59 protein-coding genes, 6 pseudogenes and 1 other annotated feature (1 of these 66 running past the window's edge) are annotated in these 57,671 nt (G+C 36.6%); of the genes and pseudogenes, 38 read left to right on the top strand and 27 right to left on the bottom strand.

What is annotated here, in order from left to right; translation table 11 throughout:
* The 3 genes from A7P55_RS20020 to A7P55_RS20010 all read right to left on the bottom strand — a co-directional run.
* Window positions 1-545, bottom strand: the 5' portion of a protein-coding gene (locus A7P55_RS20020) for a hypothetical protein (protein ID WP_005006163.1). It extends 364 nt beyond the left edge of the window; only the first 545 of its 909 coding nucleotides appear in the window; its start codon is at window positions 543-545; the stop codon falls past the left edge of the window.
* 68 nt (window positions 546-613) lie between these two features.
* Window positions 614-1,813 carry a hypothetical protein gene (locus tag A7P55_RS20015; RefSeq protein WP_151834999.1) on the bottom strand — a complete coding sequence of 400 codons (1,200 nt, stop codon included), beginning with the start codon at window positions 1,811-1,813 and terminating at the stop codon, window positions 614-616.
* Between the two features lie 1,096 nt (window positions 1,814-2,909).
* Window positions 2,910-3,398, bottom strand: coding sequence for a hypothetical protein (locus A7P55_RS20010; RefSeq protein ID WP_227504920.1), 489 nt, complete (start codon window positions 3,396-3,398; stop codon window positions 2,910-2,912).
* A 388-nt stretch (window positions 3,399-3,786) separates the two neighbouring features.
* Here A7P55_RS20010 and A7P55_RS20005 point away from each other — a divergent pair, with 388 nt between their 5' ends.
* The 3 genes from A7P55_RS20005 (at window position 3,787) to A7P55_RS19995 (ending at window position 7,903) form a co-directional block, all read left to right on the top strand.
* Window positions 3,787-6,450, top strand: coding sequence for a type IA DNA topoisomerase (locus tag A7P55_RS20005; protein ID WP_171553510.1), 2,664 nt, complete (start codon window positions 3,787-3,789; stop codon window positions 6,448-6,450).
* Between the two features lie 16 nt (window positions 6,451-6,466).
* Window positions 6,467-7,474 carry a hypothetical protein gene (locus A7P55_RS20000; protein ID WP_047471615.1) on the top strand — a complete coding sequence of 336 codons (1,008 nt, stop codon included), beginning with the start codon at window positions 6,467-6,469 and terminating at the stop codon, window positions 7,472-7,474.
* Window positions 7,475-7,669: 195 nt separating this feature from the next.
* Window positions 7,670-7,903, top strand: a complete 234-nt coding sequence (locus A7P55_RS19995; protein ID WP_005028471.1) for a hypothetical protein — start codon at window positions 7,670-7,672, stop codon at window positions 7,901-7,903.
* Between the two features lie 80 nt (window positions 7,904-7,983).
* Here the strand turns inward: A7P55_RS19995 and A7P55_RS19990 are convergent, their stop codons facing one another.
* The 4 genes from A7P55_RS19990 to A7P55_RS19975 all read right to left on the bottom strand — a co-directional run bounded on the left by A7P55_RS19990 (window position 7,984) and on the right by A7P55_RS19975 (window position 11,657).
* A complete protein-coding gene (locus A7P55_RS19990; protein WP_005006206.1) occupies window positions 7,984-9,792 on the bottom strand; it encodes a zinc ribbon domain-containing protein in 1,809 nt (602 codons plus the stop codon).
* A gap of 201 nt (window positions 9,793-9,993) precedes the next feature.
* Window positions 9,994-10,323, bottom strand: coding sequence for a hypothetical protein (locus A7P55_RS19985; RefSeq protein ID WP_005006208.1), 330 nt, complete (start codon window positions 10,321-10,323; stop codon window positions 9,994-9,996).
* Between the two features lie 242 nt (window positions 10,324-10,565).
* Window positions 10,566-11,027, bottom strand: a complete 462-nt coding sequence (locus A7P55_RS19980; RefSeq protein WP_038350047.1) for an H-NS histone family protein — start codon at window positions 11,025-11,027, stop codon at window positions 10,566-10,568.
* A gap of 111 nt (window positions 11,028-11,138) precedes the next feature.
* Window positions 11,139-11,657 (bottom strand): DUF2726 domain-containing protein, encoded by a 519-nt coding sequence (locus tag A7P55_RS19975; RefSeq protein WP_005006211.1) that lies wholly within the window; start codon window positions 11,655-11,657, stop codon window positions 11,139-11,141.
* A 218-nt stretch (window positions 11,658-11,875) separates the two neighbouring features.
* Here A7P55_RS19975 and A7P55_RS19970 point away from each other — a divergent pair, with 218 nt between their 5' ends.
* The 7 genes from A7P55_RS19970 to A7P55_RS19940 all read left to right on the top strand — a co-directional run bounded on the left by A7P55_RS19970 (window position 11,876) and on the right by A7P55_RS19940 (window position 15,864).
* Window positions 11,876-12,565: a hypothetical protein gene (locus tag A7P55_RS19970; RefSeq protein WP_005006214.1), complete on the top strand. Its 690-nt coding sequence runs from the start codon at window positions 11,876-11,878 to the stop codon at window positions 12,563-12,565.
* A 246-nt stretch (window positions 12,566-12,811) separates the two neighbouring features.
* Window positions 12,812-13,243, top strand: a complete 432-nt coding sequence (locus A7P55_RS19965; RefSeq protein WP_171553509.1) for an Arc family DNA-binding protein — start codon at window positions 12,812-12,814, stop codon at window positions 13,241-13,243.
* A 53-nt stretch (window positions 13,244-13,296) separates the two neighbouring features.
* Window positions 13,297-13,542, top strand: coding sequence for a toxin HicA (locus A7P55_RS19960; RefSeq protein WP_171553508.1), 246 nt, complete (start codon window positions 13,297-13,299; stop codon window positions 13,540-13,542).
* Window positions 13,543-13,550: 8 nt separating this feature from the next.
* Window positions 13,551-13,874 carry a toxin-antitoxin system HicB family antitoxin gene (locus A7P55_RS19955; RefSeq protein ID WP_171553507.1) on the top strand — a complete coding sequence of 108 codons (324 nt, stop codon included), beginning with the start codon at window positions 13,551-13,553 and terminating at the stop codon, window positions 13,872-13,874.
* A 141-nt stretch (window positions 13,875-14,015) separates the two neighbouring features.
* Entirely contained in the window at window positions 14,016-14,324 is a 309-nt protein-coding gene (locus A7P55_RS19950) for a hypothetical protein (protein ID WP_000753507.1), read from the top strand.
* Window positions 14,325-14,674: 350 nt separating this feature from the next.
* Window positions 14,675-15,025: a hypothetical protein gene (locus A7P55_RS19945; protein ID WP_216078121.1), complete on the top strand. Its 351-nt coding sequence runs from the start codon at window positions 14,675-14,677 to the stop codon at window positions 15,023-15,025.
* A gap of 2 nt (window positions 15,026-15,027) precedes the next feature.
* Window positions 15,028-15,864: a nuclease-related domain-containing protein gene (locus A7P55_RS19940; RefSeq protein ID WP_005006218.1), complete on the top strand. Its 837-nt coding sequence runs from the start codon at window positions 15,028-15,030 to the stop codon at window positions 15,862-15,864.
* Window positions 15,865-15,965: 101 nt separating this feature from the next.
* Here the strand turns inward: A7P55_RS19940 and A7P55_RS19935 are convergent, their stop codons facing one another.
* Window positions 15,966-17,003 (bottom strand): hypothetical protein, encoded by a 1,038-nt coding sequence (locus A7P55_RS19935; RefSeq protein WP_005006219.1) that lies wholly within the window; start codon window positions 17,001-17,003, stop codon window positions 15,966-15,968.
* A 111-nt stretch (window positions 17,004-17,114) separates the two neighbouring features.
* Here A7P55_RS19935 and A7P55_RS22750 point away from each other — a divergent pair, with 111 nt between their 5' ends.
* From A7P55_RS22750 to A7P55_RS22740, 9 genes are all read left to right on the top strand, one after another.
* Window positions 17,115-19,031 (top strand): hypothetical protein, encoded by a 1,917-nt coding sequence (locus A7P55_RS22750; RefSeq protein WP_228141518.1) that lies wholly within the window; start codon window positions 17,115-17,117, stop codon window positions 19,029-19,031.
* A gap of 118 nt (window positions 19,032-19,149) precedes the next feature.
* A complete protein-coding gene (locus A7P55_RS19925) occupies window positions 19,150-19,995 on the top strand; it encodes a hypothetical protein (protein WP_005006221.1) in 846 nt (281 codons plus the stop codon).
* Between the two features lie 113 nt (window positions 19,996-20,108).
* Window positions 20,109-20,681: a hypothetical protein gene (locus A7P55_RS19920; protein WP_005006224.1), complete on the top strand. Its 573-nt coding sequence runs from the start codon at window positions 20,109-20,111 to the stop codon at window positions 20,679-20,681.
* Between the two features lie 26 nt (window positions 20,682-20,707).
* On the top strand, window positions 20,708-21,640 hold the full coding sequence (locus A7P55_RS19915) for a tyrosine-type recombinase/integrase (protein ID WP_005006225.1): 933 nt from the start codon (window positions 20,708-20,710) through the stop codon (window positions 21,638-21,640).
* Window positions 21,641-21,848: 208 nt separating this feature from the next.
* Window positions 21,849-22,169 carry a hypothetical protein gene (locus A7P55_RS19910; protein ID WP_171553506.1) on the top strand — a complete coding sequence of 107 codons (321 nt, stop codon included), beginning with the start codon at window positions 21,849-21,851 and terminating at the stop codon, window positions 22,167-22,169.
* A 47-nt stretch (window positions 22,170-22,216) separates the two neighbouring features.
* A protein-coding gene (locus A7P55_RS19905; protein WP_171553505.1) for an IS3 family transposase occupies window positions 22,217-23,436 on the top strand; the annotation gives its coding sequence in 2 pieces (ribosomal slippage) (window positions 22,217-22,493 and window positions 22,493-23,436; 1,221 coding nt in all).
* Window positions 22,492-22,608, top strand: a sequence feature (AL1L pseudoknot). It overlaps the preceding gene by 117 nt.
* 144 nt (window positions 23,437-23,580) lie before the next feature.
* Entirely contained in the window at window positions 23,581-24,408 is an 828-nt protein-coding gene (locus A7P55_RS22905) for a ribonuclease H-like domain-containing protein (protein WP_171553504.1), read from the top strand.
* 168 nt (window positions 24,409-24,576) lie between these two features.
* A complete protein-coding gene (locus tag A7P55_RS19895) occupies window positions 24,577-24,855 on the top strand; it encodes a hypothetical protein (protein ID WP_252727908.1) in 279 nt (92 codons plus the stop codon).
* A gap of 20 nt (window positions 24,856-24,875) precedes the next feature.
* Window positions 24,876-25,538, top strand: a complete 663-nt coding sequence (locus A7P55_RS22740; protein ID WP_252727906.1) for a hypothetical protein — start codon at window positions 24,876-24,878, stop codon at window positions 25,536-25,538.
* Between the two features lie 75 nt (window positions 25,539-25,613).
* Here the strand turns inward: A7P55_RS22740 and A7P55_RS19885 are convergent, their stop codons facing one another.
* On the bottom strand, window positions 25,614-26,042 hold the full coding sequence (locus A7P55_RS19885) for a hypothetical protein (RefSeq protein ID WP_005006263.1): 429 nt from the start codon (window positions 26,040-26,042) through the stop codon (window positions 25,614-25,616).
* A 189-nt stretch (window positions 26,043-26,231) separates the two neighbouring features.
* Between A7P55_RS19885 and A7P55_RS19880 the strand changes: the two genes are divergently transcribed.
* Window positions 26,232-26,765 (top strand): hypothetical protein, encoded by a 534-nt coding sequence (locus A7P55_RS19880; RefSeq protein ID WP_171553503.1) that lies wholly within the window; start codon window positions 26,232-26,234, stop codon window positions 26,763-26,765.
* A gap of 38 nt (window positions 26,766-26,803) precedes the next feature.
* On the opposite strand, the gene A7P55_RS19875 is transcribed toward A7P55_RS19880, so the two are convergent.
* Window positions 26,804-27,445 carry an N-acetylmuramoyl-L-alanine amidase gene (locus tag A7P55_RS19875; RefSeq protein ID WP_024160906.1) on the bottom strand — a complete coding sequence of 214 codons (642 nt, stop codon included), beginning with the start codon at window positions 27,443-27,445 and terminating at the stop codon, window positions 26,804-26,806.
* A 147-nt stretch (window positions 27,446-27,592) separates the two neighbouring features.
* On the opposite strand from A7P55_RS19875, the gene A7P55_RS19870 reads away from it, so the two are divergent.
* Both A7P55_RS19870 and A7P55_RS22900 read left to right on the top strand, forming a co-directional pair.
* On the top strand, window positions 27,593-28,345 hold the full coding sequence (locus A7P55_RS19870) for a hypothetical protein (RefSeq protein ID WP_171553502.1): 753 nt from the start codon (window positions 27,593-27,595) through the stop codon (window positions 28,343-28,345).
* 275 nt (window positions 28,346-28,620) lie between these two features.
* Window positions 28,621-29,607 (top strand): annotated as a pseudogene (locus A7P55_RS22900) (site-specific integrase); the annotation flags it as partial.
* 39 nt (window positions 29,608-29,646) lie between these two features.
* Here A7P55_RS22900 and A7P55_RS19860 read toward each other — a convergent pair.
* The 6 genes and pseudogenes from A7P55_RS19860 to A7P55_RS19835 form a co-directional block, all read right to left on the bottom strand.
* Window positions 29,647-30,180, bottom strand: a complete 534-nt coding sequence (locus A7P55_RS19860) for an integrase core domain-containing protein (RefSeq protein WP_171553501.1) — start codon at window positions 30,178-30,180, stop codon at window positions 29,647-29,649.
* 72 nt (window positions 30,181-30,252) lie between these two features.
* A pseudogene (locus tag A7P55_RS19855) lies at window positions 30,253-30,414 on the bottom strand (IS6 family transposase); the annotation flags it as partial.
* Window positions 30,415-30,478: 64 nt separating this feature from the next.
* A pseudogene (locus A7P55_RS19850) lies at window positions 30,479-30,640 on the bottom strand (MerR family transcriptional regulator); the annotation flags it as partial.
* On the bottom strand, window positions 30,637-31,275 hold the full coding sequence (gene merB, locus A7P55_RS19845) for an organomercurial lyase MerB (RefSeq protein WP_005028440.1): 639 nt from the start codon (window positions 31,273-31,275) through the stop codon (window positions 30,637-30,639). The pseudogene A7P55_RS19850 and the gene merB, both read right to left, overlap by 4 nt.
* 80 nt (window positions 31,276-31,355) lie before the next feature.
* On the bottom strand, window positions 31,356-31,658 hold the full coding sequence (locus tag A7P55_RS19840; RefSeq protein WP_252727905.1) for a hypothetical protein: 303 nt from the start codon (window positions 31,656-31,658) through the stop codon (window positions 31,356-31,358).
* 108 nt (window positions 31,659-31,766) lie between these two features.
* Window positions 31,767-32,857, bottom strand: a protein-coding gene (locus tag A7P55_RS19835; protein ID WP_125625403.1) for an IS4-like element ISAba33 family transposase whose coding sequence is annotated in 2 segments (ribosomal slippage) — window positions 31,767-32,317 and window positions 32,317-32,857 — 1,092 coding nt in all. Because the reading frame shifts where the segments join, the coding sequence is not laid out codon by codon here.
* 196 nt (window positions 32,858-33,053) lie between these two features.
* On the opposite strand from A7P55_RS19835, the gene A7P55_RS19830 reads away from it, so the two are divergent.
* A complete protein-coding gene (locus A7P55_RS19830) occupies window positions 33,054-34,274 on the top strand; it encodes an integrase arm-type DNA-binding domain-containing protein (protein WP_171553500.1) in 1,221 nt (406 codons plus the stop codon).
* Between the two features lie 6 nt (window positions 34,275-34,280).
* Here A7P55_RS19830 and A7P55_RS19825 read toward each other — a convergent pair.
* Window positions 34,281-34,684 (bottom strand): annotated as a pseudogene (locus A7P55_RS19825) (hypothetical protein).
* Between the two features lie 327 nt (window positions 34,685-35,011).
* Between A7P55_RS19825 and A7P55_RS19820 the strand changes: the two are divergent.
* Both A7P55_RS19820 and A7P55_RS19815 read left to right on the top strand, forming a co-directional pair.
* Complete coding sequence (locus tag A7P55_RS19820; RefSeq protein WP_171553499.1) at window positions 35,012-35,407, top strand: transposase family protein; 396 nt, start codon at window positions 35,012-35,014, stop codon at window positions 35,405-35,407.
* Window positions 35,355-35,819, top strand: coding sequence for a transposase family protein (locus A7P55_RS19815; protein WP_171553498.1), 465 nt, complete (start codon window positions 35,355-35,357; stop codon window positions 35,817-35,819). The genes A7P55_RS19820 and A7P55_RS19815 overlap by 53 nt, the downstream gene beginning before the upstream one ends.
* A 54-nt stretch (window positions 35,820-35,873) precedes the next feature.
* On the opposite strand, the gene A7P55_RS19810 is transcribed toward A7P55_RS19815, so the two are convergent.
* Window positions 35,874-36,470, bottom strand: a complete 597-nt coding sequence (locus tag A7P55_RS19810; protein ID WP_171553497.1) for a TetR/AcrR family transcriptional regulator — start codon at window positions 36,468-36,470, stop codon at window positions 35,874-35,876.
* Between the two features lie 85 nt (window positions 36,471-36,555).
* On the opposite strand from A7P55_RS19810, the gene A7P55_RS19805 reads away from it, so the two are divergent.
* Both A7P55_RS19805 and A7P55_RS19800 read left to right on the top strand, forming a co-directional pair.
* Complete coding sequence (locus tag A7P55_RS19805) at window positions 36,556-37,308, top strand: hypothetical protein (RefSeq protein ID WP_171553496.1); 753 nt, start codon at window positions 36,556-36,558, stop codon at window positions 37,306-37,308.
* A gap of 57 nt (window positions 37,309-37,365) precedes the next feature.
* Complete coding sequence (locus A7P55_RS19800) at window positions 37,366-38,739, top strand: FAD-binding oxidoreductase (protein WP_171553495.1); 1,374 nt, start codon at window positions 37,366-37,368, stop codon at window positions 38,737-38,739.
* 704 nt (window positions 38,740-39,443) lie between these two features.
* Here the strand turns inward: A7P55_RS19800 and A7P55_RS19795 are convergent.
* Window positions 39,444-40,796 (bottom strand): outer membrane protein transport protein, encoded by a 1,353-nt coding sequence (locus tag A7P55_RS19795; protein WP_171553494.1) that lies wholly within the window; start codon window positions 40,794-40,796, stop codon window positions 39,444-39,446.
* Between the two features lie 556 nt (window positions 40,797-41,352).
* On the opposite strand from A7P55_RS19795, the gene A7P55_RS19790 reads away from it, so the two are divergent.
* Together A7P55_RS19790 and A7P55_RS19785 are read left to right on the top strand one after the other, a co-directional pair.
* Complete coding sequence (locus A7P55_RS19790) at window positions 41,353-42,777, top strand: SIR2 family protein (RefSeq protein ID WP_171553493.1); 1,425 nt, start codon at window positions 41,353-41,355, stop codon at window positions 42,775-42,777.
* A 14-nt stretch (window positions 42,778-42,791) separates the two neighbouring features.
* Window positions 42,792-43,289, top strand: a complete 498-nt coding sequence (locus A7P55_RS19785) for a TIR domain-containing protein (protein WP_171553492.1) — start codon at window positions 42,792-42,794, stop codon at window positions 43,287-43,289.
* Between the two features lie 18 nt (window positions 43,290-43,307).
* Here A7P55_RS19785 and A7P55_RS19780 read toward each other — a convergent pair whose 3' ends face one another.
* The 8 genes from A7P55_RS19780 to A7P55_RS19745 form a co-directional block, all read right to left on the bottom strand.
* Window positions 43,308-44,465 (bottom strand): toll/interleukin-1 receptor domain-containing protein, encoded by a 1,158-nt coding sequence (locus tag A7P55_RS19780; protein WP_171553491.1) that lies wholly within the window; start codon window positions 44,463-44,465, stop codon window positions 43,308-43,310.
* 17 nt (window positions 44,466-44,482) lie between these two features.
* Window positions 44,483-45,265, bottom strand: coding sequence for a hypothetical protein (locus tag A7P55_RS19775; protein WP_171553490.1), 783 nt, complete (start codon window positions 45,263-45,265; stop codon window positions 44,483-44,485).
* Window positions 45,266-45,284: 19 nt separating this feature from the next.
* Window positions 45,285-45,884: a hypothetical protein gene (locus A7P55_RS19770; protein WP_171553489.1), complete on the bottom strand. Its 600-nt coding sequence runs from the start codon at window positions 45,882-45,884 to the stop codon at window positions 45,285-45,287.
* A gap of 6 nt (window positions 45,885-45,890) precedes the next feature.
* Window positions 45,891-47,072, bottom strand: a complete 1,182-nt coding sequence (locus A7P55_RS22895) for a toll/interleukin-1 receptor domain-containing protein (RefSeq protein ID WP_171553488.1) — start codon at window positions 47,070-47,072, stop codon at window positions 45,891-45,893.
* Window positions 47,073-47,074: 2 nt separating this feature from the next.
* Window positions 47,075-47,674 carry a TIR domain-containing protein gene (locus A7P55_RS19760; RefSeq protein ID WP_171553487.1) on the bottom strand — a complete coding sequence of 200 codons (600 nt, stop codon included), beginning with the start codon at window positions 47,672-47,674 and terminating at the stop codon, window positions 47,075-47,077.
* A gap of 28 nt (window positions 47,675-47,702) precedes the next feature.
* Window positions 47,703-48,203 carry a toll/interleukin-1 receptor domain-containing protein gene (locus A7P55_RS19755; RefSeq protein ID WP_171553486.1) on the bottom strand — a complete coding sequence of 167 codons (501 nt, stop codon included), beginning with the start codon at window positions 48,201-48,203 and terminating at the stop codon, window positions 47,703-47,705.
* A gap of 168 nt (window positions 48,204-48,371) precedes the next feature.
* A protein-coding gene (locus A7P55_RS19750; RefSeq protein WP_223235881.1) for an IS3 family transposase occupies window positions 48,372-49,504 on the bottom strand; the annotation gives its coding sequence in 2 pieces (ribosomal slippage) (window positions 48,372-49,252 and window positions 49,252-49,504; 1,134 coding nt in all).
* A gap of 49 nt (window positions 49,505-49,553) precedes the next feature.
* On the bottom strand, window positions 49,554-49,787 hold the full coding sequence (locus A7P55_RS19745) for a helix-turn-helix transcriptional regulator (RefSeq protein WP_171553485.1): 234 nt from the start codon (window positions 49,785-49,787) through the stop codon (window positions 49,554-49,556).
* Between the two features lie 92 nt (window positions 49,788-49,879).
* Between A7P55_RS19745 and A7P55_RS19740 the strand changes: the two genes are divergently transcribed.
* The 9 genes and pseudogenes from A7P55_RS19740 to ltrA form a co-directional block, all read left to right on the top strand.
* The gene (locus tag A7P55_RS19740) at window positions 49,880-50,359 is read left to right on the top strand and encodes a hypothetical protein (RefSeq protein ID WP_171553484.1); all 480 of its coding nucleotides are present in this window, start codon (window positions 49,880-49,882) and stop codon (window positions 50,357-50,359) included.
* A gap of 121 nt (window positions 50,360-50,480) precedes the next feature.
* The gene (locus tag A7P55_RS19735) at window positions 50,481-50,675 is read left to right on the top strand and encodes a DNA-binding protein (protein WP_171553483.1); all 195 of its coding nucleotides are present in this window, start codon (window positions 50,481-50,483) and stop codon (window positions 50,673-50,675) included.
* Between the two features lie 183 nt (window positions 50,676-50,858).
* A complete protein-coding gene (gene istA / locus A7P55_RS19730; RefSeq protein ID WP_171553482.1) occupies window positions 50,859-52,400 on the top strand; it encodes an IS21 family transposase in 1,542 nt (513 codons plus the stop codon).
* Entirely contained in the window at window positions 52,397-53,152 is a 756-nt protein-coding gene (locus A7P55_RS19725) for an ATP-binding protein (RefSeq protein ID WP_252727903.1), read from the top strand. The genes istA and A7P55_RS19725 overlap by 4 nt, the downstream gene beginning before the upstream one ends.
* Before the next feature lie 92 nt (window positions 53,153-53,244).
* Window positions 53,245-53,676, top strand: a pseudogene (locus A7P55_RS19720) (IS3 family transposase); the annotation flags it as partial.
* Between the two features lie 83 nt (window positions 53,677-53,759).
* Window positions 53,760-54,188: a transposase gene (locus A7P55_RS19715; RefSeq protein WP_171553481.1), complete on the top strand. Its 429-nt coding sequence runs from the start codon at window positions 53,760-53,762 to the stop codon at window positions 54,186-54,188.
* Window positions 54,185-54,520 carry an IS66 family insertion sequence element accessory protein TnpB gene (gene tnpB / locus A7P55_RS19710; RefSeq protein WP_074947962.1) on the top strand — a complete coding sequence of 112 codons (336 nt, stop codon included), beginning with the start codon at window positions 54,185-54,187 and terminating at the stop codon, window positions 54,518-54,520. The genes A7P55_RS19715 and tnpB overlap by 4 nt, the downstream gene beginning before the upstream one ends.
* A gap of 74 nt (window positions 54,521-54,594) precedes the next feature.
* A pseudogene (locus A7P55_RS19705) lies at window positions 54,595-56,019 on the top strand (IS66 family transposase); the annotation flags it as partial.
* 576 nt (window positions 56,020-56,595) lie between these two features.
* Window positions 56,596-57,671: group II intron reverse transcriptase/maturase (gene ltrA / locus A7P55_RS19700; RefSeq protein ID WP_171553480.1), on the top strand; the 1,076-nt coding region annotated here is incomplete at its 3' end.

Below are 57,671 nucleotides of genomic sequence, written 5' to 3'. Positions count from 1 at the left end.
AACTTACAGATCCGCTTATTCTTGTTGTCGTTAAAATAGATGTATTTAGAGGTTAGCTCAGTATTAATCACTGTGACATATTCGCCGTCCACACGAAACTTCACGGTATTATTGTTGGTGAACTGCAGCATTAATTCTGTGAAGATATAGCTATCTAACGTTTTTTCATGCTTAAACGTCTGCTTGTCCAAGAAATTACTGTTGTACTGAAGATCTGCAACATTGGCATAGCTTTGAACGAATTGAGCGATGTCATTGTGCATGTTTTGGGTGTCGAGATCCGATACTTCAGTTGAAACCGATTGAAAGGCACTATTTTTATAAAGATGCCCTAATAATTCTGTTTGATTGTGGTTTTTAGGTTTAACTTTCAATCCAACTGTAAAATCGTCTTGCTCATAATTCCCTTTAATTAGATTGCTTAAATAACTTTCAGCTTCTTGAAAAGATACGTTTCCAAGGTTGTCTAAAAATGATTTTAAGGAAGTGCCATCTAATCGTACTGCAACATGAGATATAAATGATGGATCGAACTCGAAACGCATAATACTTCATTGATTGAAATGGGTATTAAAAGTATATAACAGGTTTAAGGAAAAAAGAATGAAAACCTTTAAGTATTATTACCATAAAAGTAATTTTGAATTGATTTAATAAGTTTAGTTTCGGTTTCTTGAGTATATAAACTACCTGAAATTAGTTTTAAGCCAGTATCAGTTTTAAGCCAATGTAGTGTATTAAAATGGTCATTAGCGATATGGCTACTCTTGTGCATGCGCGACACAAAACCAGTGTTCAGACCAGTATCAAACAGGCGTGGACAGCTTGGTGCGTGGACATGATAGAGGACTTCACGGCGTTGATTGCTAGAGGGTGATTTACCTACGCCACGGCGTACTGGCATACCTTTGTGCTTTCTATAACTACTGAGAAATGAATCAATCGTATCGTTATACGTGGGTTGCATCAGGTAGCCACGGTGATTGTAGATGTCAGTTTTAGGATGAATAGAGAAATTAAATAAGCTAAGCATTTTACCAAGTAAGATTAATAGCTCAGGACTACCTTTAAGGTTGGTACCAATCAAACTATCTTTAATAGTTTTAATAGTATCCGTGCGATACTCTAAAACCACATAGTCACCCCAATTAGAGGTTAAGCTTAAAGCATCTTCATCAGATATGTTGGCTTCAGTATCTTCATAGCAAAACACAATGATCAATACTTTAACGTTGTTGCCGTTAAACAAAACTTCGTTTTGATGCGCGAAAAAACCATATAAAGGTTTGTCGTTGTGTCCTAGACCTGGTGTATGAATAAAGTTGGTCCACTGAAAGTAGTAATTCAGCAAATGACCATCGACATAGCGACCGTTTTCATCATTCAATAGGGTGCGATATACATCATTTTCAAGCTTTAGCACGGGTTGGCTGTACCGCCAAGCGCTCAACGCTGCAGTCGTAAATGCAAAGTCATAAAAGTTAAACTCAGGGTTCATATTTTTATAGAACAATGCATAAGGCTGTAACACACTTTCCCATACCTGTAATGGGATAAAGATGTTGGAACCCCACTTAGGAATCTCCGCAAAATAACCAGTGCCATAGGTATGATTTACGTTATCCCAAAACAGGCGTTCTAGCTGTTTATAGTCTGGAATGTCTTCGCTTTTAACCAATGATGCTGTACATAATGCTAACTTTTTCTCCAGTGCCAATAATTGACTGACAGGAGGGTATAAGCGACCAGCTTTTTGCGTAAAAACTTCCGCATTCAACTTTGATATAACATCAGCAAAGATTGAATCTTTCACTATACTGGTCTTCCATAAAAGGTGTGTGAGGGTGGCTAATTAGTATAAGGCATTCTAACAAGTTGTATGTATTCTATAAGGCGTAAAACTCTAAAAAGTTGATAATATATATCAGTTTTTAAAGCATTCACATTTCATACATAATTCTAACCTTGCTCAAATATAACATCATATTGTTTGCGATTTCTAAACAACAGTTTAACTAATCTGCAATATATCAGGGTAGAGCTGAGTATAGGGCTTAATCATTACTTTTGTTCAGCATGAGATAATAGTTTGTGGAATTTCCGTGAATATGATTAAAAAAGCTTTAAAACTTATTAGAGATCGGTTATATTACGAATCAAGGGATATTACCCTATTTAATAAACTATTAGACTGAGATTGTTCTAATAGTTTTTTTTTGCCCTTTTTTTGACATTTCCTGTTTTTTCTTCTATAGCTTCTGCTATATTTCTCCATATTTTACTCTATTTTTCGTTATTTTGATTAATTTTTAATCAATGTTAAAAGCTTAAATAATCAGCAACTTAGCCATTTATACCCACTACTATCCACAAAAACCTGTGCATAAAAAAACCAAATATTAAATCCCAAAATGGAATTTCTTCAATTTTAAGCTATAATTATGCTCATAGTTTTAATCATTGTAGTGGACTTAGTTATGAGCCATGTAGACCAAATAGAAACGATTAAAATTACTAACCGCGAAATCGGAATATTGCCTAACAATGTGCCAGTAGTAGATCAGTTTTTGAATAACTACCGCACACATAAAGCATCAACGACTCATTCAGTGGCTAGTAATTCACCTTTAATGAACATTACCAATTCAATGCATGTGCATCGAGTAGAAGATTCCCCCTATACTCAACCTATTCGTAAACTTCATTAGAAATAAAAAAAGCAGCGATTTCGCTGCTTTTTTATTGCCTATTGCATTTCTTTAGTGCTGATCCATATAGCTTTGAGTGAGCTTCTTACGCTCGTAATTCTCTTTGAGCTGTATGCCAATACCAATAATTATTATAGGTAAAATGGCTAGGGCAAAAAGAATGCAGATCGAATCAAAAATTGGCCTGGGCATATGAGCGCATTATTGCGGATTCGCATTGGTTAATTCCTCCAGTGTTGGTGGTTTTGTGGCGACTGGTTCATTTGCTGGTGCTTCAGGTGACACTTCTGGTACTTCAGGTGATACTTCTGGTGTTGAATTTGGTTCTTGTTGTGGATCTAACTTGTCTTCATAAGACTCTTGTGGAAGGCTATTGCTTGCAACAAAGTTATCTAGAATATCCTGAGCCTTATATGCCTTATTGCATTCGTCATTTGAGGCGTACATTTCTTTTTGTACGCTATCGTCTAAATACTTTTCTCGGCCATCACTAACATCATCGCTGTAATAACCAGCTTTCTTAGCAGAATCTATATAAATGGAATAACAAATATTTAAAACATTACTACGCTCGTAATCATGTTTGTAATACCAGTCAATACTACGTTCCTTTGCATCAGTTTTCGTATCTTCAAGGTATTGATCTAAGCGTTTCTCTTGTGGCGTAGACGAACACCCGATGATTAACAATGAGGTGCTTAAAACTATAAGTTTTTTAATCATGGTTTTAGCTTAAAACAAACGATACCTTTATAGTACAACATTAATTCGTTAAATAATATTTTTGGAATTTTAATTTGTGACGGTTAAACAGTGCATTTTCAAGCAATTAAGCCATTTTTTCCCATAATTTTAGATAAATATTGTTGTCTTTTTTCGCGTAGATTATTGAAAACAGGAAGTAATTTAACCACTTGAAATGTTCATCCAACTAAAGATTAAGAAATAAGCCCTTAAAAGTGTTTGTTTATCAACCCTTAAACCTATTTAAACATTTTAAAATTGTATATACTTAAACCATTACTAGATTAACTTCAGTAATTATTACTAAAGAAAGTTAAAAATTGGATGAATTTTAATGAGTAGTTTGTTCATAGTAGAGTCACCCGGAAAGGTCGAAAAAATTCAACATATCTTGGATGACCTGTATCCGCACGAATTCGTTGTACGCGCTTCAGTTGGCCATGTATGTGATTTACCTAATCATGAGATCGGTTTCTCATATCCAGCCTTTGTTCCTAAATACGAAATATCTCAAAATAAAACACGCGTTGTTCAAGAATTAAGACAGGCTGCTAAAAATGCAGATACGGTTTTCCTCGCAACTGACTTGGACCGTGAAGGTGAAGCCATTGCATATCACTTAAAACGTATCCTGAACTTATCTGACGATCAGTATATTCGCGTCAAATATAACGCTATTGATAAAACTACGATCGCTAATGCACTTCAAAATGGTGAAGAGCTGGATCAAGGTATGGTGGCATCTCAAGAAACACGCCGTTTCCTTGACCGTATGATCGGTTTTTACTTGTATGAGCCAATTTCAAATATTTTAAAAGGCAAATTTCCTGTTGGCCGTGTTCAATCTGCCGTACTCGTTGTGCTTGGTGATTTAGAAGATCTACTGAAAAACTTCAAATCACATGAACATTACAACCTTGAAGTAACTCTAAAACAAGGTTGGGCTGCGAAATGGGATTTTTCTAAGTGGCTTAATCCTGAAATGAAGGATGTGCACAATAACCAGTGGTTAGATAAAGCTTCAATTACCCGTCTACAAAGCGAAATTGATAAAAAAGACTTAACCATTACCAGTGTTGAAACTAAGCCATCTTTCCGTAGTGCTCCAGCGCCGTTTATTACTGTTGATCTGCAAGCTGCAGCTGCAGCGCGTCTTGGTTTGGATCTAAAACAAACTATGGAAGCAGCGCAAAAGTTATATGAAGGTGGTTATATCACTTACCATCGTACTGATGCTGCTGTAATTTCGCCTGAGGGGATGCAAGCTCTAGAAGCTTTTGGTGAGAGAGAGGGCATTGCGATTATCGGCAATAAAACCAAATCTCGCGATGGTGCTCAAGAAGCACATGAATGTATTCGTCCTAGTGACTTCTTTACCTTTGAAGCTGGTAAGGACCAAGTTCAAAAGGATCTATACCGTCTAATCTGGTTGCGTACTGTTGCATCGCAAATGGCTCCAGCTGAATACGAAGTTAAATCCGTTATAGGTGTCTATAAAGATGTCACTCTCAATGTAGATGGTGAAAGCATTACTAAAGATGCTGAATTCAAAGCTTCTAGCCGTATCTTAAAAGAAGATGGCTGGTTGGGCTTATTAAAGACCTACAGTATTGATGAAAATGCACTTGAATACGTGGACGGTGAAGAAGATTCAGAAAAAGAACCTGAACATACGCTACCTATAGATATTGAAGTCGGTCAAAACCACAATGTTATTGCTGGTAAAGTTATCGCGACCAAAACCAAACCACGTTCACGCTACACCGTACCATCATTGGTCAAATTACTTGAGAAAAAAGGAATTGGTCGTCCTAGTACTTACCAATCAATCTTTGAACGGTTAATCAAGCACGGCTATATCAAGCTTGTTAAAAAGAAAATTGAAGTTACACCGCATGGATTGAAGTTGATTCAAAACATTAGAGGTAAGTTTAGTTTTGCAGATCCGCTTTACACCAAAGAAATTGAAGAAACACTGGATCTAATCGCTACTGGTGATGCCGATTACAAACAAGAACTCCAAAAGTTCCATTTAGGGATTGAAAGTGAATTAGGACAGTTCTCAAAACATTGGCTTGATTCATTCCCTGTCTACAAATGTAAAAACTGTGATGACGGACGCATGTTGCCGAAAATCGGTACCAATCGCGACAAAACAACATCGGTCTACTGGTCATGTAATTCATGCAAAAGTTCAGCGCCAAACAGAAATGTTGATGGTAAAGATGAACCGGGTAAGCCAACTGTACGTGAGCCAACTGCTCATTTATGTTTATGTGGCAAATCACTGACTCAGGTTACAACTGATAAATCTGTATTTTTTGAGTGCTCTCAACGTGCGTTCGTAGATGGCACCTGTAAAGAAACATACCGTTCTACAAATGACGAAAGCGGTAACTTGGTTCCTGATTTTGACGAATATCGCCGTAACCATACATACAAATGTCAGCTTGAAGGGTGTGGCGGTTGGTTGCGTGAGTTAAAAGGTATTTCAACTTCTTCAGGTAAGCCGTATCACTTCTTTTCTTGTGAAAAATCCAATCCAAACCTGAAAGGCAAAAAATGTAAGTCGGGTCCATTAGAGGTGTTCCCTGATGGTAGTCCTAACTACGAGCCAAGATTCCAAGTGACCAAAACAGAGTATCCATGTATCTGTAAAAAGCCTCTTGTACATACCAAGTACCGCAAAGAACCTGGTGTTTACGAAGAGCGATACAGTTGTGAAGCTGCATCATGTAAACGTTATTTCGACATATTGCCAGATGGATCACCAGATACCCAACTTACAAAATCTCGCACTGGCAACGAAGCCAAGTGTTTTGAGTGTGGCCAGACCATGATTCAGTCTGCATTTAATTTACGTGGTGAACGTAAGTATAAATGGGATTGCTTTAGCTGTGGTGCAAGTGGATACGACAACAACGGTGAGCCAGTTCAACGTGGCAAAAAGAAAGCCAAGTCTAAATCGACCTCTACAAAAGCTAAATCAAGTAAATAATTGAATAGGTGAATAAATGAGTAATCACGAACCAGATGATATGGACAACATCGGGAAGGAAGCTGAAGAAGCGATCAAAATCCAACCCGATGATGAACATGTAAGTGAGCCTGAACAGCCAGCCAAGACAGCAAAGAAGGGCAAAAAAGTAAACATTGATGAAAACTTTGTTGCTAATCATAAAAAGCTAATCTTGATTGGCGGTGGTGTTCTTTTCTTTTTGTTATTTGCTGTGGTTATTTTTGGCAATCAAAACATCGAAGTTGAACGTCCACAACAAAGCGATGTTGAACTTGAAGCTCGACTGCAGAGTGAAGTTGCAAGACGAGTAAAAGAAGAAAGTATGAAATTGGCTGCTCAGCGCAATGAAATTATCGACCGTATTAGTCGTAACTTTGACTGTAACGCACCACAAGTATTCTGTCATGCACAAGATACGTCAGAACCGTATTCAACTGTCGTTGCTAGTTTGCAGAACTTCCAATTTCAGCCAGATACGCCGTATGAAGTTTACATTGAAGTCTACCCCTTGAAAGTGGATGCCCAAAACCCACAATCAAGTCAGCGTAAAGGAAGTGTTTGTAGCCCGAACAACGTGCACCTTTTCTTATGCCAAAAAATCGTAATGAAAAATCCTGCGCTTATGGCCAATCAGATCCGCGAACTATATGCGCTACTAACGCCGTCTATGACTTATCGCTTGCAGATCAGCAGTCGTCCAATTACGCCAAGTGACATCGATCTGACATTGATTACTACCGAACTGGACAAAATGAATGCCGATTCTGCAACTGCTAGTGAACCTGAATTGGAGTGTGTACCGCCAGATCCTAAAAAAGATCCTGTTGCGTACAACTTATACGAAACAGGGGGCATGTCTTGTCAAGACATCATGAAGGACTTAGCTGCACGTAAGACAACTGCTCCAGCTGGTCAACCTGGTCAACCTGGTCAAGCTCAACAAAGTGGTGGTGAACAACCACAACATCCTGATGCATTTGGTACGCCAGTAGCAACACATTAAACATACTAATAAGAAACGGATTGATTTTGGTTAATCCGCTATTAATTGGCTTTTGGTTGAGAATACTAATTTAAGCATCTGTTTATCAAATAGATCTTAAAAAAATGAAACAATAAAATGCAGATTTATTCTGCATTTTTTAATTTTCACATTACAATAGTTTAATTTCGCAACTTTTAAGCAACCGGGTACGCTATGAACAACCCAACCAAAATTCAAGATCTGCAAGTGGCAGATTTGCCGTCCACGTTTAAGCTGAAGAAAAAACATAAAGAAGAAGTTTTTCTGAAGTACAAAGAGTTGAATGAGGCACTATTCAAAGTAGGGTACATTCCAGTGACGTTCTCAGACTTTGTGCATGCACTTATAGAAACTGGCGTAAAGGGATTTTCTGTCGAAGAATATGTCAACGCTCAATTAAACTCTTAATATTAGAGCTCTAATTATTTTTTTGATGTCAAAAAAAAATGGACCACATTCGTAATCCATTCCTTTATTTTCTTTAACGATTAACTTTCTATTTTGGTACCACACTGAGGGCAAAACAGCATATTGTCCTGAAGTGGTTCACCACATTTCACACAAAACATATTCTTTTTCGGTTTGATGATCACGGGTACTTGATCTGATAGATCCTGACTGTGTGTTTCAGGGTTATTCATCAATCCAAGATGTGTACCATGTGTTCTTGGTGAGCTTTTATTGATTGCGCTATTCATCTGGTTCATAGATGACATGCGGTTAATATCTACTTCAGACGTTGGGGCAACCACAATGCTTTGGCTTTTGGCAAAGTCGGCTAAATGCTCTTTCAGTACAACAGCATCATCAGTACAAGCAGTCATGCTCAAGATCGCACGGTTTTGATATTTACCGAAGGTCGTTGTGCTAATTTCAGCGTACCAGACACGTAACGTCATGGTTTCAACATTGATGACTTCTTTTTGTGATTTCACGCTGTCGTCAAGGTAACGGCCAAAGTTCATTTGAGACAATTGATAGCTACCTTTAGCCTCAACCCATATTAGTTTTGATACAAAGTCAAAACGGCTCCATAGGTAATTACCGTGCTCAAAACAAAACTTCCCTAAGATCCACATCGATACACCAAAGAAACCATAAGTGAAGTCGCTAAAATCCAGATAGCTTCCGTTATATAGACCTTTGGCAAAAATAGTCATTAATACGACTGAAGCAATAAAACTTAACAATCCAAAACTATTGAGGATGGCTAACCAGCGATACTTTTCTTCTTTGAAGCATGAGCTCAATGTCATATCACGAAGGGTATTGATTGGCACTGGTTGAGTTTCTTCTAAGATCTCACCCTCAAAAGCACCGTTTTTACTGCGAGAGTTGATAACTGGCAACTGGCGTGAATAGATTCTGTTAGGAATAGCACTTTCCCAATTCTTTTGTAGATGGCGTTCAAGTTCATCAAACAATTGCATTGGTTGGCAATTCATACTCAAACTATCCTGAACGACTCCAGCACTGGCTTGTGGTGGCTGTTTTACCATTTGAGCAATCACGGCCAAGAAGAATATCGCAATCGCAATCAGCGCTGCAATTAACGTAAAAATTGCTTTATCCATGCTTGGCAACCAAATAGGTGCAACTGCATGTTGGGTAAGGATAGGAACCAATACAGGTCCAAGAATGGCGACTAAAACCAAACCAATGACTTTAGATAAACCAATTTCTTGTGCACCTGAGTTCGGATTAGCCATAGGACGCAATAAAACAATCAAAATAATGGCGTTGTAAACAATCCCAAGCCAAGCACCTGTATTGGGTGATGCACCCACATACGCGATTAGAGCACTCACTAAGGTAATCAGAAAAACAATCGCATTTTGAAATTGAGCTTCTGCAGCGTTACGGATGAATAATGGCGAAAAAATAAGATTAGGGAACAGTGAATATAGAATCCCGTTCACTGAGCCTTTTGGTTCTTCATAAATCAAAGCGCTTTGGCGTAGGATCTCTTTAATATCGGTTGCACCAGGATAAGCACCAGTTTCTTGAATGGATAACTCCTGTGCAAGTCCGGCTGGTTGATCACGACCAAAGTAGAACTTTAGGTTTGATAAGCCTGTGGTCAGCAGTAGAGCGCCATAACTGAACATTGCTAGACCAACTATAAGCGGTGGTAGTGCAACAAATACACCGTTACTGAATAGACCTTTTGCACTGAAAATTAAGCTTAGGCCAGCCAGCATAAAAACGATGGCACCGATCACTTTAAAAATGTTTTCTATTCGGTAGGGATTAGGGAATTCAAACCGCTTATCTTGCGAGTTATATTCATATGCCATTTTTAATACTCCTTAACGCATTTATCTAATTACGTTTTAACTGGTTAATTATAACTAAGTCGTGGGGTATAAAGTTTTTTTAGTTAAAATGAATCACTGTTTTAGTTAAGTTTTAATAAGGGAATTTAAAAAGTATTTTAAAGGCGCATTAAAAAAGGGGATAACGAATCCCCTTTAAAGATGTACCAAGCTTATGTGCTGTTATTTGTTTTGATCTGCTTGTTTTTGAGCATCTGCAGCTGCAGCGTTCAGCATAGAAGACATATCATTTTGCTCGTCCTCTTTTGGTGGATTTTGTTCTGCAGTTTTTTGATGTGCATCAAAATCGTGGCCCTCAACTTTTGAAGGTTTTTCATTATCGACATAAGCTTCACGCGCTGCTTGTAGGTCTGCAGATGGATCTACTTTGTCAATTTGTTCATCTGGTTGAATAGGTTTTGATTGAGATGTTGATTCTTCTTTTTTACTACAACCAACTAAAACCAAACCTACAGATAATAAGCCAGTTAATAATAGAGTTTTGAATGACATTTAATCGCCTCCAGCGAAACATAAGCAAAGGTATAGTCACATATACTTATAATGTATATACCAAAATTTAACTAAAACTAGTCCGTTGTATAACGTGACCTTTATAAAAACGGTTTAAGTATATACCAATTGCAAATTTTCTTGTTATCGGCTGAAAGCTAATAGAATAGGGTATCGCTTAACGACACTATATAATGGCAAAAAAAAACCACCTTTTACGGTGGTTTCACTAGTTTTAAAGATTAAATCTCTTTAAGGTCTAGATTTTGTTCGCAATAACTACGTACAGCTTCTTTATCTGAAGGATCTAAACCCTTTTCAATCATTTCTTCACGTAACCATTTAATTACTTGACCGCGACCAGCCCAACGTAAGCTGTTGTTTTCACGGTGAACCCATTCATGCGTAAGCTTACGTTTTTGACGTCTTACAGGCTCAACTTTTGTGGTATCAATGTGGTTGTTTTTTAGATATTCACTAAGTGTATGGATGTCCACAACACCATCGGCAGTAATTTTTTCTGAAATGATTGCATTAATGGCACTAACAGCATCGTGAAAAGCTTTATTTTCTTTAACGACTAGTTGTTGTTGAAGTTCTTCAATATAATTCTGAAGTTCAACAGGTGACATTTGAGCAACATTTTCTGGTTTTGATACATTTAACATGTCATTAGTTCCAGTATTGCGAGTTAAGTTGTTCATGATTAAACCTTTAGAAATATATTTGAAAATTAATTCAAAATATCTCTTACGACAAAACCATTTTTACACATTTACATTATTAAAATCAATTAGAGTTAATCGTATTTATACCTAAATATACCTTGAAATGGTTTTTCTTATAACTTTTATGTCGGGAATTTCCTTAAACCTAATGACAGGAATGCCAGCACTCTTCAAAAGCTCGTCACGCCTTTTATCTTTATCCTGGGTATATTTATGATAATGCCCATCAAGCTCAATAGATAATATAGGATTGTAGTCTTCATCAACAATCAAATAGTCCACGTAAAGCCTAGAAAACTGATTTCGGGTACTTATGTTTTGCGTGGTCATAAAAGCACTCATGCTTACTTGCACCAAAATGTTGCGTGATGGAATGACCTGTTCTAGTGCATCAAGCATTATAATCTCGTCTTTTGTAAGGACTTTTTTAGATACAAGCTCCTGATTCTTTTGAGGCTTACGATAGCCTTTTTTTGAATTCTTTTTGGCTTTAGTTTTAGGTTTGCGAAATACGCCACATAAAGCAAAAACAAACTTATACACTATATAAAACAATAATGAATAAATTATGGACTTTAACAAAAAGGAATTTAAAATCGTTTCCATAAACCTAATACACAACAAATTTTAAAGGGTGCTTAAACTTCTTAAACATATTAGATAGTTTTAACGGTGATTGATACGAATTAACTAAAAATGTTTAAGGACTATTAGTGATGCAATGTTAAAAATAGTATAATCTTGTAAAGACAGCTTAGAAGTAGTTTTAAAAGTAAAACTGGTTCTCACAAATAACACCGACTATTTCACTGGAAAAGTTTAAAATGGTATTTAATAAACGTACTTTAGCTTTACTGATTGGTACAATCTCGCTATCAGCACACCTCTATGCCAACAACACAACCGTTAAAGTCTCACAAACTCCAATTGTATCATCTTCACCAATTCCCTTAGTTAAAGCGAATGCAATTGAACAATACTATATCAATGTTAAACATCGCTTTAATGGTGCGGAATTTGAACAACCGCCTCGTAAAATTAAGAGCATTAAACTTAACTTGAATGTTATTAATAACGGGGAAGTGGTTTTAACGGCGCACGAAGCTGATAAATCCAAGCTGGAAGACTATTTACAGCAAAACCCTAAAAACTCGGAACTATTGGCCAGTTACGTTGCTCGTATGATCAATTACAACCACGGCTATACGGTTCCTGAAAACAAGGGTAAATACAGCAAGTATGCAAGTACGACTGTATATGAAGCTCTTCTTGATGAATTGAACTATAACTTCGCAACTACGCCAGTAGTATCAGTAGATAGCTATGCAAGCCAACAACAGCTTGAATCTGCTTATCTATACATCCTTTCTCGTTTAGATCCACAAGAAAAAGCGGTGTTTTGGCAATTTGTGAACACATACAAAGTAGGGGATAAGATTGAGATCCCTGAAGGTACTGTTATAGCAGATGTCTTGAACACTTATAAAATCCAATTGAATTTTAAAGCGCCTTAATCACTAAACAGGTAAGGAATATTTAGGAACAAACTATATTATTTTTTTAAAGTTATTTTTTACCTGTTCCTATATGTATTCGCCTTTTTATGTTTCCTCATGGTATTGGGTGTTTTATTCATTATTTTGGTGTGAGTTCTAATTAACTATGCGACATTCCAAACAACCATTGCATATTCCTACATAAACATACCACCTATTCCTGTTCGTACCATACCAGTCGTTCCTATTCGTAATGAGCCAAAAATGAATAAACCACAAATAGCAGAAGCACAATTTAAACTTAGATTACCAACATCTTTAAAGTTAAAAATTGAAAATGAAGCTCAAGGCTTGAAGCGATCCATGAATGCTGAAATTGTGGCACGACTAGAAAATAGCTTTAACTTTAAAAAATTAGACAATAATAGTGTATTGAACCCATATCAACTTCTTGATCGTAAGAAAGAACTGTCAAATCGCTTAATTAAAGCAATAGAGTATTTTAATTCATTACAGGCAAAAGAAATTAAATATACACACATTGCTGAACAACTAGGATATGAAACTGCTGAACTTGTCTTAGACTGGATACAAGGTAAACATGAACCATCTTTCCAACAACTTCGAGAGATAGCAAAGTATCTAAAAGTTAATCCGTCTTGGCTTCTACATGGCGATGGTGAAATCAGTTCTTGAATAATAGTATCATTATTGATACTATTTGAGGATTGGAATTATTGAGCATATTAATGGCTGATATTGATCAACTCATAGAGCAAATGCGGAATAATCCAAAAAATATTCGGTATGTGGATTTACTCAAGGTTTGCAAACAGTATTTTGGTGAGCCAAGGCAAACAGGTGGTAGTCACACCGTATTTAAAACACCGTGGCAAGGCGATCCTCGTATAAATCTTCAAGATGATAGTGGAAAAGCTAAACCGTATCAGGTGAAGCAAGTTTTGGCTGCACTTGATAAACTAAATGCATTGTGAGGTGGGAAATGGATAGTAAGCAATATACTTACCGTGTTATGTGGTCAGCAGAAGATAATGAATACGTTGGACTATGTGCTGAATTTCCATCGTTATCTTGGCTTGATGCAGATCAATCTAAAGCATTTTCAGGCATTGTTAATGTTGTTGCTGAGGTTGTAGCCGACATGATCAGCAATAATGAAAAAGTACCAGTACCACTTTCAGAGAAGAAATACAGTGGTCGTTTTGCTGTACGTGTTCCATCAATGGTTCATCAAAAACTAGCCTTGGAAGCAGCAGAACGTGGTGTAAGCATGAATCGTTTAGTATCTGCAAAATTAGCGATGTAAGCAGTTTTAAGGATATGAGATTTTTCTCATATCCAGTGGTTTGAGAAACAGGAACGACTGGTATGGTACGAACAGGAACAGGTGGTCGTTTTATCCAGTATTTTGCAAACCATGCGATAAGGCTTGCTCAAGGGAATTTAGATGAAAAAAACAAATGTCCATATCTTCATTTGGAAATTTGTAATTGGATTATTCTTTTTTAGTTTTCTTATGACTTATGTTCACTCAAATGCTGAAATTACAAATTTATCAATGTTGTTTTATGGGTTTAAGGTAGGTCTGTGGTTTGCAACTATTGCTACCACTTTGATTTGTGTATTGCTCGGTTTAGCAAAGCTCTTAAACAATAAACCTGAGAAAAATGAGCTTATTTACTCATGGTTTTATACATCGACAAAATATACGCTAGTGTTTGTTTGCACATTAGCTGTTGCTATTTTTGTCGCATAGTTAAGTGTAATTTTTTGGTCTTATCGCAACATTGATTAGTAAATTTGTCGCACAGTTCTTTAGAATATTGAATGTATTTTATTGATATTTTATAAAACTGTCGCTTAGTAAATTGGAACTGACATTTGGGGGTCCATTACAGCATCAGCAATAGTTGGATCATGAAATTGCTCAAACCATAAATTTCGGAACTTGACTTTTAATCAACCAATATATTGCTCGAAAATTAGAAGCATTGGGTTGATGTGATTATTTCGAATTTGTTATTAGAAATTAATTGAAAGCAGTATTTTTTAAACTTTAGGTGGAATGAAAAGGTGATTTTTTCAAGTATATTCACTGGTCTTTTTATGACGGTGGGTTTCACAGCGCTAATTTATAACTACGTGTTGATGGGTGGTAATTCTGGTTTGTTCTTTTTGGTTTGGGGTGGTGGTTTCTCTCTAGCAGGATTGTATTTCCATTACCACGGAACAATTGGGCAAATTGGGTGGCAGAGACAGCGCTTTGTTCGTAACACGCAAACACTTGAATGGTATAAGACTGAATACCCTCAATGTGTTGTGACTACAAATATCGTGAAATGTTGTTTTTGCGAAAGTACATCAATTCGCAGATATGCCTTAAAAAACAATACTTACAAAATTCGCAACTCTTGTGCTAAATGCGGTGAAGTTTTGTTTTATACGGATGAGGATTAATAATGACTATTCATGCGTATTATGGTGATGTTAGCCACCTGAAAAATGAACAAAAAATGTTTGAAGACTTATTAACCCAATTGAAGCTTCATTGGGGTAATAGTGAAGATTGGATTTATTTGTTCTATAACACAATGTGGTCAGGTCAGGAAATTGATGTTATTGCTTTCACCAAGGAAGCAATCGTTGTTATTGACCTAAAAAACTATTCAGGCAATCTGGTTGGGTCGGAAAATGGGGAATGGCAGATTAATGGTGAGCTTGAGGTTCAGGGTGGCTCTCAGATTAATCCATTTGTTCAGATTCGGAAGAACAGATTTGCTGTTTTAGAGTGGTTCAAAAGTGCTGAATTGTTTACCGACCAAAACTTAGGTTTTATTAGTGGTTGCATCATCCTGAATGAGTTATCTAGTACGCAAATGGATTTGTCTCATTCGGTAAGAAAGTGGTTTTATGTTACCGATATTGCCAATTCAGTGGATACTTTGTCTAGACTCCATACCAAGGGGATTAGTCTTGCTAGTGATGATATTGTATACCTAGTAAACAAGTTAAAACTTAAAGAATATTCTTGGGATCAGGGTGTTGCTCCTAGAGTTCGCAATCTTATTCAGTCAGAAGATCGTGATACTCCAAGTGATAATAGTCGTAATCAAAGTTCCGCTCCGATCAAATACACATTACATGATCAAATGGAAAAGAAATTCAAAGGTGTTTTAGCACCGTACCTATTTTTCTATGGAACGGTCATCATCTGTTTAGCTATTGCTTTTCATATTGCTAATGGTATGAAAGGTGAAGGGGTTGGGTACTTATTTAGTTTGATCTTTGGTCGCTAAAAATATCAGTTATTCAGGTTGGGATTCCGTAATTATTAAGCCTTTTCCTTTTTGCATTAAAAAAGCCTACATTGTAGGCTTTTAGCTTTTTTAGATCTGTATTACTGAATTAAGTCGTCAACGGCTTCACCAAGGTAGGTTGGATCGTATTGCTTATACAAATAGTTTTCCAGAATTGGTAAATCTGGTGCTAAAACCATTCGCGTAATTTTAGGACGATCTTCTTCAAGGTTAAGCTTCACATGTACGGCGAAGAAATCAATGTTGTTCGTGATGAAGTCATATTCTTTACGACCAGCACTTTTGAGTTGATCAACCATACGCGAAAAGAAGCGGTTATTCGTAATAGAGCAATTCAAGAACTCTAACGCATCTTTTTCAGTAACATTAATTTCAATAATGTTATTGAGGAAGGCTAGCTCTGGTTTAATTAAGTTGCCGTTACGGTCTGCAGTTAGACATTTTGTAGAAAAGGTACCAATACCAGCCATACGACCATCATATTTCACAAAACCGTGCTCTTCAGATGCAACTAAGTTTGACGCATGAACGTATAGAGTAGGGTGGTGCTTTGTATTCCACTCTAAATCAATAACGTCAGTTTCATTTTCTGCATAGAGAGTTTGTAAAAGGGATCTATTGAGGTTGGTATAGAGGACTTGATCAAGCTCTAATACTTTGCGGCGATATAGCTCAGCGAAGGCAATACCGTACTGAGATAAGATATTACATGTTGTATTGAAGCTATTGCAGTAAATCGCACGGTTATCGTTACCGCCGTCTCGATCCTCACTGACCACAATTACATGGTTCCCTAAAACACCATTGATTTTATAAACCACAATTGAGCCTAATGCGAAGTTTTGGGTAAGTAGTTCTTCACCCTCAAATCGTACTGCCGTGCAGTTTTTAATATTTTCTGCGCTTAAAGGATAATTACCCGGTGTGATGGACCACAATGTTGAGACTGGTACAAATAGAGGCTCAATAGAACTACTTAAGTCAACTCGACCAATCGTGATGATGCTTGTGCCGTTAAAACTATCGCCCTTGTGTTCTGCAACGGCTGATGTTCCGATCGTACCTGGTATTTGTGCGTTCTCTGAAGCGCTATTATTTGGTACAACTGATTCTGTCATGAAACAACTCACTAAAAGTTTTATCTTTGTTTAAAAATACCACATGATAAATAGTATTAAAACTTATACTACTATTATAAGATGATCTTTAAGATTCATAAAGGTATATTTATGCTAAACCATAAAACCCAAGTTTGTTTTTTTAATAACCTGATTGGACGTTTTTATAAAAACCATTTGATCATAGATGTTAAAACTTTAAACCTAGATTTTATTTTAGATGTTATTGAATTTCCGACATCAATTGAAGGTTTAAAAAAAGCACCTAAAGTATCAAAAATTAAAATACCTTTTACGCAACTTGCTCAGGATCTTCAGCCACAAAATTACCTAGATTTAGTCCAATCTGATGCCAAAAATCTGTATCTGCAGATTGGGCAAGAAAGACGTTATATTCACGGCGAACAAACTAATTTTTCATATGCTACATCGGTGTTTCAGCAGATCGGTGATGATGAAGTGCTCCAGCTTGAGGCTTTGAACTATGCACTGAAGCTCCAAAGCATTACTAATGGTATTCAGCAACATACAACAGCGATTGAGACATATATCGAGCTAAAGCCTTTACGATATGCGTTTAGCTTAGATACGTTCATAAGTGCAACTGCAGATCTAGATCAACCTTTCGATACTCGTGAAGCGCTTTCTGGCCATATCGTTAACCATTGGGAAAAATGGGTTAAAGCAAACAATATCACCAGTGAAAGTTCTTATGATGCGGTGCTAATAAATACCGATAAATTAATACTGGTTCGAGTCGGTATTCACTCATTCTCAGTGAAGATTACAGACCTTGAAGTGGCTGACGGCGTTATCTATGCTTCTCTTTGTGATTTAGAGCTCTTACAGGTGCTTCTACCAACGTTCTTTGATGGTATACCTTGCCGTATTACTGCATATGCCGATATGAACATTCAATATGCTGTATCGCAATATAAGACTTGGCTATCAAGTCAAAACCTGAAGAAGATCCAGTACGTTCGCAAACAAGGTATTGAGAAGTACTTGCGTAAAAAATTAGAAGATGAAAGTGACTTAATCGGTAACGCGCAACTTGCCAAAACCCTAATGAATACCAGCTATACAGAACAAACAGTCTCATTTTTTTCTGACGCTTGGGGATTATCGTACGCAAACCATTTTGAGAAGAAAATTCGTCATGCTTTTGATCTGGTCATACAGGCTTTGGATCATGAAGGGATCTCATTAGAGCAGCTGCAGTTCATCAATAGCCTAACAAAAGGGGCAATTGAGAATGCTATTAACGAGATGCTGAACAAGACTGGTTCGCCGTTAAACGTGGTACCAACACTCACTCAAGAATTACTGTTAATTTGCGATGAATTCAATGCCAAAAAACTCAACATATCAAGTGAGCTCTTGGATGCAATCACTCAGTTTGCAGAACAATATGCAGTATCACCACTGTTGGCCATTAAGCGTGATAGCGCCGTGTATTTGCTGTATGAACCATTAGATGCCGATAATCAGTTAATTGATTATGAGTGGTTTTGTACTGCGGTATATACCAAAAATCAGTTTGTGCCTGAAGCCGATGAACAACATAAAACAAATGTAGCGGATCTTCTTAAATCGGTTGAAGTACTGCATGTATTCAAGCCGAATATCCTGTCGTGGACCAATGGCAAGGTATTTGAAACGCCAGAAGAAAAGAAAAATGCTTTTATGTTATGTCTCACACCTGAAGCATTTGAAAATCAAATAGAATTCTTACGCACTAAGAACGCAATACCAGGATATTTTAAAAACCTGATTACATCCTTAGGTGGTTTAAGTACAGTGGCCACGGAACAAGATAAATACGGTGTATTTTTGATTGAGTCGATCGCTAAAAATTCGACTGGTTTTGCATATCAAGGACAACTCTTTCCTATCGATCAAAATGCCCAAATTGACTTAGATCAATGCTCAAATTTAACGCTTAGTTCTAAACTACTACCAAAAAACTACCTGACCTTTAAAAGACTAATGAGATTAAGCGATAGTTTAACGAATGGCGTTAAATAGGTTTAAGGAATATTATTATTTTTACTTTAAGTTTAAATAGTGGTTTTTTAAATGCACAAAAATAAAGTATTATACTTTCAAACATAAAACCCTTTTAAAGTTATACAGAGAATACTGAATGAAACTATTAAAAACTGCGATGGTGGGTATCCTTGGTACTGTAATAGCACATACTGCTTTTGCTTATGATGATGTACCAACCCCAAATCCAAACTTTAAAGAAGCTTACGTGGGGCTTTTAACGCCATCTAAAAACTTTAATGTTGTTGCTGGTGGCCTTACACCTGAAATCAGCGAATATAAACTGTCTGATAGCTATTTTGAGAACAATTCAAATCAACGATACAAAGCGACAGCTCACCTTTATCAACAGATGAATACTCGACAACGAGCGATGTATTTATTAGTTCAGCACACAGCTTACTTAAACGATATTTTCTACCCTCAACGTAACCCTTTAGTTAATCCAAACGTATCAGACGAACAATTGAATGTTGAACCAGCACTTAATAAACTGCAGTCCTTACGTACTGACAAAGATATTGTCGAAAATGTTGTAGATCGTGAAACTATGCTTCAGGTATTAAAAGCACATTACGATTATTATATGCGCGATCAATTTACAGTACGTTTTTACGGTAAAAACCAAAACACATTTACTTATGGAATTGATAACTATTCTGGTTTAAAAATACGTTCGGTGGAAGGAAACTTACGCATTGTTGATCGCAAAAGAGGTACATTGTTAGGTGACTCAATGGTTAAGTTAAACCACTGGATACCAGCTACCCGTACCAAAGAGCGCCGCACTATTGATATACCGTCTTCCATGCCAGAATGGAAAGACGTTGAAATTAAAGATCTTGCAATTAAATTCCAACCAACTGCAATAACAACCATGCAAGGTAAACGCATTGATATTAATAAAATCTATGCGTACAACACTGAAAAATTCAATTTCTAATGTATATAGCGGTCACTATCGACCGCTTTATTTTGTTCCTGGATAAATATTAACCGTAGCCTAAGCAAAAGTTACTTGTAACTTAGAAAGGATATCTAATTAAGGTTAGAACTATGAAGAAATTACTTCTTTCAATTGCATCTGTAATCATGATCGGGGGATGCACAGAAGTTCCGAAGGATATGTCACATGTTGATGTTTTTACAAACGATCGCTACCTATCGACAGCATATGAGTTTAATAAGCTGGTTGATGATACATTCAAATACCCGTATTCAAACATCCCATTTTTAATGGTTACGGGAGGGTGGAGTGTTAGTGGTCCAAAAGAACCAATATCGCAAATTGTATACAGTTGCTTAGCTTCTAATGAGGTGCAATTGGTTACAAAATACAAACTATTTATGCCCGAAGTTACTTACATCAAAACACCTGAAAACCAGGTGAAAAATTGCATCATTAAACATTCTAATGGCTCAATTAATGCAGACGCGTTGAATGACCTTAAAGCCTTCACTTTATTCCAAAAATATTCAGATAATCCATTTTTACGCAAAACTGTGGACGCAGCGAAAGCAGATGGCAAAATATCAGTAAAAGAATATATGGATATTGTGCAAAATGTCATAAAATTAAGTAAGGCTGACGAACAGGTTCAGCTAGAAAAAACCATCCAAGAGCTTTAAGCATTATTATGTCGGAAAACCTTTCCATGCATAGCATGACGAATGAGGAATTGATTCAAGAATGGCTGGATAGCCTGAAGCTTGAAAATAAGTCCGACATGACAATTAATGAATACAAAAAGAGCTTACTTTTGATGTTAGAAATGCCTTTTTTTAAAGGTAAACATCTATTGGAACTAGACCGCGATTACATCACATCATTTCGGTTGCATCGAATCGATGTTGATATTGTTTCTGCAAGAACACTCAACAAAAATTTATCAGCTTTAAAAAACTTCCTGAACTATTGTCTGCGTAAGGAATATATACCTGAAAACTTCTTTTCTGACATTCGGGTTAAGTTCAAAAATCAAAGCTTACCGCGCCCGATCGCCGTGAATACGTTGAATGAGATACTTGATAACAAGACGCCATTAAATCCGAAATACAATAATCAAAAGTTAAGAGATCTAGCAGCTGCAGAAATTGCTTATTCTGGCGGTTTACGTATCTCTGAATTACATGCCATCAAACTAAGTGATATCAACCTCAGTGCTATGCAACTAAAGGTATTGGGTAAAGGAAATAATGAACGGATTGTTTTTTTAGGAAAAAAATCACTAGAGGCTATTTCTACTTGGCTTTTAGTTCGTAATCGTTGGATTTCAAAAGCTGGAGTAGAAGACTGCGGATATTTATTCATTGCACCATCTGGCAAACATATTGCGAAAAACCATTTAGGTGCATGCATTACAGCTCTGTTAAAGGCGCATGGTTCTGGACATATTGGTAGTACTCATGCTTTGAGACATAGTTTTGCATCGCACTTGTATAACAAAACAAAAAATATTCGCGCCGTTCAGGAAATGCTAGGTCATAAATCACTATCTTCGACACAAGTATATATTCTTGTAGATCACGAAACGTTGATTAGTTCTTATAAAGATGCACATCCACGCGCTAGAGCGAACCAAGATTAATAATTTATTCGCTTCTTGTACTTCTAAAGATATATCGTAAACGATCGAAATAATTAACTTTTGATGGTGCCCGTAATGGCTAAGACTTTTGAACAAGTAAAAAAAGAATTTTTCAATACAAGGGTCATCACAAACAATCGACTACCTAAGCGTGGTTGTCAGTTCTACAAATAAATGAGAGTTTACACAAATAGATCAGAGTAAATTGATGATAAATTTTAAAATTGGTAACACTATTGATTGTTTTTTAAAAACAGAAGTTAATGAAGTTCAAATTAAAGGGAAAGTTATTTTTACTAACAATATATATAGCTTTAACTTCTCAAGTATAACAGAACAAATTACATCAAATATTCTTGGTCGTTCTTCATATAATCTAAAACTTGATAAAGATTGGGAAAAATTTGAATCTTTAAGTAATGAGATAAATTTAAAGTGGGGTGATATTTGCTACAAATACAATGCAAAAATTGCAATTCTAAAGCAATGTGAAGAATATAAAGTTGTTTGTCTGATTTATAAGAAGTGAATCGTACCGGGTTTGTCGGAGAGTCAATATTCTGAGAGACTATCCCGATGACAAAATTAAAATATACCCCTGAAATCAGAGAAAGAGCGGTTCAATTATTGATTGAATCTGAAAAAGATTATCCTTCTACTTGGGCTGCAATCACAGCAATTGCGCCTAAGATTGGTTGTACTCCTGAAACACTTCGTGCCTGGCATCAAAAGCATTTAGATCAGCAAAATCCTATTAAAGTACAACAGATATCTGATCAAGAAAAAATGAAGCAAATGGAACGTGAAATTAAAGAATTAAAACGTGCCAATGAAATTCTACGTAAAGCAGCCGCTTTTTTCGCCCAGGCGGAGCTCGACCGCCCACACAAATAATGGTGGATTTTATCCATAACAATAAAGATCGATATGGTGTTGAAGCGATTTGTAGAATTTTACCGATTGCAGCTTCGACCTATTATCGGGCTTTAGATCTCGTTGATAACCCAGAACATCGAGCGAAACGTGCTCTGCATGATTTACATCATGCAGAGCAAATCAAACGTATTTGGAAAGAAAGTTCAGGTCGATATGGTGTACGTAAAGTTTGGCAACAATTGAAACGTGAGGGTTATGTTATTGCACGTTGTACAGTTGCTCGATTGATGCAAAAGCTAGATATACAAGGTGTTTGGCGTGGTAAGAACAAACAAACTACCCGCAGCCGAGATGATCAAAAACGGGCAGGTGATTTAGTGAAACGGAATTTTAGTGCTGATCGACCTGACCAATTATGGGTCAGTGACTTTACGTATATTCAAACCAATTCTGGCTGGGTCTACACCGCATTTATTATTGATGTGTTCTCACGAGCAATTGTTGGATGGAAAGTATCGACACGGATGAATACAGATATGGTGCTCGATGCACTTGAGCAAGCATTGCACGATCGAGGCATGCCAAAGAATGTGATTCATCATTCCGACAGAGGTGTGCAATATCTTTCCATTCGCTATACCAATCGTTTAGAAGCAGCAAATTTACGAGCATCAGTCGGTACGACTGGTGATTCATACGATAATGCTTTGGCTGAAACGGTGAATGGCTTATACAAAACAGAGGTGATTGAATATCTAAAAGCAGATTGGCAAGGTTTAGCAGATGTACAACTTGCGACACTAAACTGGGTAGATTGGTTCAATAAAAAGCGTGTACACAGTGCACTGGGTTATGTATCGCCTTTTGAGTTTGAAGCAATGTACTATGATAAGATTAACCCGTTAGGTCAGGTGGCCTAACTTAAATAAAAAAGTCTCCGACAAACCTGGTACGGTTCAAAGCATGATAGCAGTTTATTTTGTTGTTTAAATTATACTGCAACAAATATATTTGATATAAGTCAACAATGTTTTGGCGGGTGGTTCTATCCTGTTAGTCATACTGTGCAAAACTTCATCAATTTCAACCTAGACGAAAACAACAGACTTCAACTTAGTGAGCTTTACGATAAATATAAGAATGCCGATTTTCATGTCTTAGCGAAAACCGAACCTGAAAATATAATTATATTCGATGTGGAAACTAACAACTTTTGTGAAAATTTTATTAAATATCAAAAATGCAATGATAAAAGATTTGAGCTTTACTATCCAAGTGTAAGGGTTATCTGTTGTATATGTATTAAAGATAATAGTATTACTGAATACTCATTCGACATTAATAATGTTAAAGACTTTTTAAAGCTACTAAGGTCATTTGATAAAGTTGTTTCTTTCAATGGTATTCATTTCGATTTTCCTGTAATTCAAAAGCAATTAGGTTTTAAAAACCCTTTTAAGTACAAAGGTATTCATTTTGATATTCTTAAAGAATTATATCTTAAAACAGGAAAACGATTTTCTTTAGATTTACTTGCTCGCCTAAATCTTGGTGATAAAAAGATGGTAAAGGGGCGTGATATGCAGTCTCTTAATATGGACGAGCTAACCAAAGCTTGTTTTTCAGACGTAAGACAGACCTATTTAATTTATAGACTACTGCAATCCAAATCACTTATGCTACCCAAAGTTTTTGGACGAAATGAATTAGAATTTCCTGAAAACTATTATCAAATGCCTACCTCAAAAAGTACCGCTTGCAATTTTTGCAAAAACGATGAGTTGTATACAATTGAAAACTTAAAATATAGTGAAAATCTTGAAAATGAAAAAGCTTACAAACTTATCGTTTGCATGAATTGCCTTACAATTAGGAGGGATAACAATAAATAATATTACGTCTAGTCTTATTTATTTGTGTGAATTTACAAGCCAATCTTGCTTATTTCGGTTGTTACTCTAATTTATTGCTGTGAAATTTGAATGATAACTGATTGATTGTATGTTCAGTCACTCTAATTAATTTATGGAACTGACAGTGGTGAAAGCCACAAAATTGCTGTGAAACTTGGTTTAATAGACCAAAAACAATCAACATATGTTAAAAAACAGAAACTTTCATATGTTGGCTTATCTGTAATTGAGTGTTTTGAAGAAGCTGGTTTAGATGATGTCTATATCAATGAAAAAATTGAAGAGTTTTCAGAGCTAAAAAACTATACTTCATTACATAAGGCATTAAGAATACTTGATGACGGCCACATGGCCCGTTTAGCAAAAAAATTAGAGGTTTCAGTCGATATGCTCAATGCGACATTGGCTGTGCTGAATAAAATATAAAAAACGGATTGAACCAACCCATGAATGCAAATGAGCTTTATGAAAAGTTACAGCAAATTGGTAAGCCACTGGTCCACGTAGAAAGCCTCGTATCTACAATGCAGTTGGAAATCCCTGTTGAAGAGATTGAAAAACACATTGAACTTTTCGGGGTTAATTTTTTACTGGTAGAAGTTGTTCGATATACCTTTGACGGTTTTCTATCTCCAGAGTACCAACACTATATAGACGAATTCATTGCAGAAAATGAACTGGATGAAGATGTCATTTTGAATATCAGAAATAAAACATCATCAGATATAGGCCTGGTTAATGTTGGCTTTAATCTAAATGGTTGCATACTTGGCTTAACCCATACGGATGAATGGATGGAACATTTATTCCACTTGGTTAAGTTCATTACTGACAGTGAAAAACGCGAGAAAAGTAGGAACTTTTTGTCTGAACAAGACAAAATCAAGGAACAAAAAGTTTTAGAAAAACAAGCCAAAGAAAAAGAAAGGGAAGTGATGATTCAACAGGTAAAGGATCTCACCAATACCGATGATTTTAAATTATGCAAAACGAAGGGTGAAATATTGTTGTTTTGGGAAAAGAACATTCCTGACCTATACAAAACTCTATCCAGAACTTTTATGGAAACAATGTCTAAGAAATATATCTCTATATTGCGTGGCTCATGAAGTGATACGATATGAGGAAGAACAACGAGTAGTGCATAAATCAGTGTTCTTGAACAACGCAAACAACAATAAAAATTAGTACTCAGCATTCACCAAAGTTTTGTATTGAGAATATTTCGTCAAATTTACTGTGTCACGTACTTGGCCATATTGAATACTGCCTAGATCTGAGTAGGTAAGGTTTTTCTTTTGAGATACTGCAACCAATAATTCATAGTTATTTCTTTGATTGAGTTCAATTGCTGAAGCGATATTTTTGTCTTGGCTCACTTGAGAAATAATGCTTTGGATCTCCTTTCTATCTGAAGCAGATACATCCAATGTAGTTAAATAAAATCCGATCGATAGAAATATTGTGGCGGTTAAAGTGAATAGGGATGCACCAGTAAGATAAACGGCGCGTAGAGTTCTATACTTTGTATAAACCACAACTGAAGATATGCAGATTGCCAAACATAGCGCAAGAATAACGGCATGTTGGTCTAGATAATCTGAGAAAAGCATTGTAAAGCCTGAAGCACAAAAACATGTTATATCACTTAGCTACCAAGCCATTTGTAGTATTTGAGACTTATCGCATATATGAAATATAAATAGCAAACCTTTGGTATATACTGAATCGGTTTAAAGTGCTGAAACAATAGGCTTTAGAAATAAAATACTAGTCAAAATGTGAATAATCAGGGGGTACACATGGGGCAAGCTAAGCAAAGAGGTACAGCTCAAGAACGTGCTGAAAGTGCAATTCAAAGTACGATTGATGCAACCTTGGCAAAGATTAAGACCGTACTTGATGGATACTATCAAGACATGCCGAATAACTTCTCGCAAGCTGAAAATTACTTTACTGGATATGTCGCTGCATTTGATATTAAAGATGGGATAGAACTTGAAGGTAAAGAGTCTGAATGGGCTTATGATGGTTTACCTACGCCTACCGCTTTACTCAAACTCGTTGAAACTGAGTTAAACGAAGTGATACGTGAAGATAAAGAGTTTTTGGATGACTTTGATCCTGAAATGTATATTGAAGAACTAGGCGAAAACTTGATGTTCTTCCGCTATATAGGTGCTTCTAGTTTCGATACGCCAGATGATGTTTTGCATAATATTCAAACAGTGTCATTTTGGGCGCCACACTTGGTCATGATTAATGGCGTATGGCATAACACTTATGATGCTGGTGCGGTCAATGATGATGGTGAAACGGTCGGCATAAGATTCTAATTCTAGAGGGGTGCATATTGATTACTGCAGCATGCACCTTATTGGTTTAAACATTGCTGTATCGACTGAGCAATATTTTCAGATATTTTCCAGATTACTTTCTGATTAGATAAGCGATTTGCTTCTTCAGGATTGGCAATCACGCCGATCTCAATTAAAACCGCCGGCTTTTGTGATTTCTTCAGGACCACTAGATTGTCATATTGATATACGCCATTTGAGGTCAAAAGCTTTTTGTTTTCACCTGGTATATTCATGCCATGGTAAGTAGAAGGGCTTTCACCAATTGATTTTAGGTTCTGGCCAATGAGATTGGCGCATTTCAAACTTTTTCCGTATTCTGGATTTTTCTTTGATACAAAAATTGAAAAACCTTTGAGTTGATTCTTGTACTTGGTCAGCTCAGTAGGTATTGAGTCGTGGTGCACCGAAATAAAAAGATTAGCATTAGGGTATCTGGTCGCACGTTGAACCAGTGAGACTTTATCTTCATTCACTGAAGATCTGAGCACTTGGACATGACGCGATTTAAGAAAGTATTCAATAGAATTGACCATGCTAAGGTTGTAAGTGTATTCAGGATAGCCGTTAGCTGCAGTAGATCCAGCTTGTTTTGGTGAATGGCCAACATCAAGTACTACTGAATTTTCAGCAAAGATAGATTGTGTAATGATTGACATTGCTAATATCGATATACATTTTAGCTTTAGCACAATTAAAACCCTTTAAGCTATTATTATGGTTTTAAGTATATTTAATTTAAAAAAAATTAAAAGGTTTAAAAGGTTTTGTTAAAATGGTTTTAAGATGGTTTTAAAGTACTTATCATGAGAGCTCTAAATACAATTTTGGATATAAAATTTATACATCGACTGTTCACTCAGTTTGTAGAACATCACCCACGACCATTGAGTGTTCACTTCCTGAAAGGCACCTATATAGATGAATTAGAGGGTTATAAGTCTAAATGGCTCGTTCGTTCTATTCAGCGTCTTATTAAAAATTGGGTCCAATTGGGGATGATAGAGGATCTAGGGCGTTCTACTTGTCGCTCATCTAAATATTATAGATTAAGTAAGTATGGTGAGCTGTTCCTTAAAATATATAGAACGAATGCTAATGTTAACTTTTATGACAATCCTAAGTTTAAGACATTAAAAAAAGATATTTCATATCGTTATTTTACCTTTACATATTTTGCAGTTTGCCAAAACAAGTCCTTTAAATTGTCAGATCTGCAAAAACTTGGTGACTGCCTGAATTACCACATTCACGGACGTTCTTGGCAGCGTAATATTAATTTGTTCATTGAAGCTGGAATTATTTCATGTGAACGTCAATGTCCATCAGAAAGTTATAATTATCATGTAATCAAAGCATCCATCCATGCATTTGTGAAATCAGAACCCATTGAACGCATTGAGTTTGAAAAAAACTTGCTGAACTTAGGTATCGTGAACAATTATGAAAAATATATAGACTACAATAATTTGCTGTTTCACGTTTTGTTTAGCAAATGGATTAACAGTCCAGTTGACTTTGGATATTTTGTCGATCAAAACTTTTACGGTGCCAGCTAAGCTCACTCAAAACATCTACGGTGTAATACACCGTAAAAAGAATTGCACCTGGTACTTGCCACTAAAAAATGACAGTGAATGACATTTTGAGAGAAAAAAATTGTGGGGTAGTGCCTTTTCTACTCCGTTGAGAATTTTAATTATGACAATTCCGATACACCTAACAATAACTTCATATTTTTCTTTCTTGAACTAAGATTCAATAACTTAACTAATTTCTATTTCAATCATAAAATATGATATGTTGACCTTAAGAATAATTCATAAACTTTACTATGTTTGCTTTAAAAACAATTCATTTAGAAAAGAAAGTCTCAAACGAAAATCAAATTATTCTTTTATTTGATTTAGATTCATTCTGTCCATGTATGTACCCTATGCTGTACACCATGAAATTTCTTAGATTTCAAAGTATCTCTACGCAGCATGCAGATTTAATCGCAATAAAATTTTGGTATGAATTTTGGTTTGAAAAGTTTGCCACGTCCTTTTGTGAGTCGTTCTATTCGACATCCTATAATTTTGAGATCATTCAATGTGAAATTGATAATTTCATTGTTTACTTAGAAAATAATAAAAAACTTGAAAGTAATCTTATACGGCTAAGCAATTCAGAACATATTAATTACACAACAATTGGTCATAGAGTTAGATCCTTCTTAAAGTTTTACAACTTCTTGATTAATGAATACTTAAGCATGCAATCACAGCCACAACTTACGTTGAAGGAAATTCAAAAAATTAAAGAAAACTTGAATAAATATATGACAATAAAGAAAAAAATTATAAATAATTTTTCAAAAGCCAATAAGACAATTAAAAGTGAGATAAATCATAATTTTAAGAGCATGAATCAGGAAATGATTAAAGGATTGTATTCAGTCATTTCACCAAGTAACTCTAATAAATACAATGAATTAAATCCTTTTAGATCTAAAAATGTACAACTCAGAAACTTTCTGATCATACATCTCATGCTCAACTATGGTCTTAGAATTGGTGAGCTTATGCTACTAACAACCAACTCTATTAAAAAATCAATTCAGAATCATAGTTTTAGTTTAATTATTACAAATACAGATGATGAGTTCGATGATCGATCAAAAAAGCCAAAAATCAAAAATGAATATTCGTACCGAGTAATTAAACTGCAGGAACGAGACTACAGAATTCTTCAAATCTATATAAATGAAATCCGAAAAGAAATTCCTTCACATATCTTATTTACATCCTTAAAGCCTCCCTATTCTGCTTTAAGTTATGGTAATCCTCCCATAAATAACCGAAGTTAAAAGTAGAGGTTAAGCAGCCCTTAGAGGTGGCTTTCCTTTGTTAGCTTGATGTGGTCTTTCATGGTTGTAATGCCACAACCAGTTTGTTGCATAATCTTGTACTTCTTCCAGTGTGTCAAATAGATGCTTGCTTAGCCAGCTATAACGTATAGTCCGATTATAACGTTCAATATACGCATTCTGCTGTGGCTTACCTGGTTGAATATATTCAATACGAATACCGTGCTCAGTAGCCCAGCGTACAAATTCATGACTGATAAACTCCGGGCCATTGTCACACCGAATAACTAACGGCTTTTCTCGCCACTCCAGCAACTGATTCAACGTACGAATAACTCGGATTGTAGGTCTGGTATTTTCTGCTTCCAGCTCTTTCAGTCGAGCCATCAATGAGGTATCCATACCGCCATATCTGGCACGCCATTTATAAAACGTGGCATTACTCATGCCATGTTCACGACAAAGGGTGGCTACAGGTGTGCCAGACTCCGCCTGTTTTAAAATGGACATGATCTGGCTGTCAGTAAATTTAGATGTTTTCATGCAGAATCTCCTGCTCGTATCTTAAGAGAAAATTCTACTTTTAGATCCTTTTATTTTTAGGGGGGATTACCCATAACGCTGAACCCAACGATAAATTGTGGTGTGGTCAACATTCACACCCCGTTCAGCGAGCATTTCTTGAAGTTCACGATAGCTGATGCCATATTTACAATACCAACGAACAGCCCAAAGAATGATTTCACCTTGAAAGTGCCGACCATGGAAGGGATTCATCTGCTGTATCTCGAAATAAATAAGATATTTAGCTTATCATGTCAGCCTATTTGCAACAGTGCCCGCGCAGGAAACGCAACCGTTCCAGTGTTTTGGCATCGAAAACGTTGTAGCCACCTTCGGTTCGCCAGGCGGGATGCAACAACCCGCGCATCAAGTAGTCGCGCACAACATGCACGCTTACGCCTGCATCTTCAGCAAGCTTCGAAATCGAGTAGGCATTCATGCCGTGTTTCGCTCGCTGTCTTCTAACAGCTTATGCGCGATCAGATGTCCGAGACCGAATGCATTCTCGACAGGCACGAGCTCTATCCCCGGGTGCGTCGAAGCCCATGCATTTGCAACAGAAGGCGATGCAAAAAAATGCACATGACAGCAAAAGGAACAGCGAATGTCGGGTGAAGCATCCGGAGTTCGCAGTGAAACCATTGCTTCTGCCGGTTCGACATGAAGCACTGCTTCTGGCGCAACTGTGAGCGTAATCGGCCTGCCGGTGGCAGCACAGCGCGACGTGACACGGGCTGTTTTGCCAATCAAAGCGGGAAACATCAAGGTGTCGAGCGCACACCAGGTGTATAAACGGCGGCCATCCACTTCAAAAACGTGAGGGGTTTCGCGTAGCGTCAGGCCCAGTCCAATGATATTGGCCTCGTCGTCATATTCCGTACCAGGTGCCTGCTCAAGTACCGTTGCAACTCTCGCTCCAGACCATCCGAGTGCGCCGGCGAGCTTTTCGCGTGATACAGGTCCCCCCATCGCTAGCTGTCGGAGCAGCGCGACAAAGAGCGTTGCGAACTCTTTAGGATGATTGCCAGATGAAAGGCTTTCGGCAATCTTTTTGGAATAAATAGTCTTGTCCATTTTCCACCTGTTATATCGGGCAGCGATCAACCGAGATAAACCTTACTCGGCGGTTACGTCCTGCGCTTAAAAAAGACGAATTACTTTGTGCCTTGCCGGCGTTGCCATTCCTCGGCCAGCAGCTGGGCTTGCTGTAACTGTTCGGGCTTCATTTGAGCTGCATAGTCTGCAACGACTTTTGCTGCTGTCGGTTCTCCCGACGCTGCGGCCAGACTCATCCACTGGTATGCCTGCACCTGGTCGGGCGCGATGTCGGTAAGACCCTTTGCAAACAGCTGGGCCAGCCTGACTTGAGCCTGCGTGTGTCCCTGCTCGGCAGCGAGGCGGTACCACTTGAAAGCCTCTGCATCGTTGGCAGGAGCCGCACGCCCATTCTTATACATACCGTCGACTTCACTTCCGCAGAGCGCACCATTTTATAGTTTATTTTGATCTGCGATACTCCATATTAATATTGAAAATATATAAAATTCCTCTGTACACGACAAATTTCATAGGACCCTTGTCCTATCAGGCTTTTTCTTTCTTAAAATTGCTAGCACTTTCTTAAATTCTTCTTTTTTTCCAAAACCAATCAAACGTAGAATAGCCATTTGAACATAGTCCAAACCGTAGCGAAATAAACTTACTGAAAGTCGTCCATGCTTCTTTATTTTTATCGCTTTTTTCCGATCATGTTGCCATTCACCTGTTAAATAGCACCAACAGAAACCGATAGCTAGCACTGCTATCAATTTCTTGACTCGTCTAGGGTCTGTTAAACGAGTATTTTCAAGATTGAATCCACGTCCTTTGAGACAACTAAATAACGTTTCGATTTCCCAGCGTAATGCATAATCACGAATAGCAGAAGCATTAAACATAGGAGAAACAACAAGTAAAAGTTCTCCATCTTCTAATCGTAGCGCACTAATATACAGTTTCACTCGACCAACCCAAATACGTCGTTTACGACATTCAGTTTGACCAACTTGAAGATGACGAAATAAATCACTAATTTTATGATTCTTGGCTAAGTGATTGGTCACAATAAAGTTTTTTTAACACGTATACAAAAGTTAATGTCATTTTCAATTAACCATGTAAACCATTTCTCACCGATAAATTCTCTGTCTGCGAACACATTCACAATACGGTCTTTACCAAAAATAGAGATAAAGCGTTGAATCAAAGCAATACGCTCTTTTGTATCTGAATTTCCACGTTTATTGAGCAATGTCCAAACAATAGGTATGGCTATTCCACGATAGACGATGGCTAACATCAAGATATTGATATCTCGTTTTCCCCATTTCCAATTAGTTCTATCCAAAGTTAATTGGACTTTATCGAATGAAAATATATTGAAAATTAACTGAGAAATTTGACGATAATCGAAATACTGATCTGCAAAGAAGCGTTGTATACGTCGATAAAATGATTGTGGTAAGCACTTGATGGGTAAGGCTTTAGATGCAGAAGAAAGATTACATGTCTGTTTTACAATTAATGCAAGCATAATCAGTGTAAAACATTTTGCATGTGACTTGTTCCACTTTAGATATTTGTTTAAGATGAGATGTAACTCATTGAAATGTGTCATCATATTCGTCGTCAGAAAACAAGTATTATGCCATTATTTCAATGAGTTATCTTTTTTTGTCGTGTACAAAGATAAAATTCAATAAAATGAGAAATACAAAGTCTAAATCAATCTTATAAATTCTCTTGTGAGCTAATATTTTTTACAGTATAAATTACAGTACAAACTTTTATACACAAAAAATTGTACTGTAAAAATGCCAAAAATAGTCAAAAGCCTTACTGATAGTAAGATCAAAAGCCTTAAAGCTGATCCAAACAAACACCAACGAATTTCAGATGGTTTGGGTCTTTATTTGTTCATTCACAAAAATGGCTATAAATATTGGAAATTTGACTATAGTCGTCCATACACTAAAAAACGCAATACCATTAGTTTTGGTATATATCCAACGACTGGCCTCGCTGAAGCACGGATTAAAAGAGATGAAGCCCGTACCCTTCTCTCTCAAAATATCGACCCACATGTCGAAAAGGTCAGAGTTAAGAATGAGATATTAAATGCGAACAATAATACTTTCAAAAATATTGCAAATGAATGGATGGCAAAACAAGACTTTGCCGAATCAACAATTAAAGGACAACAACGCTTATTAGAAGTAATTAATCAGCATATTGGACAAATTCCAATTCATGAAATTAGAGCTATGAATGTCCTTAAAGTTTGTCGGATTTACGAAAAAGAAGGAAAGTTAGAGACGGCTAAAAAGGTTAAAGTTAAATGTGGTCAAATTCTTCGTTATGCAGTTTCTATAGGGCTTTGTGAGCGTGATATTACTCAAGATTTAAAGGGAGCCATCTCTCCTCCTAAAGTCAAACACATGGCTGCTTTGATAGAACCTAAAGATTTTGCCTTGCTCTTAAGCGATATTGATCATTATGAAGGTTCAGCAATCACACGATATGCCCTGCGTATTGCCCCTTTGGTTTTTGTTCGTCCGGGCGAATTAAGACATGCTAAGTGGCAAGATATCGACTTTGAAAAAGGCTTATGGAGTTACACGCCTCCAAAAACAAAATCAAAAACAGGCGTTCAGCATATTGTCCCGCTATCAACTCAAGTCATCTATTTACTTTCTGAACTTGCCCAAATAACACAAGCCAAAAGTGAATATGTGTTTCCTGCGACCACTTCAAACTTAAAGCCGATGTCAGAAAATACCATCAATCAAGCTTTACGTCGCTTAGGCTATACCAGTGAACAAGCATGTGGACATGGTTTCCGTGCTTCTGCACGTACAATTTTAGAAGAGGTTTTAGAATTTCCGATTGAACTGATTGAGCAACAGCTTGCCCATCAGGTAAAAGATATGCATGGTCGAGCTTATAACCGTACCAAGCATTTAGATAAGAGAAAAGAGATGATGCAGAAATGGTCAGATTATTGTTCTCAGTTGAAAGAACTAATATCTAATTAACTTAGATCAACTACTTTCTTTTATTTTGCGACGAATTTCTTTTTTCCATTTTAATACGTTTTCTTGTTGTTTATTGAGGAGAACTCCAAGCATGTAAGCAGTGATTGCTGCACCAATTAATGCAATGCCACTTTCATAATTAATATCCAGAACGAACTCCAATATACTTTCTGACAAGAAATCTAAAGTACCAGAGAATTTAAAAAATTTAGCAATAGCAACAACTACTATTCCTAACAATGATCCAGTCCATAAGAAGATTTTATGAATATTGATTGGAGAGTCACTTGCTCTATTTGATCACGGTATTTTCGATAATAATCAACCTCATCATTGGTCACTTCATGTGATGCCTTAAATAATAATTTAACAAATAATGTATCTTGATTAAGCTTTGATTTTTTATTCATAAAAGCCATAAATTATAAATTTCTAATATTACTGGCATTATCTCCATTAATGGGTAACAAGTCTAAAAATCTTCAGCCCATGTATAGATGGTTTAAGTAAAATCGATACTCATACGCTAAATTTTGTATTTAAGTATAAATATTTAAACTCCCCCATTTTAAGTTACTATCCCTAAAGATTAGTGATACTAGGGTAGGTGAATTAAAAAAAATTTATCTTACAGAATTAAATAATATCAATAGACCTCTTTCATAAATCAAAAAACGATCTTCTTTTGGGTTAATATTTGCACTGCAGATTTCTTAGTATTCGTGCATAATTTGCGGATGAAATATATCGATTCAAAGAAGCTTTCTGAAACACAGTTCAAGCGATATACTGGCATCTCTTGGTCAACCTTTAATTTAATGGTTGAGCAACTGAAAATGCATGTTTCTGCCAAAGGCAGGCCACCTAAATTGAGCTTAGAGGATCAGATCCTCCTTTGCTTAAGTTATTGGCGTGAATACCGAACATTGTTCCATGTCGCAACAAGTTATGCCGTTTCAGAGCCTACTGCTTCAAGAATCGTACGCCATGTAGAGGATTGCCTGATTCAGTCCAAATTATTTAATTTACCAAAGCATTTGCCTGAAGGTGAAGGCATTGACTGGAATGTGGTGCTTGTAGATGCCACAGAAATTCCAATGCAAAGGCCTAAAAAAACAGAAGAAAAGCTATAGTGGCAAGAAAAAGACTCACACCTTCAAAGTACAGGTTATCATTCATTATCAAACTCAAAAAATCCTGAGTTTATGCACGAGTCGTGGAGCAGTACATGATTTCGAACTCTTCAAACGTAACTTGAATCAGATTCCTGCAGGAACCTTTGTTCTTGCGGATAAAGGTTATCAAGGGATTTATAATCCGAATAGCCTGTTGCCCTTAAAAGCCAAAAGACGCTGTAAATTGGATCCTGAACTCAAGATTTATAATCAGGAAATCAACAAAAGAAGAATTGGAATTGAGCATGTATTTGGCAGTTTGAAAACCTTCAAAATCCTTGCTGAGCGATATCGCAACCGAGGCAAAAGGCTCGGTTTGAGATTCAATTTAATTGCTGGAATTTATAACTTTGAGTTGAGTAAAAAATGACTTATGAAAGAACTCTAATATCATATTGAATTTAAATAATTATTACCAACAAATCTACTTCAAACCATCCAAAATTAGTAATGCTGCTTGCTCTATTTGCTTTTGTCTTTGTTTATCCGTGACACCTTGAAGGCTGAACCCCCAATAAGCTTCAAATAAACAAACTAGTACATACGCAGCTGAACTAATTGCCTCTAAAGTTGCATTTGGAAACTCTTGAGCTAATTGATTCTCAAAATCTGGAAGCCAATGTTGCGTCCAAAGATTATGAAGCAACTTTTGAATAAAAGGATTTCTAGCACTTTGAGCAACCAACTCGAACCACACTATCAAATCATCGTGACTCCGATAAACTTCAGGTGTAAATAACATGACTATTTGTTCACTTAATGGTTTTCCACTAAAACGATGAAGAATTTCAGTTCCCATTTTCGCAATATAGTGTTCAATAAAAGCATTCATTAACTCTGCACGTGTAGAAAAATAATGAAGTACTAGTGTGCGTTGCATGCCTGCTGCTTCTGCTACTTTGACAAAAGTAATTCCTTCTAAACCCTCCCTCGCAACAACCGAAACGGCAGCTTGAAGAATTTGATAAGACCGTTCATGCACTTTACTCGGTCGCCCGATCTTGTTTTCTATCATCGTCATAATTTTTTAAAAAAGCTGTTTACTAATTAATCATATCATATTATTTTACTGTCATGATAGTCAATTAAAGACAGGAAGTCATATTATGAAAATTCTCGGACTTGATGCTGGTAGCGAAATGGAAGCTACAGCAGCAAAAATCTTAACAAACAACGAAATGATACATGCCGCTATTATGGAAATTATAAATATCTGTGGGCTAGTTGCCTGTATTGTGCTAGCACTTTCAGGCTGGATTTACGGTGCTAAATTCATCAAGAAGAATAACTTTCTTCTTGGTTTAGAGTGGTGGATTATTGCTTTTTCGGCTACGAACTTTGTTTCCTACATGCTGACCGGCTGGGAAGTTAGTTATTCCATTACGATGTTTCTTGATTCATTCTCACGGAGTTTCGGTATGCCAATTATTGCGGTACTTGGCCTGATGGCACTTACCCATAATTTAAAGCCATCTACTCTCAATGAAGTCATACTGTTCGCTGTCGCATTCGCTGGTACTTTTGTTGTCTTTACCGCTGATTTCTTTAATGAATTACGTCCTTACTTTTACGTCATTATGTGGTCAATTTTTACAATCTATCTCTGCTATTTCATTTTCCGTTTAGCACAGGCTGGAGAAAAGTTGCATGCGTTCGCTACAACGATTACAGCAGTATTCGGTCTAGCAGTGGCGATTGTCTATGATTTTTTCCCGATACCTGGCGATGACACTTTCATGATTTTTATGACTTGGGCTTTTATTACTTGGACTTATGCGGGGATTCAGTTGTATTACGCCTATGCTGCCCTTGAGCGTTCGCAGTTTGTTTCAAATCAATCTTTTGTTCCAGCTCGTTAGAAAAATAAGATCACAAGAATTTGTTTATTACTGTGTAATGACTGAAAGGGATATTAAATGAATCGTACAAATGAACAAGTGAATCACAGCAATCCTTCACCACTACCATTTCGACTTCTTGGAGGCTGGATAGAACAACCAAGTGATCTTCAACCCAAACTTGAAGGTTCGATGACAGCCGACGTGATCGTAGTTGGGGCTGGGTTTGCAGGCCTATCTACAGCGCTTGAGCTAACTGCTCGTGGTGCAAAAGTCGTCGTACTTGAGCAAGAGTTTGGTGGTTTTGGTGCCAGTGGGCGTAATGCAGGATATTTGCTAGGCAGCATGGGAATTGAATTTGAAATGTTTGCTAAGCGTGTCGGTATTGAACATGCTAAAAAATTTGTCAATTTCTACGATGAAGCAGTGTGCTATGTCGAGAGACGAATGATCGAATTAGACATCCATTGTGATTACAATCCTTCTGGGATTATCCGCGCTGCTATTGATCCATCACAAGAAAAATGGCTACGACGTAGTATGAAGGTTGGTCATGAATTAGGCTCAATAACTCGTTTCGTAGATCAGGATGAAATGCGTGCTCGAGGGATTCCACCAGCATTTCTGTTTGGGAGCGAGCAACGTGGTGGCACGCTAAATCCTGGTAAATATGTCAGTGGTTTAAGACGTGCTGCAATTCAAGCAGGTGTTAAAATTTATGAAAAAACACCTTTACTTTCATATAGTGAGGGATCAACAATCACCTGTAAAACTGCTCATGGTAGTGCAACTGCACCAATCATGGTTTTAGCTACAAATGCTTTTACTCCACAGTTAGGATTGCTTCGAGATAAGATTGCACCAATACGAGTCTCAGCCATTGAAACACAGCCATTATCACCTCAGCAATTAGCATCACTAGGTTGGCATGGTCGAGAAGGTATTATCACGCCACATCTCACAATGGAAAGTCACCGTTTAACAGCTCACAATACAATGGTATTAACCGTGAAAAAGTTAAACTACGTCTATGGCTCTAAGACACCTAACATACCAGACGATCATGCATATACTGCTTTAGCACGAACATTACACGAGCGTCACCCTACCCTGCGAGGTCTTGGGATTAAACACTGCTGGAGTGGTTACGTCAGTGTTGCATATGACTTTCTGCCTGTAGTTGGTACGACTGGGGCACATCAAAATATCATCTATACAGCTGGATGCACAGGTCATGGGCTTGCCACTCAATCTCTAATGGGTCAACTTCTTGCAGAGAAAATTATGGGAACTGAGAACCCTATTTTGACTGCTTTGTATCACAAGACACCTTCGACACTACCTGAACCATTCCAGTGGTGTGCTTTTCAGACTGCATTCACAGCAGCAGGGTTCTACGATAGTTGGATCGATCGCAAAGCGCGTGTTACAAATACAAGTTCAGTGGTATAAGGAATTCTTTAGCATAATGTATGCCCTTATCACTTTTTAGTGCAAAGGGCTACAACGATCACATCCAGCATACTCATCTCCATGTGAATGTCTCTTTAATAGTATCCAAAGAACATTGAATTTTACGTTGAGCATACTTAATTGGTATAATTTTCAAAATTGCCATGAAACGATCTAACCTCATCGTTACATATAAACTCTTTGAGTGACTAATATAGAATCTCGGTGTATTCATCTTTCATTAGCGCTATCTCTATTTCTGCAAGTACTGACAGCCCACATCTTTCACCTTACTAAACAATCTAACCTCAGACCTCACAAAGCTTGATTCCGTCTAATCCACACAATAAATCAAAGTGTTCTGACTATGTGAGCTTGTAAATGATCCTAATGTTTTCCGCTAAAACTATGAAAAATATTAATACGAATTTCATCAATGTAGTTTTCAATGAACAACATTGATGAATAGAATATGTAAAGAAAATTCACGAAGAAATGGCTGTCATCAATAGAATAAATCACATCCATAAATTGAAAAATAACTAGGTAATATCTAGTTATTCTGCGGAAATATTCCTTAAGATTTATACAACTAAAAAGGGAAAATCTTACCTTTCTAATGATTAAATGAAGAAATTCATTTTTGGGAAAATGACACACTAGAAAAAAATGAGCGGTATGACCGCTCATTTTTTAGAAATTATTTAGAAACGATAACCAATTTTTAGACCATATGCGATTGCATGATTATTTTTAAACTCAGACTGCTCTGCAATTTCCTTAATACCATCAATTGGTAAATAATATGCACCATCTTCACCCTTGGCATCCCCTAACCAATAATATTTGACACCAGCTGCAATAAAATAATTTGGAGCAGGATTGAACTGTGCGCCAACACCCAATGACCATGATCCTTTCATTGGCCCAATTGTCGAAGCAGGATTACCTGTTCCTGAATCCCAACCGACATCAGTGGCAACACCCCATTTTTCTGTCAATTGATGACCTACCCCGATAATTGCAGTGTATTGATCTTTTTGATAAGAATCTAAGTCCACGCCTTCTTTATACGCACCTCCAGTGAGTTCATCTAGAATACTCGCTGTAAGTGCATTATATTGTGTTGGGCGGATATTAAAATCTTTCCAATTGACCCATCTTAAATTCATATAAGCTACTGTAGCTTCAGCAACACCCGTTTGAAAATCAATATTTACTGACTGAGGTGTTTCGATTTTTGTTTTTGCAGGTTCGACATATTGCAAAGGTTCACCAAATATATTTTCATCTGCCTGAAAATTATATTTGATTTTTGAACGATAAGTTACAGCAGCCTTTAGCGCAATCTCTGGCATTTGATAGCTTGCCCCAGCAAGCCAACCAAGCTCTCCTTTTTCTTTAAAATGGACATCATAACCATTAAATGCTTCAGTATAAGCCATTCCTCGTAAAGAAGCTTTACCTCTTACCTCTTGATAAACAGGCCCACCATAGATCTGAAAATTTGTAAAAGGTGAATATCCTAAAATGAAGCTTAAATCCTGACTTTCTATATTTACAGAAGTACCTTCATGACTAACATCATTATCAGAATAACTATTATTTGGGCGAAGTGGATATGCTGTTTTTGCGGCAAACGGTTGGTCATAGAGTATGCCAAAACTGAATTGGTCTGTGAGTTGTAGTTTTAAAGCAGCCGTATAAAATTGAACATTTTGCCCGATATCTCCTGTATCTCGACTTTGATTTTCTCGGGCAAGATTCGGACGATCATGAACTACACCAGAAATAGAAGCATCAACAGCAAATGCATTCGCTTCAAAATAGTTTCCATTTTCTAAAAAGGGCAAGATCGATTGCCCAGACTGGTCAAGTGCTGAAGCTTTACCATGTCCACTTAAAAGCAAACCAACAATACTGAACACAATTGGTGCTAATTTTATCCGACAAATATTAGGGCATGAATGACCGAATCTATTCTTTCGCCGAATTTCTCTCACTGCTGGCAAATATGACATTACAACTGGGATGTCTATGTTTACATTTTTTTTCATGCTCAATCCTTGAATTATAATTTCTAAAAATCACTATAATGATTAGATACTTATCTATCCATCAACTCTATTTCCAATAAAGCAAAAGTGAACAAAATATACACTATTAAAACAATTACACATTGTCAATGACAATGTAATTTTGCAAAAAATTATGCTTATATCTCAGACTTCACCTATAAAGAAATGAGTACTGCATATTCTTGATAACTTGGACAAGCAGTCTTATCTAAACATGAACACCTGTTCTTCTTTTACTTGGACACTTACGTCCATTTATAGGAAATATTATCTTTAATTTTTTCTGAGCAATTATTCAACCATTTTTATTCATAATAAGAAAAACATATAGGATATGCCCTTAAGCAAGACTTTAAGTTGAAGTATTTTCGCTGACATTATTTGTGCTTAAGCAGCTTAAGAACAATGATAAAAAATAAATAAAATTCAAGCTACATAAAAATTCATTAGCACTTGAAATAAATAAATAAAACCGCAATATATTCTTAAAGTTAATTATATCGAGATGCTTATGTTCGACCATGAACAAAAAATTATGATCGATCGTATTGTAAAAGAATTAGAAGAAAATAATTTTGCAATATTTGCAGGTGCTGGTCTATCAGCCCCTGCGGGGTATGTAAATTGGAAAGAACTCTTACGCCCCTTATCTATTGAATTGAATTTAGATATCGATAAGGAAACTGATTTAGTTTCCTTAGCCCAGTATTATGTCAATGAAAATCATGGTCGTAGCAGATTAACTGAAAGGTTAATCGATGAAGTTGGTATAGCTCGAGAACCGACAACTAATCATAAGATTTTAGCTAAGTTACCCATATCAACCTATTGGACAACTAACTATGATGATCTAATAGAAAAATCTTTAGATAATGAAGGTAAAATAGCAGATAAAAAATTTACTAAAAATCATTTATCTCAAACTAAGAAGGGGCGTTCCGCCATTGTCTATAAAATGCATGGTGATGCAAGTCTTCCTGATCAAGCAATTATTACTAAAGATCAATACGAATCATATCCGTTGCACTTTGCACCATTCGTAACAGCTTTGTCAGGAGACTTGGTTTCAAAAACCTTTCTTTTCTTAGGGTTTAGCTTTAATGATCCAAATTTAGATTATATTCTAAGCAGAATCCGAATTCATTTTGAACAAAATCAAAGACAACATTATTGTATTTTTAGAAAAGTTAATCGTGCCGACTACAGTAATGATGAAGATTTTTCATATAATCTTTTAAAGCAAAAGTTTGTTATTAAAGACCTTGCTCGTTTTAGTATAAAAGTTGTATTAATTGATTCATGGAGTGATCTCACTCGTATATTAGAAGAAATTACAAAAAAATTTCGATGTAAAAATGTATTCTTATCAGGTAGTGCCCATGACTTTAGTCCATGGGATCAAACCGCAACGGAATTTTTTCTATCCAAACTAGGAGAAGTTCTAATCCAAGAAGGTTTTAAAATTACATCAGGTTTAGGCTTGGGTATTGGTAATGCATTTATTAGTGGTGCAATTAAAGAAATCTATAATAGAAAATATACAAAAATTGATGACTATTTAACAATGAAGGTATTTCCTCAGTTTGTAGCTGATCCTACAGAAAGAAAAAATATTTGGACAGTATGGAGAAAAGATTTATTAAGTCAGACAGGAATTGCTCTTTTCTTTATGGGAAATAAAATTATCACAGATCCTAAATCAGGCAAACAAACTATTGTTTTGGCAGATGGTATGGATGAAGAATTTCAAATAGCACATGAATTAGGTTTAAAGCTAATACCAATTGGTGCAAGTGGATACAAGGCAAAAGAATTATTTAATCAAATAACTTCTGACTTCGATAAATATTATCCAAATTCCACACCAAAATTTCGAGAAGCTTTTGAGAAACTAAATGAAGAAGTCGATGAACCAAATAAATTGTTATCAAAAATTCATGATGTAATTAAGTTAATTTAAATTGGAGAAAATTTATGGCTAGAAAAGTATTTTTTAGTTTTCATTATCAACCTGATAATTGGAGAGTATCTCAAGTACGGAACATTGGCGTAATTGAGGGTAACCAACCAGCCAAAGATAATGATTGGGAAACAGTTGTGGGTGGTGGTGATACGCAAATTAAACAATGGATATCTGATCAAATGGTGGGAAGAACTTGCACAGTTATTCTCGCTGGTAAGGATACAGCTAATAGAAAATGGATTAATCATGAGATCGTTGAGTCTTGGGATAACGGAAAGGGTGTTGTAGTAATTTACATTCATAACCTAAAAAATTCACAAGGTGAACAATCAGATAGAGGACGAAATCCTTTAGAGTACATAAGACATGGACCTACTGGAAAAAAACTATCTGAAATTGCTAAAGCTTATGACCCACCATACTCAACTAGTAAATTTGTTTATGAGTATATTGAAGATAATATTGATAGTTGGATTGAAGAAGCTATTAAAATAAGGAAAGAAAATTAAGAACTTGAACAAAAAAGATTACAGGTTCATTAGTATTTGAACTCCATTTTTAGAAATAGAAATGGAGTTCTCTTCATATTGAAACTCAATATTAATAAACTGATGTCCTAAATCAGTAAAATTTAGACAACATATTTTTTTTCCTACAGTTTTAGCGTACTCAATTTCCATCTCTACCCACTCAGAAATTATTTTATCTTCAGCGATTACATTATGAGTAATTAACAAAAGGAATATTTCAGATTGTTCTATTCTCTTTTTTAAGACTTCTTTTGTGTAATCACTGATTAGAGTTCTTTTTAGAAAATCCTGATCTGATGTCCAATCATAATAACACGATAAATTTTGAATATTTAAAGCATTTTTGGTGCTTTTAACTAAATCTTGATCCACATAACTATGGGATATAAAAATATCGTACTTTTTCTTAGACTCTACTGAGTTTGAATTGAGAAATTTCACAAGTTCTTGTGGACTATAATCCGGTAAAGTACCATCAATATGATATGGCTTTTTCTTTCCTTTAAAGTTTTTTCTCAACCTTACATATTTACCTAGACTTTGTAAGTGTTGAAAAGCCATTCTTCTAATTTGATTATTTTTTTCTGAATCATTAAGTTTATAAAAAAAAGTTATAGTTTTATCACTATTAAATTTCTTAAGCTCATTAAATATTAGTATTTTTTCCAAATGGGTAGCTCTATGATATATTTGAATAAAAATATCAATATATATCGGCTCTATATCTTGAATATGTTCACAATTTTTTGCAATTAATAATTTTTTGTTAAGGCTTTTATTTAATTTTTTTTCTAATTTTATTAAAGAGTCAGTTTTAAAATTTTCACTGTATTGTTGTTTATGCTTTAATCTTTGCCCATATGAAAGCATATGTTTAACTTTTTGTGAGCTAAAGAAAAAATCTTTAGAGTTTAATATCTTGTATCTTTGTTTTTTTCCTACAGATCTTAAAAAAATGTCTTTTGATCTATAGTATTCATATCTTTCATTTAGCATATGCATTGTGGTGGAAAAATATTCAGAATATAAATCAAACAAAATATCACCATCGTAGATCTCAGGTAATATTTTTTTAATAGAATTTAGCTGATTTGTCATTTGTTTATATATCCTAATATTTTCAGATATATACTTTCTTTTAGCAATACCAGCCATGATTTACTTTCCGATTATTAGCGATGTGAAATAGTTTTATATAGGACGTCTAAAGGATGAAGGCTACGATTTATATAATCATTTTGTGAGCATTCAATCCATCTTTTTAATTTATGATTACTTAAAATAGCATCTGTCGTTGGAATCGAATAAGCAAAATCTACAGCACTATCAAAAGCAGCTGATTCTCGTAGATTTATATCTGTACTTTCAAGCGATATTTGTCTCGGTTTAGTTCTACGGACTAATTTTGCAAATTGAAGTTCTGAGTAAATCCAAGGTGATGAAAGATATTTTTCATCTTCGAACGTATCAGTTATTGGAATTGATTTATCTGTGCCTAAAAAAACAAAAGCTTCGCAGTTATCAATTATTCTGTGTAAAGCTGAGTTTAGGATCATAAAAACATTTGAAGTTGTATGATTTCGTATATGATAATTAAATGTATCACCTTTGAGACAATATTTATTATCAATTTTTCTTAGAAGTTTGAATGCATCTCCCCAAACACAAGAATCGATAAATACACTTAAATTTAATTCTTTTTCTATTAAAACTGCCAATCGTATAACATCATCTTCATCAGCATGTGAGTGTGATAAAAATATATCTGGTTTGATATCTAAAAATAGATTTTCAGTGATTTTATCAACACTTAGTGTGTTTTTCCTATCAAGTAGGTAATCTTGAATTTTGATTAATTTATTTCCATTTCTCTCTTTGTATTCCCTTACTTTTTGACTACTAATTTCTGGGAAAACTGAAAAATCAAAATCTTCAACTTGAATACTTTTATACATAATTCATTACTACTTTATGTTAATTTTTAAGATGGTTACGAAACAATCTTCGGAAGAGACTAGAATACGTGTAGTCATTTTCAAATCTTGGATCTAACTCAAATCTTGGATTCAGTTTATTTTTTTCATTTTCATAAACTATTCTTGATGCAGCACCTGTAGATGCTAAGGGGATTATTTGAGCATTAGGATGATATTCTAAGAACATTTCTAATTCATCTATTACACCTTCCATTCCACCAATTAATACTATTGCATCAAATTTTTGACTTTCTATCATAGCTTGTCTCATTATTTTAAGACTTTCTTCAAGATCTTCAGGATTACCATCTATTAAAGTTAAATCTATAAAATCATAGACACTTTCAGGAAAATCTGGCTTAAAAATTTTAGATTGATAAATAGAAATAAAATTTATGTCTTTTTTACTATTTTTGGTTGCCATAGCCAATAATGGAGTAATGGCTGGATGTCCTCCACAAACAATACGACCATTAGGTATAACCACTTCTACGAGCGATCGAACCGCTTCTTTAATAGCAAGGACATCAGCCGTCTCGTAAAAGCATTTTTTTCGATCAGAGAGAGGAATACTTGCTGATAGGAAAATATTGAACATTTTTTATCACTTGGTTTCTAGTAATGAAGGTGCTTTAGTCATATTTACTGCTTTAATCGGGAGATGATCATCCAACCAATCTAAGTGTTCTAACCATTGCTTCAAAATTCCTCGGTTATCATAAATAATCCATTTCTCACTGTCTTTAAATTTTGAATCTTCTACAGCATTGTAAATGTCATTAATCCTATCAGCTGTAGGGACACCTATGGCTGGTATCACGGCTAATCCATTAGTTTTCCAATCAGCTATAGAAATCCATTGATCTATCTGTACACTTGGATCATATCCTGCATCTCTAGCAGCATCACAGAAATTATCAACGAGATATTTATATCTAAGAGAAATTGCTCTTGCTCTGAGCTGTTCGGTCTTAAGAACAATATTCTTAAGAGTCTTGCTTGTAATATTTTTCCCTGTATATGGAATGCCAGTTCTACTAAGGCTCTTCATTCTAAAGTCTTTAGGGGATAACTTAATAAATGAATTAAAAGAAGCAATGTTTTCTTCCTTTTGCTGAGGCCACAGAATGTGCAGAATATGAATATTATTTTCGTTTGCGAACATCAACTCATCTTTGGTCCACCTACTTGTTCTAAAGCGTGGAGTATCTAATAAAATTACTGCATCTGAGTCAGTCATACGATGCCACAATTGATCTTGAAAATTCTGTGCAGGTGGTACTGATCGAGTATCTAGAAAAACGTCAAAACCATTGGCATCTAAAAGGTCATACAGCTTATCTGCAGCACCCTGTGCATCTATGCGTCTATAACTAATGAAAACTTTTCGCTCCTTTCTTAAAAATCTAAAATTTTCAAAGATAATAGAAACTAATCGTTCCGTGTTATTACTAGTTTCGTTAATTGGTAACGCATTAATATGACTGATTTCATCCGGTAGTTCTATCGGAACGAGTTCGTTACTTTTTACTACAGGAATGATGACTAAAGATTCTTCAATAAGATCTGATAGATGTAGCCTATTAGATTTATCACCACCAAAATATATTACGATTGTTGGATATTTAGCATCCCTACTAGTAGCATAATCAGCACTATGTATAAACTTAATAAAATCTGGATTGATATTAAAATCTTTTAACCTTGAGAAAAAACTTTCTTTTATACTCGTAAGCCTTTCATCGACTGTACCTAGAACTATAATTTGATAGTAATTTTCAGACACAATTATTTACCCATTTGATTGGCAGCAGTTTCGATCCATGAAGATAATGAGGATCTGCCATTATTATCTATAAAGTCATACGTTTTAAAAAAACTTGAAAGTCTAACTACTGAGTTAGAGTTTGGTTTTGGAGTAAATTTAGAATTTAAAGTAATGGGATTTGAAAAATCTCGATATTTGATCCATTTACTATCATGCCATTCGGCTAAATAATAAGATCCATTTGCAAGATATACCCCCATTTCATCTAGTGGGTTTATTCCCTTTTTTGAAGTATATCCATCTTTATCTTTTAATTGATGAATAAAAACTGATAATAAACCGTGGCCTTTTACCATACTCTGAGCAATCTCGTATCTTACCCAACTTCTTTGATGAGTACATTGACCAGCAAGAATACATGTTACCGAAGTGTTATCTAGGCCCTCTCTAAGAAAACGTTTAAGCGAATCATCAGACTCTCTCTTCTTTTTTTCAATAACACTTCCATCAAAAAAGCCATAGGCTTCCCTGGTACCATTAGCTACCCAAGAATTTCTAACGTTCCAAACTCGCCAAATATCATTTTGATAATGAAATGAAAAAAATGTTCTACGTGCCATATTTATTTACCATTTTGTTTTTTAAGAATTATAAAGATGATACAAATTTCCCATGTTGCTCATGTGGTTTCCAAAAACATAAAATCCCATGAGTTGAACGGTCAATTTTTTGATATAACTGCAAATATTCATTCCCATAGTAATAACCATTTCGATCTTGTGTTGGAATTATGAATATAGATTCATAATTTTTGACTCCATCAGCATAACCAATTTCCCAAGGGCACCATCTTGATTTAACAGAGTTCGGTGTTGCGAGAAAAAAGAAATAATCTGTTTCTTTAATTTTTTGTTGAATTTTAACAGCTGTTTCACGATTGGTATTCTCAGGCATAGAGCTATCTTGCCAATCTACATAGACATCAATATTTTCTTCTTTTAATAATTGAATAAAACCTTTGACATATTGAGCATCAAGATGGCTATGGCATAAAAAGGCTTTTCTAGATCTTTGGCTAGATTTATAGAGATTTTCACTAGCACTGAAACGTCTTGAGTGATTGGTTAGTGTGTCTAGAGAAATAGCCATATAGTTCCTTTATGTGAAAATGAATTACAATAAAGGAAAATATTAAAAAAACAATAATATGAAAGTATATCGCGACATAATTAGACGCTCAATTAGGGCAGTAAATCAGAGGTGGTCCCACATGTTTGAACAACTAAAAGCTTATTTATAAGTGATACTCTGCTCTAGTTAAGCTACCTTATTTTGTTGTGGTAGCTGGTCATAGTAAAACTCATCTGGAGTCATTTTGTCCAGACTCGAATGAGGTCGTTTCAAATTATAAAATTCAAAATATGCGTTTAATTGCTTCTTCGCATCCAAAACATTGCTGTAGGCTTTGAGATACACCTCTTCATATTTAACGCTCCGCCATAATCGTTCAACCATCACATTATCAACCCATCGACCTTTACCATCCATACTGATTTGAATGCCATTTGATTTCAATACATCAATAAATGCATCACTGGTAAACTGACTGCCTTGGTCTGTATTAAATATTTCAGGTCGACCATATTTTTCAATAGCTTCATTTAATGTTTCTATGCAAAATGTAACCTCCATACTAATCGATACTCTATGCGCAAGTACCTTGCGGCTATGCCAATCAATCACAGCACATAAATAAACAAAGCCTTTTGCCATAGGGATATACGTTATATCCGTAGACCACACTTGATTACTGCGCTGAATAGCCAATCCTTTGAGCAGATATGGATATTTGCGGTGAGCTTGATTAGCCTGGCTTAAATTTGGTTTGCAATATAACGCATTAATGCCCATTTTCTTCATTAAAGTACGTGTATGACGTCGTCCTATATGATGTCCTTGACGATTCAACAAATCACGCATCATCCGGCTACCTGCAAAAGGGTATTGCATATGTAACTCATCCATACACCGCATTAGCTTCAGATCTGATGCACTCACAGGTTTTGGGCGATAGTAATAACAACCACGGGAGACTTTCAGCAGCTGAGCTTGCTTAGATACTGAAATCTGAAGTGAGTCATCGATTAACTTTTGTGGTTGAAGCGGCCCAGTTTCTTCAACACACCTTCTAAAAAATCAATTTCTAATGCCTGCTCACCGATTTTTGCATGTAGTTTTTTTAGATCGATGGGTGGTTCTGTTGGAGCTTTTGATTGATCGAAAGCTTGCGAGGAAGCTGAAATCAGTTGATTTTTCCAGTCGATAATTTGGTTTTGATGAACATCAAATTCAGCACTCAATTCAGCAAGTGTTTTTTCTGCTTTAATCGCAGCAAGTGCTACCTTAGCTTTAAAATCATTTGAATGATTTCTTCTTGGTCTACGTGCCATAAAATACTCCATATATTGATGTTTATAACATCATTTGGGGAGCAAAATATCACTTATAAGTGTTGTTCAAATTTCCTGATCCACCTCTATCCTTAGCATCCATTTCTAAAGCAGTAGCAAGTTCATACAGCTTTTCTATTGTGATATTTACCTCACCTCTCTCAATTCGCCCTAAATAGCTACGGTCTATATCACAGATTAAAGCTAATTTTTCCTGACTGATTTCTTTCTTGAGCCTAGAATTGCGTATTAACTGACCAACTGCTATAGATAAATCTGACATTTGATTTCATTTGTTCAAATATCAAGACTATTGCTATTTGAGGACTACTTATCCACGGACTATAATCCTCATTTGTTTTGTAGAAATTTAAAATGCCAAAATCTGTCAACTTACCTTTATATGATGATTTTTTGAAAATTTTTATTGATAATGAAATCACCAATTGGCAAGCAAAACATTTTTGGGAAAAAATGGGACTTAATCAACGTTATAGGGCTAAACGTTGTAAGCAATTAATGTATATCGGGTTAAGAGTCTTACTTAAATGCCAATATTTGGAAGTTGATGCAAATAGGTCTACAAAAAAAGCATTTAGCTATAATGAAACTCCGAGACTAAATGAGTTAAGAAATCAATATAAAAAACAAAAACTTGAAAATGTTTTTTTGATAAAAGAGACTGAGTTTATTAATCAAATTAACGATAAAAAAAATAATCTAACGTTTATAGAATCATTATTATCAGATGATAAAACATTAGAGAAACATTTGATTAACCATAAAGAAAAATTAGAGAATGATATAAAAAATATGCATTCAAATATTAGATTAATGAAAGATATTATGAGTTAATAAAATAGATATTATGAAAAATATAATAATAAAATCATAATGTTAATGTAATGTTTTTCTGCTTGACCTGAGCGCTTTTCTACTATATTTTTTCGTCAAATTTATTCAAAATTCGTCTGATATGATCAAGTCAATTAAACAAGTTAGAGATGATTTTTCCAACTCTGGAATATCTATAGCTGAATGGGCAAGAGATAATAATTTTTCACCAGATCTTGTATATCGAATATTGAAAAATAATAAAATTCCAAAACGTGGTGAGAGTCATAAAATTGCAGTCAAATTAGGTATAAAGGAGCAAAAAGATATGGTTTAAATAATTTTAATTCTTTTATTTAACTGCAGAAAGCATAAAGACCCAAACATTAAAAATGGATGAGCCTTTATGAATTTGTCTTTTACTTGGAGGTGCAAGACAAATTCATTCTAAAAGACATTGATTTTTTTATCAATGTTAAGGGTGCTTTCTGCCTTAATTTTTTAATAAGGTAGATATTATATGAAGCTTAACCCCGTAATTCAAAAAAGGATTCTAACAGGACTTGGAGAAGGCCATTCTTTTCGCCAAATTGCAAAAAGAATGCAAGTTTCACCAACCACTGTTACAGTTCTTGCTAATAAATTAAAAGAAATCGATATTCCTATCAATGAATTACTACTACTGTCAAATCAAGAGTTTGTAGATATATTACAAACTGGCATAGCAAGAAATATTGAAAACTGTAAACCAACTCCTGAGTTTGATTATATAAATGATCAAATGAAAATCCGAGATATGACCCTAAAGCAGTTGTGGATTGAGTTTAAAGAAAGTGTGGTTAATTGTGTTTCATACTCTCGTTTTGCATATTTGTACCGAAAATGGTTAAAAAAATTGCACCCATCGATGCGTCAACATTTCAGAGCTGGACAAACGTTATTGGTGGATTTTTGTGGGAAAACCATGCAAATACATGATATTACTAATGATAAAGTTCGTAATGTTCAAATTTTTGTTGCTGTGCTAGGCGCTTCTAGTTTAATCATTGTAATTGCTGTTGAAACACAACAAACACACGATTGGTTGAAATGCTTTACTGCTACATTCGATCGCTTAGGCGGTATTCCAAAAGAAATAATCACTGATAATTTAAAAGCGGCAGTTATTAAAACGGGTCGAAATGGCACAGTGTTTAATAAAACATTTGAACAATTTGCTGATTATCATAATTTTGCAATTTTAAATACTCGTCCACGTACCCCGAAAGATAAAGGGTTAGCAGAGGTTTCTGTTCAAATTATTCAACGTTCAGTTTTAGTCAAATTACGAGATAGAAAATTTTTCTCGCTTGATGAATTACAAAAAGCTCTTGATCTGGAAGTTGACAGAATTAACCGCGGAATTACAAAGAGGTTTCCTGAAAGTAGAAGGGATCGATTTGAGCGTTTTGAAAAAAGTAAACTACTAACACAACCAAAGCACCCATATCCATTTACAAAATGGATATTTCAACAAAGGGTTTCTGAATTTTATCAGTTTACAGTCGATGGAAACATTTATTCTGTCCCCCATATTTTTATTGGTAAAAAGTTAGATATTGGTATTACAAGCCGTGAAGTACGGTTCTTCTATGAAAATGAACTAATAGGCTCTCATAGCTTATTAATTGGCCATGGAGAAGCAAGTATTCTTGATGAGCACATGCCAGCTAACCATAGACTCTATAATACTTTAAGCCCTGCGAGTATCAAGCAGTGGGCCAAATCACTTGGAAGTTTTGTCTATGAATTTGTAGAGAAAATATTAAGTAAGTCTAAACAGTTAGCTCGTAATATAAATTCATTAAACAAATTGAGAGATTATATTTTGGAACATAAGTTGGATTCTGTACTTAATCAAGCTTGCGAGTATGCTTTGAAATACAAGCTTTTGGCAGTTACCGACTTATTGTATGTCTTAAAGAATAAAAGATATATTCAAATCATAGATAGTAATCAAATGATCTCACCATCAACACATATAAATCTTCGTGGTGCTAATTATTTTGCAGGTAACGCATGATGATTACAAAGAGTGTTGTGGCACAGAGAATGCAAGAATTAAAGCTAACAGGTTGCTTAAGTTATTTTGTTGATCACTACGATGAGATGATCAATAGAAAAAAAACTTCATTAGAGATTTTGAATGAACTATTCACCGCTGAACAGAATGCTGTTAGTAATCGAAAAGTTTTAGCATTGTTAAATAAATCGAATATACGTTATCCAACAAGCACACTTACAGAAATCGATTGTTCCAATAAAAAAGGATTAACTAGCGATATTTTACAAAGTTTTTCAGATTGTGAGTGGATAAAGTCCAAACAGAATCTAATTTTTACTGGTGCAACAGGGATTGGTAAAACTTGGCTCGCTTCGGCATTCGGAACAAATGCATGTAAGTCAGGATTTAAGGTTCTTTTTTATAATACTACTGAGTTATTTGAAGAGTTTGAAACGGCTTTGCATTTAGGGACGATTGCGATTCTAAAAAAGAAGTTACTTTCAAGTAAATTGTTAATTCTTGATGATTTTGGTTTATCACAGGTTAGTAACTCTTGGATGGCCCATTTTATTACTGTGATTGATAAACATAGTGACAATGGTTCACTTCTTATTACAAGCCAGTATGAGACTAACATTTGGTTAAATCATTTTGAAGATCAAACTGTCGGCGAAGCACTACTTGATCGTATTATTCACCGTGCTCATGTATTTAATCTACAGGGCGAATCTATGCGGAAAAAACGAGGTAGGAAAGTCTTAGATATTTAATAGTCTACTGTCCAAGTTAAGCGACACTCTAGTTTGCCAAAAGCTTATTAGAGTGTCCAACTAAGACAAGAATGGGTGTCCAAGTAGTTGTTGATTTTGCAGCTGATCATCCTGACCAACTGTGGGTGAGTGACTTTACGTATATTCAAACAAATTCAGGCTGGGTTTATACTGCATTTATTATTGATGTGTTCTCACGAGCAATTGTTGGATGGAAAGTATCGACACGGATGAATACAGATATGGTGCTCGATGCATTGGAGCAAGCATTGCATGATCGAGGCATGCCAAAGAATGTGATTCATCATTCCGACAGAGGTGTGCAATATCTTTCCATTCGCTATACCAATCGTTTAGAAGCAGCAAATTTACGAGCATCAGTCGGTACGACTGGTGATTCATACGATAATGCTTTGGCTGAAACGGTGAATGGCTTATACAAAACAGAGGTGATTGAATATCTAAAAGCAGATTGGCAAGGTTTAGCAGATGTACAACTTGCGACACTAAATTGGGTAGATTGGTTGTAAGCGTCCGCTGAACCCCACTTTTTCTAACTTATTAATACCGCGATAGTGTCCACTAAAATTTAAGTGGACACCTATTTATGGATTTAAAGACAGTCTCAGACAGTACACCAACACTAAAAAAGCCCCGCCGAATCTTTACAGCTGAATTTAAACAGCACCTGGTGGGGCTGTGCCAGCAGCCAGACACATCGGTAGCCAAGGTAGCAATGCAACATCAGATCAATGCCAATCTGCTGCATAAATGGATTCGTCAGTCCAAATTCATACCCCCTGCACTAAAAAGTCTACCCAATCCACAGACTGACTTTCTGCCCGTCATTGTTCGCCCGACGTCAGTCAAACAAGATGCACCTCCGCCACCTATGCCGGAGAAGAAAGCTGTCGCTCATATCAGAATTCCAGTGCATAAGGAACGAGGTTCCGCAAGAGATCAGGTGATCGAAATCGACTGGCCTGTGGAATCTGCAACTGAATTACTGGTGCTGATCCAGGGTTTGACTCAATGATCCGTATCGATGAAATCTGGTTGTCTACCCAGCCCATGGACATGCGTGCAGGGATGGATACTGCCATGGCTCAGGTGCTGAGAGCCTTTGGCTACATCAAACCACACTGTGCCTATCTGTTCTGTAATAAACGTGGCCATCGCATGAAAGTACTGGTGCATGATGGACTGGGCATTTGGCTGTGTGCTCGGCGGCTGGAACAGGGTAAATTTCACTGGGCTCAGGTTCACCAGGGTGAAACAATGACTATCAGTCCAGAACAGTTACAGGCACTGATCCAGGGTTTGCCCTGGCAGAGAATTGGGTTGCAGCAGGTAGTGAATATGCTCTAAACCAAGCCAGTCCATTCTGCCATCCTCCAAACGTTCTATTTCATTCTCCTCATGACCTCAGGCATACTGCGGTCATGAATACGCTGCCTGACTTAAGCCAACTGACCCATGAACAACTGCTGGAATTCACCAGACAGTTGGCGATGCAGCATCAGTCTCTGGCTCAATCAAAACAGCAGCTGGAACAATCAAATCAGCAATTAGATGCTCAAGTTCAACATCTGGAAGTATCAAACCAACAATTAGATGCCAAAGTTCAACATCTCTCGATTCTTACTCAAAAATACGAACATGAGCTTGCACTGTTTAAACGGCACAAGTTCGCCCAAAAGAATGAACACTTAACGGCCAAACAAATCCATCTCTGGGATGAAGCAGTCGAAGAAGATATTGCCGCTGTTGATCTGGAATTAGAACGATTAAATGCAGCTAAAACCGATGCACCCGCGCAGAAAGCCATAGTAAATAAACCTAAACGTCGACCACTACCTGATCACCTGCCAACCCTCCGTATTGAGCATGAACCTGCATCGACAGAATGTGCCTGTGGCTGCCAGTTACGTCGTATCGGCGAAGATATCAGTGAAAAACTGAATTTCAGACCGGCACAGTTCTACAAGGAACAGCATGTGCGTGGCAAATGGGTCTGTGATCAGTGTGACACCCTGACTCAGCAAGCGATGCCTGCTTATGTGATTGATAAAGGCATTGCCAGTGCAGAATTGCTGAGTCATGTGCTGGTGTCCAAATATGCCGATCATTTACCGCTGTATCGTCAGCGCCAGATTTTTCTACGTGCGGGAATTGATCTGTCCAGATCGACATTATCTGACTGGATTGGTCGCTGTGGTGTGGAACTGGAGCCTCTAGCCAATGCCTTAAAACAGGTGGTGCTGCAGCAGCGTGTGATCCATGCAGATGAAACCCCGGTCACCATCATGCAGATGGGTGATGATGAGAAAAAACCGAAGAAAGGTTATGTCTGGGCCTATGCCACCACCCAGGATAATCCGGTTCAGGCGGTGATCTATGACTTTCAGGATAGCCGCTCAGGTCAGCATGCTGAAGAGTTCCTGAAAGGCTGGCAGGGTCATTTGGTCTGTGATGATTACAGTGGTTATAAAGCACGCTTTAAATCTGGTCAGATCATTGAAGTGGGCTGCATGGCACATGCACGTCGTAAATTCCATGAACTGCATGTGACCGGGAAAAGTCAGATCGCTGAACAGGCATTAGTGCTGATTCAGAAACTGTATGCGATAGAAGCAGAACTCAGGAAAAAGACGGATGGTACAGCGCCGGAACAACGCTGCGAATACCGGCAACAACATAGTCAACCGGTCATGCAACAACTATATGAATGGCTCAACCAACATCATCTGACGGTGCCATCAAGTTCAGCCACCGCCAAGGCAATCAATTACAGTCTGAAGCGCTGGCCAGCCTTAAGCCGCTATCTGGATGATGGCAATTTGCCTGTTGACAATAATTGGGTCGAGGTGCGACACGAAGTCGCTTAATGAAGTTGTTCCCCCCTGCGGGAACCACCCGTGTCACCGGGTGAATCTAGAAGGCTGAATAAAGAGCGCCTTCAACAATGTAACGAGGCACCGCAAGGTGCGGGGTATCAATCGTGAGAGGCGTACCCTTCTGGCAGCCATAGCCGGACAAGGGCTAGATAATCGGTATGGTGAACACATGTGAATCTGCGTAACGATCGTTAAGTTGAACGAGCGGAAATGGCTGATACGCTCGAACCAAAACGGTAATGGAGGTGGGAATTGCGTCTTTCGACTACGCATTCGTGACCCATACGCCTCCCGGTCGATAGCAGGCACCTAAGCCGATGTACTTCAGTAAGCGGAACGTGGAAATCCCGTATTACTCCCATTGGGAAAGCAGTTTGCAAAAACTGCCCATGGTGATGCGGGCGAAGGAACGAGGAAAAAGCGAATGCCAGTCTGTAATGGGTTGGATAGAGGTTGAAACATTACCCCACGCGAAAGCGGGCTGACGTCCTTATGGTCTCTCATCACAAGAGAGTGTGTAGAACCCTTTTAATGGAGGGAGAGCAAATGAATGCAGCAGTATCAGCGTGTGCACCTTCCAGCACATCGTGGGACAGCATCGATTGGATTGCTGTACAGCGTCATGTCAGAGGGCTGCAAGCGCGTATTGTGAAGGCGGTACAAGACGGCAGGCATAACAAGGCGAAAGCTTTGCAATGGCTGCTGACTCACTCGTTTAGTGGCAAAGCATTGGCCGTCAAACGAGTGTCTGAAAACAAAGGCAAAAACACGGCTGGGGTCGACAAGGTGACTTGGAATACACCCAAGGCCAAGACCGGTGCGATGATGTCGTTGAAGAGGCGAGGTTACACGCCCCTTCCGCTTCGGAGAGTCCTTATTCCGAAGAAAAATGGCAAGATGAGACCTCTCGGGATACCCACGATGAAATGCCGGGCCATGCAGGCGCTCCATCTGCTGGCTTTGGAACCCATCGCGGAGACCATCGCTGATCGGAACTCTTATGGGTTCAGACCGCAACGCTCAACCGCGGATGCTGCAGCACAGTGCTTTGGTGTGCTGTCAAGAAAAGTAAGTGCGGAGTGGGTGCTAGAGGGTGACATTCAAGGCTGTTTCGACAATATCAGCCATGACTGGATGATCGCCAACCTCCCAATGGACAAGGTGATTCTACGGAAATGGCTCAAAGCCGGTTACGTCTACCAAAGCAAGCTGTTTCCCAGTCTTTCCGGAACACCGCAAGGAGGTATTATCTCCCCGGTGCTGGCCAACATGACCTTGGACGGACTGGAAACGATGCTGGCGAAGAGGTTCTCTAACGCCAAATGGACAGGCAAAAAGCTGCAACTGGTACGGTATGCGGATGATTTCATCATCACGGGGTATTCTAAAGAGTGGCTCGAAAATGAAGTTCGTCCTGCCGTGGTTGAATTTCTGGCGCAGCGCGGTCTCGTGCTCTCTCAGGAAAAGACCAAAATCACGCACATAGGGAACGGGTTCGATTTTCTTGGCTGGAACGTACGTAAGTACAACGGCAAGCTACTGATCAAGCCGTCAAAGGCAAACATCAGCGCTCATCTTGACAAGCTGCGAGCATTAATCAATGTGAACCGTACCGGGTTTGT

Origin of the sequence: Acinetobacter sp. Ac_5812 (genome assembly GCF_013072695.1) — a bacterium.
Lineage (GTDB): Bacteria > Pseudomonadota > Gammaproteobacteria > Pseudomonadales > Moraxellaceae > Acinetobacter.
This window is presented reverse-complemented; position numbering and strand designations above follow the sequence as displayed.

Bases quoted from the DNA above. Each gene is read 5' to 3' on its own strand.
- tnpB (WP_074947962.1), top strand. From the start codon at position 54,185: ATGATCCGTATCGATGAAATCTGGTTGTCTACCCAGCCCATGGACATG.
- A7P55_RS19860 (WP_171553501.1), bottom strand. From the start codon at position 30,180: ATGAAAACATCTAAATTTACTGACAGCCAGATCATGTCCATTTTAAAA.
- A7P55_RS19970 (WP_005006214.1), top strand. From the start codon at position 11,876: ATGGTATTTAATAAACGTACTTTAGCTTTACTGATTGGTACAATCTCG.
- A7P55_RS19780 (WP_171553491.1), bottom strand. From the start codon at position 44,465: ATGGCTGGTATTGCTAAAAGAAAGTATATATCTGAAAATATTAGGATA.
- A7P55_RS19725 (WP_252727903.1), top strand. From the start codon at position 52,397: ATGATGATTACAAAGAGTGTTGTGGCACAGAGAATGCAAGAATTAAAG.
- A7P55_RS19740 (WP_171553484.1), top strand. From the start codon at position 49,880: ATGCCAAAATCTGTCAACTTACCTTTATATGATGATTTTTTGAAAATT.
- A7P55_RS19735 (WP_171553483.1), top strand. From the start codon at position 50,481: ATGATCAAGTCAATTAAACAAGTTAGAGATGATTTTTCCAACTCTGGA.
- A7P55_RS19990 (WP_005006206.1), bottom strand. From the start codon at position 9,792: ATGGCATATGAATATAACTCGCAAGATAAGCGGTTTGAATTCCCTAAT.
- A7P55_RS19885 (WP_005006263.1), bottom strand. From the start codon at position 26,042: ATGCTTTTCTCAGATTATCTAGACCAACATGCCGTTATTCTTGCGCTA.
- A7P55_RS19940 (WP_005006218.1), top strand. From the start codon at position 15,028: ATGACTATTCATGCGTATTATGGTGATGTTAGCCACCTGAAAAATGAA.
- A7P55_RS19980 (WP_038350047.1), bottom strand. From the start codon at position 11,027: ATGAACAACTTAACTCGCAATACTGGAACTAATGACATGTTAAATGTA.
- A7P55_RS19945 (WP_216078121.1), top strand. From the start codon at position 14,675: ATGACGGTGGGTTTCACAGCGCTAATTTATAACTACGTGTTGATGGGT.
- A7P55_RS19795 (WP_171553494.1), bottom strand. From the start codon at position 40,796: ATGAAAAAAAATGTAAACATAGACATCCCAGTTGTAATGTCATATTTG.
- A7P55_RS19910 (WP_171553506.1), top strand. From the start codon at position 21,849: ATGATAAATTTTAAAATTGGTAACACTATTGATTGTTTTTTAAAAACA.
- A7P55_RS19760 (WP_171553487.1), bottom strand. From the start codon at position 47,674: ATGGCACGTAGAACATTTTTTTCATTTCATTATCAAAATGATATTTGG.
- A7P55_RS19985 (WP_005006208.1), bottom strand. From the start codon at position 10,323: ATGTCATTCAAAACTCTATTATTAACTGGCTTATTATCTGTAGGTTTG.
- A7P55_RS19800 (WP_171553495.1), top strand. From the start codon at position 37,366: ATGAATCGTACAAATGAACAAGTGAATCACAGCAATCCTTCACCACTA.
- A7P55_RS19935 (WP_005006219.1), bottom strand. From the start codon at position 17,003: ATGACAGAATCAGTTGTACCAAATAATAGCGCTTCAGAGAACGCACAA.
- A7P55_RS22740 (WP_252727906.1), top strand. From the start codon at position 24,876: ATGAATGCAAATGAGCTTTATGAAAAGTTACAGCAAATTGGTAAGCCA.
- A7P55_RS19790 (WP_171553493.1), top strand. From the start codon at position 41,353: ATGATCGATCGTATTGTAAAAGAATTAGAAGAAAATAATTTTGCAATA.
- A7P55_RS22750 (WP_228141518.1), top strand. From the start codon at position 17,115: ATGCTAAACCATAAAACCCAAGTTTGTTTTTTTAATAACCTGATTGGA.
- A7P55_RS19955 (WP_171553507.1), top strand. From the start codon at position 13,551: ATGGATAGTAAGCAATATACTTACCGTGTTATGTGGTCAGCAGAAGAT.
- A7P55_RS19805 (WP_171553496.1), top strand. From the start codon at position 36,556: ATGAAAATTCTCGGACTTGATGCTGGTAGCGAAATGGAAGCTACAGCA.
- A7P55_RS19840 (WP_252727905.1), bottom strand. From the start codon at position 31,658: ATGTATAAGAATGGGCGTGCGGCTCCTGCCAACGATGCAGAGGCTTTC.
- A7P55_RS19810 (WP_171553497.1), bottom strand. From the start codon at position 36,470: ATGACGATGATAGAAAACAAGATCGGGCGACCGAGTAAAGTGCATGAA.
- istA (WP_171553482.1), top strand. From the start codon at position 50,859: ATGAAGCTTAACCCCGTAATTCAAAAAAGGATTCTAACAGGACTTGGA.
- A7P55_RS19960 (WP_171553508.1), top strand. From the start codon at position 13,297: ATGGCTGATATTGATCAACTCATAGAGCAAATGCGGAATAATCCAAAA.
- A7P55_RS19950 (WP_000753507.1), top strand. From the start codon at position 14,016: ATGAAAAAAACAAATGTCCATATCTTCATTTGGAAATTTGTAATTGGA.
- A7P55_RS19745 (WP_171553485.1), bottom strand. From the start codon at position 49,787: ATGTCAGATTTATCTATAGCAGTTGGTCAGTTAATACGCAATTCTAGG.
- A7P55_RS19915 (WP_005006225.1), top strand. From the start codon at position 20,708: ATGCATAGCATGACGAATGAGGAATTGATTCAAGAATGGCTGGATAGC.
- A7P55_RS19880 (WP_171553503.1), top strand. From the start codon at position 26,232: ATGGGGCAAGCTAAGCAAAGAGGTACAGCTCAAGAACGTGCTGAAAGT.
- A7P55_RS19920 (WP_005006224.1), top strand. From the start codon at position 20,109: ATGAAGAAATTACTTCTTTCAATTGCATCTGTAATCATGATCGGGGGA.
- A7P55_RS20005 (WP_171553510.1), top strand. From the start codon at position 3,787: ATGAGTAGTTTGTTCATAGTAGAGTCACCCGGAAAGGTCGAAAAAATT.
- A7P55_RS19815 (WP_171553498.1), top strand. From the start codon at position 35,355: ATGCCACAGAAATTCCAATGCAAAGGCCTAAAAAAACAGAAGAAAAGC.
- A7P55_RS19875 (WP_024160906.1), bottom strand. From the start codon at position 27,445: ATGTCAATCATTACACAATCTATCTTTGCTGAAAATTCAGTAGTACTT.
- A7P55_RS19830 (WP_171553500.1), top strand. From the start codon at position 33,054: ATGCCAAAAATAGTCAAAAGCCTTACTGATAGTAAGATCAAAAGCCTT.
- A7P55_RS19775 (WP_171553490.1), bottom strand. From the start codon at position 45,265: ATGTATAAAAGTATTCAAGTTGAAGATTTTGATTTTTCAGTTTTCCCA.
- A7P55_RS19770 (WP_171553489.1), bottom strand. From the start codon at position 45,884: ATGTTCAATATTTTCCTATCAGCAAGTATTCCTCTCTCTGATCGAAAA.
- A7P55_RS19975 (WP_005006211.1), bottom strand. From the start codon at position 11,657: ATGGAAACGATTTTAAATTCCTTTTTGTTAAAGTCCATAATTTATTCA.
- merB (WP_005028440.1), bottom strand. From the start codon at position 31,275: ATGGACAAGACTATTTATTCCAAAAAGATTGCCGAAAGCCTTTCATCT.
- A7P55_RS19820 (WP_171553499.1), top strand. From the start codon at position 35,012: ATGAAATATATCGATTCAAAGAAGCTTTCTGAAACACAGTTCAAGCGA.
- A7P55_RS19715 (WP_171553481.1), top strand. From the start codon at position 53,760: ATGGATTTAAAGACAGTCTCAGACAGTACACCAACACTAAAAAAGCCC.
- A7P55_RS19755 (WP_171553486.1), bottom strand. From the start codon at position 48,203: ATGGCTATTTCTCTAGACACACTAACCAATCACTCAAGACGTTTCAGT.
- A7P55_RS19995 (WP_005028471.1), top strand. From the start codon at position 7,670: ATGAACAACCCAACCAAAATTCAAGATCTGCAAGTGGCAGATTTGCCG.
- A7P55_RS19965 (WP_171553509.1), top strand. From the start codon at position 12,812: ATGAATAAACCACAAATAGCAGAAGCACAATTTAAACTTAGATTACCA.
- A7P55_RS19785 (WP_171553492.1), top strand. From the start codon at position 42,792: ATGGCTAGAAAAGTATTTTTTAGTTTTCATTATCAACCTGATAATTGG.
- A7P55_RS19870 (WP_171553502.1), top strand. From the start codon at position 27,593: ATGAGAGCTCTAAATACAATTTTGGATATAAAATTTATACATCGACTG.
- A7P55_RS20000 (WP_047471615.1), top strand. From the start codon at position 6,467: ATGAGTAATCACGAACCAGATGATATGGACAACATCGGGAAGGAAGCT.
- A7P55_RS19925 (WP_005006221.1), top strand. From the start codon at position 19,150: ATGAAACTATTAAAAACTGCGATGGTGGGTATCCTTGGTACTGTAATA.